General features: G+C 36.6%; 48 protein-coding genes, 1 pseudogene and 1 riboswitch (2 of these 50 cut by a window edge). Of the genes and pseudogenes, 15 read left to right on the top strand and 34 right to left on the bottom strand.

Annotated features, from left to right (window positions below):
- From AC3IS5_RS18640 to AC3IS5_RS18650, 3 genes are all read left to right on the top strand, one after another.
- A protein-coding gene (locus tag AC3IS5_RS18640; RefSeq protein ID WP_489425731.1) for a YitT family protein crosses the window boundary here: on the top strand, positions 1-832 show its 3' portion. 56 nt of this gene lie to the left of the window's left edge; the window shows 832 of its 888 coding nt (coding positions 57-888); the start codon falls outside the window, past its left edge; the stop codon is at positions 830-832.
- A gap of 201 nt (positions 833-1033) precedes the next feature.
- Positions 1034-1438: a transcriptional regulator Spx gene (spx, locus tag AC3IS5_RS18645; RefSeq protein WP_053417987.1), complete on the top strand. Its 405-nt coding sequence runs from the start codon at positions 1034-1036 to the stop codon at positions 1436-1438.
- A 16-nt stretch (positions 1439-1454) separates the two neighbouring features.
- A complete protein-coding gene (locus tag AC3IS5_RS18650) occupies positions 1455-1892 on the top strand; it encodes a MarR family winged helix-turn-helix transcriptional regulator (RefSeq protein ID WP_489427937.1) in 438 nt (145 codons plus the stop codon).
- Between the two features lie 204 nt (positions 1893-2096).
- Here AC3IS5_RS18650 and AC3IS5_RS18655 read toward each other — a convergent pair whose 3' ends face one another.
- On the bottom strand, positions 2097-2663 hold the full coding sequence (locus tag AC3IS5_RS18655; RefSeq protein ID WP_489425732.1) for an RNA polymerase sigma factor: 567 nt from the start codon (positions 2661-2663) through the stop codon (positions 2097-2099).
- Positions 2664-2892: 229 nt separating this feature from the next.
- Complete coding sequence (locus tag AC3IS5_RS18660) at positions 2893-4146, bottom strand: hemolysin family protein (protein ID WP_489425733.1); 1254 nt, start codon at positions 4144-4146, stop codon at positions 2893-2895.
- 160 nt (positions 4147-4306) lie between these two features.
- Here AC3IS5_RS18660 and AC3IS5_RS18665 point away from each other — a divergent pair, with 160 nt between their 5' ends.
- On the top strand, positions 4307-5689 hold the full coding sequence (locus tag AC3IS5_RS18665) for a dipeptidase (RefSeq protein WP_489425734.1): 1383 nt from the start codon (positions 4307-4309) through the stop codon (positions 5687-5689).
- 313 nt (positions 5690-6002) lie between these two features.
- On the opposite strand, the gene AC3IS5_RS18670 is transcribed toward AC3IS5_RS18665, so the two are convergent.
- Both AC3IS5_RS18670 and AC3IS5_RS18675 read right to left on the bottom strand, forming a co-directional pair.
- Positions 6003-6575, bottom strand: a complete 573-nt coding sequence (locus AC3IS5_RS18670; RefSeq protein WP_489425735.1) for a nitroreductase family protein — start codon at positions 6573-6575, stop codon at positions 6003-6005.
- 137 nt (positions 6576-6712) lie between these two features.
- Positions 6713-8533: a sensor domain-containing diguanylate cyclase gene (locus tag AC3IS5_RS18675; protein ID WP_489425736.1), complete on the bottom strand. Its 1821-nt coding sequence runs from the start codon at positions 8531-8533 to the stop codon at positions 6713-6715.
- A gap of 96 nt (positions 8534-8629) precedes the next feature.
- Here AC3IS5_RS18675 and AC3IS5_RS18680 point away from each other — a divergent pair, with 96 nt between their 5' ends.
- Positions 8630-9214 (top strand): glycerol-3-phosphate acyltransferase, encoded by a 585-nt coding sequence (locus AC3IS5_RS18680; protein ID WP_489425737.1) that lies wholly within the window; start codon positions 8630-8632, stop codon positions 9212-9214.
- Positions 9215-9299: 85 nt separating this feature from the next.
- Here AC3IS5_RS18680 and AC3IS5_RS18685 read toward each other — a convergent pair.
- Positions 9300-9791, bottom strand: a pseudogene (locus AC3IS5_RS18685) (amidase domain-containing protein); the annotation flags it as partial.
- Positions 9792-10085: 294 nt separating this feature from the next.
- On the opposite strand from AC3IS5_RS18685, the gene AC3IS5_RS18690 reads away from it, so the two are divergent.
- Entirely contained in the window at positions 10086-11108 is a 1023-nt protein-coding gene (locus AC3IS5_RS18690; RefSeq protein ID WP_489425738.1) for a DUF2804 domain-containing protein, read from the top strand.
- A 219-nt stretch (positions 11109-11327) separates the two neighbouring features.
- Here AC3IS5_RS18690 and AC3IS5_RS18695 read toward each other — a convergent pair whose 3' ends face one another.
- Positions 11328-12047 carry a glycerophosphodiester phosphodiesterase gene (locus AC3IS5_RS18695; protein WP_489425739.1) on the bottom strand — a complete coding sequence of 240 codons (720 nt, stop codon included), beginning with the start codon at positions 12045-12047 and terminating at the stop codon, positions 11328-11330.
- Between the two features lie 174 nt (positions 12048-12221).
- Here AC3IS5_RS18695 and helD point away from each other — a divergent pair, with 174 nt between their 5' ends.
- Positions 12222-14453 carry an RNA polymerase recycling motor HelD gene (gene helD / locus AC3IS5_RS18700; protein WP_489425740.1) on the top strand — a complete coding sequence of 744 codons (2232 nt, stop codon included), beginning with the start codon at positions 12222-12224 and terminating at the stop codon, positions 14451-14453.
- Positions 14454-14507: 54 nt separating this feature from the next.
- Here the strand turns inward: helD and AC3IS5_RS18705 are convergent, their stop codons facing one another.
- From AC3IS5_RS18705 to AC3IS5_RS18715, 3 genes are all read right to left on the bottom strand, one after another.
- Complete coding sequence (locus AC3IS5_RS18705) at positions 14508-14645, bottom strand: hypothetical protein (protein ID WP_157059267.1); 138 nt, start codon at positions 14643-14645, stop codon at positions 14508-14510.
- 271 nt (positions 14646-14916) lie between these two features.
- Positions 14917-15525: a GDSL-type esterase/lipase family protein gene (locus AC3IS5_RS18710; RefSeq protein WP_489425741.1), complete on the bottom strand. Its 609-nt coding sequence runs from the start codon at positions 15523-15525 to the stop codon at positions 14917-14919.
- 37 nt (positions 15526-15562) lie between these two features.
- The gene (locus AC3IS5_RS18715) at positions 15563-16426 is read right to left on the bottom strand and encodes a GNAT family N-acetyltransferase (RefSeq protein WP_489425742.1); all 864 of its coding nucleotides are present in this window, start codon (positions 16424-16426) and stop codon (positions 15563-15565) included.
- Positions 16427-16540: 114 nt separating this feature from the next.
- On the opposite strand from AC3IS5_RS18715, the gene AC3IS5_RS18720 reads away from it, so the two are divergent.
- Positions 16541-17608 carry an acyltransferase family protein gene (locus AC3IS5_RS18720; RefSeq protein ID WP_489425743.1) on the top strand — a complete coding sequence of 356 codons (1068 nt, stop codon included), beginning with the start codon at positions 16541-16543 and terminating at the stop codon, positions 17606-17608.
- Positions 17609-17886: 278 nt separating this feature from the next.
- Here AC3IS5_RS18720 and AC3IS5_RS18725 read toward each other — a convergent pair whose 3' ends face one another.
- The 3 genes from AC3IS5_RS18725 to AC3IS5_RS18735 all read right to left on the bottom strand — a co-directional run bounded on the left by AC3IS5_RS18725 (position 17887) and on the right by AC3IS5_RS18735 (position 22640).
- A complete protein-coding gene (locus AC3IS5_RS18725; RefSeq protein ID WP_489425744.1) occupies positions 17887-19710 on the bottom strand; it encodes an ABC transporter ATP-binding protein in 1824 nt (607 codons plus the stop codon).
- Positions 19703-21436, bottom strand: a complete 1734-nt coding sequence (locus AC3IS5_RS18730) for an ABC transporter ATP-binding protein (protein ID WP_489425745.1) — start codon at positions 21434-21436, stop codon at positions 19703-19705. Before AC3IS5_RS18730 ends, AC3IS5_RS18725 begins: the two co-directional genes overlap by 8 nt.
- A 283-nt stretch (positions 21437-21719) precedes the next feature.
- Entirely contained in the window at positions 21720-22640 is a 921-nt protein-coding gene (locus tag AC3IS5_RS18735; RefSeq protein ID WP_489425746.1) for a DMT family transporter, read from the bottom strand.
- A gap of 202 nt (positions 22641-22842) precedes the next feature.
- On the opposite strand from AC3IS5_RS18735, the gene AC3IS5_RS18740 reads away from it, so the two are divergent.
- Positions 22843-24858 carry a sensor domain-containing protein gene (locus AC3IS5_RS18740; RefSeq protein ID WP_489425747.1) on the top strand — a complete coding sequence of 672 codons (2016 nt, stop codon included), beginning with the start codon at positions 22843-22845 and terminating at the stop codon, positions 24856-24858.
- 84 nt (positions 24859-24942) lie between these two features.
- On the opposite strand, the gene AC3IS5_RS18745 is transcribed toward AC3IS5_RS18740, so the two are convergent.
- Positions 24943-25401, bottom strand: a complete 459-nt coding sequence (locus tag AC3IS5_RS18745; RefSeq protein WP_489425748.1) for a threonine/serine exporter family protein — start codon at positions 25399-25401, stop codon at positions 24943-24945.
- Between the two features lie 10 nt (positions 25402-25411).
- Complete coding sequence (locus AC3IS5_RS18750) at positions 25412-26152, bottom strand: threonine/serine exporter family protein (RefSeq protein ID WP_489427938.1); 741 nt, start codon at positions 26150-26152, stop codon at positions 25412-25414.
- 240 nt (positions 26153-26392) lie between these two features.
- Between AC3IS5_RS18750 and AC3IS5_RS18755 the strand changes: the two genes are divergently transcribed.
- Positions 26393-27766 (top strand): polysaccharide deacetylase family protein, encoded by a 1374-nt coding sequence (locus tag AC3IS5_RS18755; protein WP_489425749.1) that lies wholly within the window; start codon positions 26393-26395, stop codon positions 27764-27766.
- Between the two features lie 67 nt (positions 27767-27833).
- Here AC3IS5_RS18755 and abc-f read toward each other — a convergent pair whose 3' ends face one another.
- The 10 genes from abc-f to AC3IS5_RS18805 all read right to left on the bottom strand — a co-directional run bounded on the left by abc-f (position 27834) and on the right by AC3IS5_RS18805 (position 40664).
- Entirely contained in the window at positions 27834-29699 is a 1866-nt protein-coding gene (gene abc-f / locus AC3IS5_RS18760; protein ID WP_489425750.1) for a ribosomal protection-like ABC-F family protein, read from the bottom strand.
- A gap of 122 nt (positions 29700-29821) precedes the next feature.
- Positions 29822-29953 carry an RAxF-45 family protein gene (locus AC3IS5_RS18765; protein WP_489425751.1) on the bottom strand — a complete coding sequence of 44 codons (132 nt, stop codon included), beginning with the start codon at positions 29951-29953 and terminating at the stop codon, positions 29822-29824.
- Positions 29954-29990: 37 nt separating this feature from the next.
- Entirely contained in the window at positions 29991-31202 is a 1212-nt protein-coding gene (locus AC3IS5_RS18770; RefSeq protein WP_489425752.1) for an acyl-CoA dehydrogenase family protein, read from the bottom strand.
- Position 31203: 1 nt separating this feature from the next.
- Positions 31204-32373, bottom strand: coding sequence for a CaiB/BaiF CoA transferase family protein (locus AC3IS5_RS18775; protein WP_489425753.1), 1170 nt, complete (start codon positions 32371-32373; stop codon positions 31204-31206).
- 264 nt (positions 32374-32637) lie between these two features.
- Positions 32638-32952: a DUF3870 domain-containing protein gene (locus tag AC3IS5_RS18780; RefSeq protein ID WP_489425754.1), complete on the bottom strand. Its 315-nt coding sequence runs from the start codon at positions 32950-32952 to the stop codon at positions 32638-32640.
- A 193-nt stretch (positions 32953-33145) separates the two neighbouring features.
- Positions 33146-34594, bottom strand: a complete 1449-nt coding sequence (locus tag AC3IS5_RS18785; protein WP_489425755.1) for an NAD-dependent succinate-semialdehyde dehydrogenase — start codon at positions 34592-34594, stop codon at positions 33146-33148.
- A 59-nt stretch (positions 34595-34653) separates the two neighbouring features.
- Positions 34654-36123, bottom strand: a complete 1470-nt coding sequence (locus AC3IS5_RS18790; protein WP_489425756.1) for an APC family permease — start codon at positions 36121-36123, stop codon at positions 34654-34656.
- Between the two features lie 96 nt (positions 36124-36219).
- Positions 36220-37572, bottom strand: coding sequence for an aminotransferase family protein (locus AC3IS5_RS18795; protein WP_489425757.1), 1353 nt, complete (start codon positions 37570-37572; stop codon positions 36220-36222).
- 417 nt (positions 37573-37989) lie between these two features.
- On the bottom strand, positions 37990-39162 hold the full coding sequence (locus AC3IS5_RS18800) for a saccharopine dehydrogenase family protein (RefSeq protein ID WP_489425758.1): 1173 nt from the start codon (positions 39160-39162) through the stop codon (positions 37990-37992).
- Positions 39163-39185: 23 nt separating this feature from the next.
- Positions 39186-40664: an aldehyde dehydrogenase family protein gene (locus AC3IS5_RS18805; protein ID WP_489425759.1), complete on the bottom strand. Its 1479-nt coding sequence runs from the start codon at positions 40662-40664 to the stop codon at positions 39186-39188.
- Positions 40665-40850: 186 nt separating this feature from the next.
- On the opposite strand from AC3IS5_RS18805, the gene AC3IS5_RS18810 reads away from it, so the two are divergent.
- Positions 40851-41636, top strand: coding sequence for a TIGR00266 family protein (locus tag AC3IS5_RS18810; RefSeq protein WP_390392200.1), 786 nt, complete (start codon positions 40851-40853; stop codon positions 41634-41636).
- Between the two features lie 443 nt (positions 41637-42079).
- On the top strand, positions 42080-43279 hold the full coding sequence (locus AC3IS5_RS18815) for an MFS transporter (protein ID WP_489425760.1): 1200 nt from the start codon (positions 42080-42082) through the stop codon (positions 43277-43279).
- Between the two features lie 57 nt (positions 43280-43336).
- On the opposite strand, the gene AC3IS5_RS18820 is transcribed toward AC3IS5_RS18815, so the two are convergent.
- The 10 genes from AC3IS5_RS18820 to AC3IS5_RS18865 all read right to left on the bottom strand — a co-directional run bounded on the left by AC3IS5_RS18820 (position 43337) and on the right by AC3IS5_RS18865 (position 55963).
- Complete coding sequence (locus AC3IS5_RS18820) at positions 43337-44299, bottom strand: 2-hydroxyacid dehydrogenase (protein WP_489425761.1); 963 nt, start codon at positions 44297-44299, stop codon at positions 43337-43339.
- Positions 44300-44422: 123 nt separating this feature from the next.
- On the bottom strand, positions 44423-45718 hold the full coding sequence (locus AC3IS5_RS18825) for a protoglobin domain-containing protein (RefSeq protein ID WP_489425762.1): 1296 nt from the start codon (positions 45716-45718) through the stop codon (positions 44423-44425).
- Between the two features lie 190 nt (positions 45719-45908).
- Positions 45909-46949 carry a ribonucleotide-diphosphate reductase subunit beta gene (locus tag AC3IS5_RS18830; protein WP_038180371.1) on the bottom strand — a complete coding sequence of 347 codons (1041 nt, stop codon included), beginning with the start codon at positions 46947-46949 and terminating at the stop codon, positions 45909-45911.
- Positions 46950-46961: 12 nt separating this feature from the next.
- Positions 46962-49187, bottom strand: coding sequence for a ribonucleoside-diphosphate reductase subunit alpha (locus AC3IS5_RS18835; protein ID WP_489425763.1), 2226 nt, complete (start codon positions 49185-49187; stop codon positions 46962-46964).
- Between the two features lie 180 nt (positions 49188-49367).
- A riboswitch (cobalamin riboswitch) is annotated at positions 49368-49546 on the bottom strand.
- A 235-nt stretch (positions 49547-49781) separates the two neighbouring features.
- A complete protein-coding gene (locus AC3IS5_RS18840; RefSeq protein ID WP_427771435.1) occupies positions 49782-50963 on the bottom strand; it encodes a PepSY domain-containing protein in 1182 nt (393 codons plus the stop codon).
- A 91-nt stretch (positions 50964-51054) separates the two neighbouring features.
- Entirely contained in the window at positions 51055-51744 is a 690-nt protein-coding gene (locus AC3IS5_RS18845; protein ID WP_489425764.1) for a PepSY domain-containing protein, read from the bottom strand.
- 1 nt (position 51745) lies between these two features.
- Complete coding sequence (locus AC3IS5_RS18850) at positions 51746-53104, bottom strand: ATP-binding protein (RefSeq protein ID WP_489425765.1); 1359 nt, start codon at positions 53102-53104, stop codon at positions 51746-51748.
- On the bottom strand, positions 53094-53804 hold the full coding sequence (locus AC3IS5_RS18855; protein ID WP_489425766.1) for a response regulator transcription factor: 711 nt from the start codon (positions 53802-53804) through the stop codon (positions 53094-53096). The genes AC3IS5_RS18850 and AC3IS5_RS18855 overlap by 11 nt, the downstream gene beginning before the upstream one ends.
- A gap of 133 nt (positions 53805-53937) precedes the next feature.
- Positions 53938-54762: an undecaprenyl-diphosphate phosphatase gene (locus tag AC3IS5_RS18860; protein ID WP_489425767.1), complete on the bottom strand. Its 825-nt coding sequence runs from the start codon at positions 54760-54762 to the stop codon at positions 53938-53940.
- 109 nt (positions 54763-54871) lie between these two features.
- Entirely contained in the window at positions 54872-55963 is a 1092-nt protein-coding gene (locus AC3IS5_RS18865) for a metallophosphoesterase (protein ID WP_489425768.1), read from the bottom strand.
- A 179-nt stretch (positions 55964-56142) separates the two neighbouring features.
- Between AC3IS5_RS18865 and AC3IS5_RS18870 the strand changes: the two genes are divergently transcribed.
- From AC3IS5_RS18870 to liaF, 3 genes are all read left to right on the top strand, one after another.
- Positions 56143-56493: a lmo0954 family membrane protein gene (locus AC3IS5_RS18870; protein WP_489425769.1), complete on the top strand. Its 351-nt coding sequence runs from the start codon at positions 56143-56145 to the stop codon at positions 56491-56493.
- 14 nt (positions 56494-56507) lie between these two features.
- Positions 56508-57170 carry a PspA/IM30 family protein gene (locus AC3IS5_RS18875; protein WP_489425770.1) on the top strand — a complete coding sequence of 221 codons (663 nt, stop codon included), beginning with the start codon at positions 56508-56510 and terminating at the stop codon, positions 57168-57170.
- Positions 57171-57281: 111 nt separating this feature from the next.
- Positions 57282-57671, top strand: partial view of a cell wall-active antibiotics response protein LiaF gene (gene liaF / locus AC3IS5_RS18880; protein WP_489425771.1) — the 5' portion only. The gene runs 312 nt beyond the window's last position; only the first 390 of its 702 coding nucleotides appear in the window; it begins with the start codon at positions 57282-57284; the stop codon falls past the right edge of the window.

The raw sequence follows: 57671 nt of genomic DNA on the forward strand, positions 1-57671 counted from the left end.
ATATGCAGTCAAACTTTTCTTTTTAACACTAGGAGCACTTATCATGGCTGTTGGGCTGGAAATGGTACTCATTCCAAACAACTTGATTGATGGTGGCGTCACTGGTATTGCCATTATGGCCTCTCACCTTACAAATCTTTCACTAGGATTATTCCTATTCCTCTTTAACTTACCATTTCTATATTTAGGCTATAAACAAATTGGCCGTACATTTGCCTTTTCAGTCGCTTATGGTATCGTCGTTTTATCAATAGCGACTTCATTTATGCATAATTCATCAGCATTCACAAATGATACTCTATTAGCTACGGTTCTAGGCGGTATATTACTAGGTATCGGTGTTGGTATTGCAATTAGAGCTGGCGGTTGCTTGGATGGTAGTGAAACATTAGCCATTCTGTTCAATAAAAAATTGCCCTTCTCTGTAGGACAAATTATTTTATTCATGAACTTATTTATTTTAGGTAGTGCAGGCTTCGTATTCGGTTTTGATCGTGCTATGTATTCGCTTATTTCATATTTCATCGCATTCAAAACAATTGACCTTGTTTCCGAAGGCTTGAATCAAACGAAATCTATCTGGATTATTAGTGATGAAGCGGATGAAATTGGAGATCAAATTATGTCTCGCTTAGGTCGCGGTATTACGTACCTAAATGGACAAGGCGGATATTCAAAAGATGATAAACAAGTGATTTTCTGTGTTATCAGCCGTTTAGAAGAAGCTAAGTTAAAAAATATTGTAGAAGACGTTGATCCATCTGCATTCCTTGCTTTCAGTAATATGACTGAAATTCAAGGCGGAAACTTTAAGAAAAAAGATGTTCACTAAATAACTCATACTTTCAAAATCCACTGGGCATAATTAGTACAGTGGATTTTTTTATTTTACAGCTACTATTTTTGTCGAAAATTCAAATTTTCTGCTTTAGACGTTAATTTAACTTGTTTTTCATATAAAAACCATTGACTTATATATATCTTACTCGTAAGATATAAGTATAATAATCAGTAGAGAAAGCGGGATAAATAGATGGCTGTTACAATTTTTACTCAAACGAGCTGTACATCATCAAAAAAGGCTTTACAGTGGCTAAAGGAAAACAACATTTCTTTCACTGAAAAAAGAATTACCTCTGATCAGTTAACATTGCCAGAATTCAAATTGATTTTAAGCATGACTGAAGATGGTACAGACGAAATTATTTCTACAAACTCTAAAGACTTCAAAAACTTAAATTGCGATATTAATCAACTTTCTATTCAAGAACTATATGATATTGTAAAAGATCATCCAAAAATGCTACGTAGCCCAATTTTGGTCGATGAAAAACGCCTACAAGTTGGCTATAATGATATGGATATTCGTCGTTTCATCCCACGCAAAGTGCGTGCTTATGAGCTTTATGAAATGCAACGCCTTTCACTAGAAGGCTGAATGAAACATTTTGGAGATGAGTAATATGAATGATGCTAGAAGAGAAAGCATTTCTTCATTATTTGAAGTAGTTGCTTCTTTAGAGCGCAAATGGGCAAATGAATGGAATAGCCAGAACAGTCTGGGCTTTTCTAAAACGCATATTTTAATACTAGATCTTCTAAATAACGAAGGTCCAAAACGTCCTTCGGCTATCGCTGAAAAACTTCAAGTGACAACAGGTGGAGTAACTGTTCTAACTAGCAAGCTAATAAAAGCCGACCTTGTTAAAAAGACCCAAAATGAAACAGATCGTCGTGCATCTCAACTTGAGATTACAGATACTGGTAGAGAACTCTTGTTAACGGCACATCACCATGTAAATGAAATTATCGAAAAAATGTTTGGCATGCTCAGCGAAGAAGAAATTCATACGCTCCGTAAGATTTTCTCTAAATGCTTATTTGGTTCATAACAACCGCTAACATGAAATTATTGTGTTAGCGGTTTTATTTTGGGCAAAATCATGGTCAAAACTTATAGTTGGAATATAATACTTCCTACCATCCAAAAATAGCTACCCACATATGGGTAGCTATCTTCTTATATATTTTCCGTTTTTCAAGGCGGCGATCTCTGTATAGATTGCCCGACTTTTGATTAACGGACAAACTATAGATTAAGCAGGCATGATTGCCTCAACTGAAGATTGATCGGCCATCATCATTTCTTTTAGACGTTGTTTCGCACGGAATAAACGAGATTTAACAGTACCGATTGAAACATTCATTAATTCTGCAATCTCAACAAGTGAGTATTGATTTACATAGAAATATACTAATGTCGTACGATATATAGTATCTAGTTTACCAATTTTATCTTGGACAATTTGAGCGATTGCATCTTGCTCAATAACTTCCTCAGTAGATAATTCATTATTGGGAACTAAATCTAGTACAGGAACGTCTAAAGTATCAGGTTGGTTCATCATGTATTTACTACGACGAACATTTTTGCGATAACGGTCGCGGAAAGTGTTCATACAAATTGTAGTTAACCAAGCTTTGACATGATCTACGTCAGCTACATAAGATTCATAACGTACAACTTTTACCCAAACTTCTTGCATTAAGTCCTCTGCCTCTGCTTTATTGCGAGTCAGTTTTAGACATAAATGATATATATAACGATTATATTCCTCATAAACTGTTTCAAGTGTTGTATTTGTTTTTGTTTTTGTATTCATTTTCATTACCTCCGATTCGCGTCTTGCTTTGTTAAACCTATTGTCGCAAAAACAAACCTTTCACTCTATCGGATTCTCTTTCAATTTTATTACATTCATGTAAGGTTAGCAGATAAGTCATGTAATCTAGTTTTTAAAACGTTGATTTATCAACACTCTAAAATGGCAGTTTACATTACAAAAGAAAAATCCTACCCAATTTACTGGATAGGATTTTATTCATTTTCAATTATTCGTCCTCTTTATCAAGTTCGACTGGCTTCTTTGTAATCGTTAATTTTACGATTCGATTATCATCCATTTCATTTACAACGACATGCAAATTTTCATAATTGAATGATTCATTTTCTTCTGGAACATGAACGCATTGTTCCAAAACAAACCCACCTAATGTATCGTGTAGTTGTGGAATATCTACTTCAAAAACTCGATTTGCCTCGACAATTTCAAGACGACCATGACAAACAAGTTTAGTTTCAGTCAATTCATAAATGAGTGACTCCTCTTCCTCATCTGATTCATCCTCGATTTCTTGTCCAATCATTTCTTCTATTATATCTTCATGTGAAATAATCCCAAGTGTCCCGCCATATTCATCAAGAACTATAGCTAAATGCTTTTTCTTAGCCAGCATTAATTTAAATACTTTCTCTACATTGATATTCGAAACTACAAATAATGGTTCACGATCTATAAAATCATCAAGCGTTTTAGATGGGTCTAATGTCCATTCAATAAATTTCTTCGAATAGAACATGCCGACAACATCATCCATGCTTTCATCATAAACCGGATAACGAGTAAACGAATATTCCAAAATTGTATCGCGCACCTCTTCAAATGTTGAATGGATTGAAAGCCCAATAACCTCTGTTCTGTGTGTACCGAGAACATCAGATACATCTTTATCTGGAAAATCCATAACACCTTTAAGTCGCTCTGATTCTTCAAAAGCAAATGTGCCTTCTGTAGAAGCAATGTCTACCATCGATCGAAGCTCTTCTTTTGTTAGTATGGCTTCTTTCACTGCCCCATTTGAAATGATTTGGATAAAGATATTGGTAAACCTTTGGATAATCCATGTAATTGGGCGCAAAATTTGTACTAGCAATGCAATTATTGGAGCGACCATGTAAGCAATTTTATCCGCAAATGTTACAGCAATTGTTTTTGGAAGAACTTCTCCAAATATAATGATAATAACTGTCAAAATTGTAGTAGCTACCGAAAGCTGCCAACCATGTCGAAGTGCGATGATAGTTAAGAATGTTGGCAGTAGTATATTCGCTATATTATTCCCGATTAAAATTGTTGTAATCATGCGGTCCGGATGCGAAATGAGCAAAAACAGTTTTTCAGACATGCGATCTCCTTGTTCAGCACGCAACTGGACCTTCATCCTATTAATAGCTGTTAACGCTGTTTCACTGCCTGAAAAGAAAAATGACGCCACCAAACATATGATTAAACCTATAAACTCCAACTAAACTTCCTCCTGTTAATAAACGAATTCAGTACATTTTCATATAGATAATATACCATATTATTGATAATCCACCGCTTTTCATGTGTACCTTTCTAATTAATTTAAGGGATATGCTATAATTATTATATTATCGAATATTTTGAAATGGGGGATAATTATGAATATTATAGACCAATATTTCACTACCAAACGTGAGGAACATTTGGAAGAACTAAAGCAGTTTTTATCTATTCCAAGTATCAGTTCTTTATCTGAACATAAAGAAGATATGAAAACTGCTGCTGCTTTTTTAGGCGATGCTATGAAAAAAGTCGGATTAGAAAACATCACAATCAATGAAACTGGTGGCCACCCCGCTGTTACTGCAGATTGGTTACACGCTGAAGGCAAACCAACTATTTTAGTATATGGTCACTATGATGTACAACCTGTTGATCCTTTAAACTTATGGGATAGTGAGCCGTTTAAGCCTGAGATTCGCGACAATATTTTATATGCACGTGGTTCAAGTGACGATAAAGGTCAAGTATTCATGCATATTAAAGTCATTGAAGCTTTAATGCAAATAAAAGGTGAGCTACCTGTTAACGTGAAATTTTTAATCGAAGGTGAAGAAGAAATTGGTAGTAAAAACTTACCTGCATTCGTCGAGGAACATAAAGACTATCTAGCTGCAGATTTAGTTTTAATTTCAGATACAGGTCTTTACGCACCTGGGAAACCTGCTGTTTGCTATGCTTTACGTGGTTTAACAGGCGTACAAATAGATATTCGCGGAGCTAAAGGTGACCTTCATTCAGGACTTTATGGAGGCGGTGTACAAAATCCAATACATTCCTTAGCTGATATTTTGGCATCCTTCCATGACGAACATGGCACTATTACAGTAGATGGTTTTTATGACAATGTTCTTCCTCTTACGGACGAAGAACGTGCAGCATTTCGCGCTTTAAATTTTGACGAAGAAGGTATTAAAGAGGAAATTGGTGTGAAAGAATTATTCGGTGAAAAGGGCTACACTTATCTTGAACATACATGGGCGCGCCCAACACTAGAAGTAAACGGAGTTTTCGGTGGTTTCTCTGGCGAAGGTATTAAAACAGTTTTACCTGCAGAAGCTGGTGCAAAAATAACATGTCGCCTTGTTCCTAATCAAGATCCAGAAGAAATTGTAGAAAAGCTACGAGCACATATCGCAGCACACAAGCCAACTGGTGTTGAAATTACAGTTACTGATTTCGATAAAGGTAAACCATTCATTACACCAATGAATCATCCACTAATCCAAGCTGCTGGACGTTCTTATGAAAAAATATATAACACACCAACAGCATATATTCGTGGTGGCGGTTCAATTCCCATCGTCGCAGCATTTGATGAAATTCTAGGAACTCCAGTAATCTTAATGGGCTTCGGACTTTCAAGCGAAAACTTCCATGCACCAAACGAACACTTCCATTTAGAAAACTATGACAAAGGACTCCGTGTTATCAGTGACTACTACTACGAAGTAGCAGCAGTTGATAAGGATGCCCTATAAATAAAAAATTATATTAATCCGCTCCTTTTAAAATAGGAGCGTTTTTTATGTGCCAAACTGATTTAATCGAAGATTTAGTGCTTAATTGGTACTACTCGAACTTCTATTTTGCATTGCTTGAGCTCACATTTAACCTACTCATCTCTTCTTTTGCACTACACAGGCCCTCATTTAACCTACTCACCTACTCTTTTGATTCACTCATGCTCTCTTTTAACCTATACACTACGACTATCAAAGAAATCCCGCATACGTTTAGTTAACGCATGCGGGATTTCTAATACCCTAGAAGGAATATGGTTAGTATATAATTCTATTCGCCAAAAATCGTTACAATTTCACTTGCTGATTTACGTGGCTTTTCTTTTGGTACAAGGTCGTAGTAGCCGAATTGTAACATACTGATAATGCGTTCACCTGGTTTTACACCCATTGGTTCACGGAATTTTGGATTATCTAGCCATGCAGGAGTTTTCCAGCATGCACCGATTCCTTTATCCCATGCAAGTAGTTGCATATTTTGTATGAAGTTACTTGCCGCAGCGTAGTCTTCTAAGCGTTCTTTTTGTCGTGCATCTTCAGGAACGACTACAAATGCATAAGCACCCGGTAATGAGAATTTACTCATCTTACTTTGAAGCTCATCTTCAGAAAGCTCTTTCCAATTTGGTACGGCAAAATCACGAATAAGGTCTTTTAATGGTTCTAACTCAGGACCACATGCCACTACTAATCGCCAAGGTTGACGGTTGCCGTGATTAGGTGCCCATACTGCATCGTCAATTATCGACATTAAATCTTCGCGATCAATTGGCTGACCATTGAACATTTTAATGGAACGGCGTTGTGTAATTGCCTCTATTACTGTTAATGATTGTTCCTTCATTTCTATCACTCCTACTCTGCAAATCTTTACAATTTGGCAGTAAGTTTCATCATACGAGTTATGTATGCATCACTATCCACCATACCATATTCCTAAAAAAAAACAAAAAATGATGAAAGAAATCCCTATCATTTTTATTATAAAAAATTTGTTTGATTGCGACCGTTATTTTTCGACTGATAAAGTGCTTGGTCTGCTGCTTCGATAAAATCACCTACTGATTCAAATGAATGCATAAATGTCGTAGTGCCTCCGATGCTAATGGTCGCAAATTGTAAATCACTTCTACCTTTATGTTCGAATTTAGCATTTTCAACTGAACTGCGTATTTTCTCAGCAAGTACCCTTGCCTCCACCTCACCCATTTCTCGAATAACAATTGCGAATTCTTCTCCACCATAACGAGAAATTACGCCTTGGTTACCCATAACATCCTTCATTATATTCACCGTCTGGCAAATAAGATCGTCACCTTTTAGATGTCCATATGTATCGTTATATTTTTTGAATTCATCAATATCAATCATTAGTAAAGTTAGCGGCCACTTATCTTTGTAACTTTCTCGGAAACATATTGGTAGTCGGTCTTCAAAATAGCGCCGATTATTAATGCCTGTTAAACCATCTAATTCAGTCAGTTGCTTCAATCGCTCATTTTTCACCTGTAGTTCATATGTTCTTTCATGAATCTTTTTATCAAGTGATGTATTTAACTTCATTAATTCCTTGCCAAGTAATTCAGATTCATAGAAATTCCTTGCGTAATTGCGACTTAAATTAAATGCCTGCAAAATGACGTAGAAGAAAAATCCGTAAATTGACAGCATGAGTGTATCTATTAACCCCTTTGCAAATAAATAATCGTTCACCACCGTTATAAAAAACAATAAATTTGCTATTAAGTTCATTAGAGCAGTAGGTCTTTTGTTAACAAAAGCCTTCACTAATATAATTGTTATGAAAATCATAAGTATAAAAGCAAGGGAAAAAACATCAAAGAATAGAGGTTTAAAAAAGCTCGGTGGTGTCACCCAAGTTAGCATTAATAGCGGCAAGATTATTGCCATAACTATATAAACTGTCTTCTTCCCCGCTTCTCTTGGAAATAGCTGCGAAATAAAGGCTATATATGTAAGGACTGAACCGTAGATTAATGTGTGTTCAATTCGCTTTAGTAAAAACCAAGACAAATGTGAGAACTGCATTTGTAAAAGCATTGGCCCTACGAAAAGTGAACGCACCGCTATGAATAGACTCAATAAGCCAAAGTAAAGGAAAGATCGTTCGGCTTTCCTATATAAAAATACAATTATATGGTATACCCCTATAATTATTATACTACCATTTATAAATAACAGAGCTGCTTGTCTATCTGAATGATAATTGACTATAGCATCTGCTTGCCCAAATAAAATCTCTTCACTTGGTCCACCAACAATGTCTTCAAAATTAGATACCTGCAAAACGACTAAAATCTTATCAGAGTTAGGAACAAAATAGCCAATTCTAGGTGTCATTGCAGGAGCTGATGTATCTTTTGAAGTACCAACTGAACCGCTCGATGAGATGGGTATACCATCGACAAACAGAGTATAGGCGCTTGATTGGAAACGAGTAGAAAGCGCAAATGTATGACCAATCTGCTCTTTAGGAATCTTCAAATAGAGAGCAAATGTTGCATAGTCTTTTATATTCCTTAAAGGGACATTCCAAGTGCTTGGTAAATATTCTTTATCAACATTTGATTTTTTCATCCTCTTCTCAATTTCTCTATTAGATAGTAGTTCATGAGTAAAAAATAACCATTCACCTCGTAATGGAATGACAGAACTCTCTGCAATATCTGTATGATTGAGTACTAATAAGCCGTATTTGAGTTGGGAATTAGTTTCATAATTGACTAATGTACAGCCACTGAGGATGAATACAAAAAGTAGTAATGCACTTATCTTTCTCAATTGTACTCCTCCAAATATTTGATAATCGGTTAAAAAAGGGTTGTTTTCATAGTTATTTTTCCTACATACTATAAAAAAGAGTCTGGAGGATTTTGTATGTCTTATTTGACGATTTGTTATTGGCTAGTGAGTTACTTCGTCGGTACATTCATGACTGCATGGTGGGTTGGTAAATGGCGAAATATCGATTTACGTGAGCATCGTAGTGGGAATTTAGGTGCTAGAAATGCCGGTGCAGTTATTGGTAAATCTGCATTTTTCCTAACTTCAATTGGTGATGGGAGCAAAGGGTTACTCATTGTTCTACTTGGCTACTTGCTGAACGAAACAGAATTTTCAATTGCAGTTGCTGGTGCCCTTGTCATTATCGGGCATTTATTTCCTTTTTGGTTAAAAGGCAAAGGTGGTAAAGGTATTGCAACGTTTGTCGGAGTTACACTTGCTTTTAATCCTCTATTATTTTTAGCTTTTGTCGTTGGATTTTTAATTCCAATTCCTTTCCTGAAAAGCGCAACACTAAGTATGCTTATTGGTTATGTATGTTATATAGGATCGATTATTTACAGCGGATGTTTACCAATTGCGTGGCCAATCGTCCTTATTATTCTAATCATTGTTTACAAACATCGCTTTGACATTATCGAGTCCTATCAAGAAAAAGCATGGAAATCAAAAAGATAATAATAAAATCAATATTATATCATTCTACTTTTTTGAAAACACAGCAAACCCGACCTATTATCCATTGAATAGGTCGGGTAATTTATTATATTGGTAATATAACATCTTCTATGTGAAAAAAGTAGTATTTCATATTCGGTGTATAAGCAGTTGAGTCTAAATATTCCCATGGTCGATGAAAGCTATTGGATGTGTGGGCATTTACTAGAGGTTCACCATCTTGAATACTTGTAACAATGACAGAATGATCTATTCGTCCATCATCTTGGAAATCGTAAAAAATAATATCTCCAAGTTCTAAGTCATAGGCAGATGAAACTCGCTTTCCCATCAGTCCCTTCTTTGAAGTTTCTAAATACCACCGCAATGCATGCGGTGTACTCCAACTAAAGCTCCAATTACCTCCTCTTAGCCACCATCCCTTCGATCGGTTTGGCGATCCCCACATCGGTCCACCGCCTGCAAGAAGACATTGCGATATATAATTAGTACAATCCACATCAAATCGCGGAAATGCTGGATTGTAGCTGTCCCACCATTTATCGGCGTAAGCGACAGCTGCTTGTCGATTGTAAACTGCTCCATCACACCTCCTTACTCATGTATATGCGCTGCCCTGATTGAATATTTCTATTATCTTACAATATTTTTATAAAGTAGTTATTTTGTCGTTAAAAGTCGTCTTACCCAAATTTATCTATTTATAAAGAACCTCAAATTATTACATTTCTATGATATTTGTCAGTGCCTTTACATTTATACAACAATTTCAATATTCCTTATTTGAATCGCCCAATATAAGTCAAAAATTTGGTACAATAAAAACAACTAATTTGTTTCTCCTATTTTACGTTTGAAAGGGTGTTCGAAATTGACACAGCACGCAGAAAAAGAAATTGTTGAGTCGACATTATTATGTGACAATAAGGGTAATCTAAATCCCGCTGCCATAGGATTCGCTCGAAAACCGATTATCAATAGTAATTTGAAAGGTCATTTCATGCGTAAAAAGAAATGGAATTATTGGTGTGTTTTCGGAGATGAAATTATGTTCTCTGCAACGATTAGCCATTTAGATTATGCTGCTGTTTGTTTCGTCTACTTCTTAGATTACGAAACTCAACGTTACTTTGAAAAGACAATCACCATCCCCTTGGGCAATAAAGTAAAAATGCCCACAAACGTATTAGAAACTATAAACTTCAATCACGATGATATGAAGATCCAACTGCTATACGCGCAAAATGAAACGCAAATGACTGTCACTATCCCTGATTTTGATGGTGATTTACTTCATGCTGACTTAACAATCAAACACCCTGTAAACGACGACTCTCTCAATGTGGTCATCCCTTGGAATCGCCAAACATTCCAATTTACCGGGAAACATCATTCATTACCAACTAACGGTTACGTTAAAATAGGAGAAAAACGTTATAATTTTCAAGAAGAAGAGTGCTACGCAGTACTTGATTACGGTCGTGGCATTTGGCCACGTGAAGCAACTTGGAACTGGGCTATGGCTTCCCAAAAATGTAGAGGTCACCGAATCGGCCTAAACTTAGGTGGCAAATGGACAGATGGCACCGGCATGACGGAAAATGCAATATTCCTAGATGGCAAAATGACTAAAATCCATGAAGATGTCATTTTCGAATACAATGTAAAAGATTTTATGCAGCCTTGGCATATTAAATCTAAATTCACGGATGATGTTCAACTTACATTCACACCTTTCTTTGAACGTATCGCTACAACAAACGCCAAAGTGATCAAATCCGAAGTGCATCAAATGGTTGGCTATTTCAACGGTCGCGTTCGATTAGAGAGTGGTTGTTACTTACCTATCCAACAATTACTCGGCACCGCCGAAGAACATTTAGCTAAATGGTAAAAAGGACAGCCTCAAATTTGATTAAGAGGCTGTCCTTTTATCTTAGAGCGTGTTAAAAATGTGGTCGTTGGGGAGATTAGATTTTTTTGAGTAGCGCCGGTCCCTTCGAGTAGTGATAGTTCCTTCTCGAAGAGCGCTAATTCTCTTCCGAGTAGCGTCAATCACATCCCCAGTAGCGCTAATCTCTAATCCCGCTACGAATACCCCTTAACCAATCCATCATCTATTCCCATGCAAATAGAGTTTCTCAGGAAAATCTGTAAAAACAGCTTCGACTCCAAGCTTTTTCATCAAATCATAATCTTCTTTTGAATTTACTGTATAGACACGTACTATATTACCTCTTTCAATCGCTGTTTTAACAGCTTCTCGTTTAGCTGCTACTAGTGAAACATGTAATGCATCCGTACCTATCATTACACCGTACTCATGTAGATTTACTAATATCTTCATGAATAATGCCCCTACTTCATTCTGAGGTACCTTTTTCAATACTCGCTCCACCATTTCATGATCGAATGATGAAAAGATAACTCTATCCAACATGTCATTTTCTTCGAGCATAGTTATTACTTCATCTTCTATCCCCTGATACACAAAGACATCCGTTTTCAATTCAATATTAATCATATGATGAGTCGTTTTGAAAATATCCAATACTTCTTGCAGCGTTGGAATCTTCTCTCCTGCAAATTGCTCACCTTTCCATGACCCAAAATCATATGAACGTAGTTCTTCAAAGGTCATATCACGGATATAGCCTTCTCCGTTTGAAGTACGATTGATACGTTCATCATGATTGATTACGAGAACACCATCTTTTGTGCGTTGGACATCTAATTCAACACCATAAATGGGTAATCTTGCGGCTTCACGGAAAGAGCATAATGTGTTTTCAGGGAAATCACCTGAAGCTCCACGATGTGCAAATATTTTCATAAATCATTTCCTCCAAAGATATAATCATTAATTTTATGCTACACTTTCTAAAATTTCCAGACAATTGAAAACTTTTACTTGTACTCTCTGAATTCATGTAGTAATATTTATCATTGCTATCAAAACCCCAACATCTTCAACAGGACGCAAAATTGCCAAATTGGAGGACTGTAAATGACACAGAAGCATCCCGATTTTGAACAAGAAGCTCAGCGCCTGGCTTACACAAAACATTATATGCGAAAACTCTTAGAAGAATCCAAACGTGACGTTCAATCAGCACAGGACAGTATTCGAAAATCGATGGCTGATTTAGAATACCTAGATTCAAGTTTAAGCTACCTCAATATTTTAACGAATGCTCGATTTTTTGAAATGGCACGTGATCAAAAAGAAGGTCTTGAAGCAGTTCAGCAAAAACCTTATTTTGCCCGTATACATTTTCAAAAAGAAGGCGAACCAGCAGAAAAATTATATATTGGTAAGACCTCTCTCTTTGACCGTGAAACACAAGAACCCATCATTGTCGACTGGCGCTCTCCCGTGGCAAACGTATACTACGACGGGCGACTTGGTGATCTTACTTATAAAGTACATGACGAAGAATACAATGGGCACCTCTTTTCAAAACGGCAATATAAAATTGAAGAAGGCAAACTATTAGACGTCCAAGATATTGACCTGACAACAAATGATGAACTATTACAAGATGCACTGGCAGGTAAAGCTGATGTACGCCTTACTGAAATCGTCTCAACGATTCAAGCTGAACAAAACGATGTTATTCGTGCTCATTTAAAGCAACCTATACTCGTTCAAGGTGCGGCTGGATCAGGAAAGACAACTATTGCACTCCATAGGATATCTTATTTCCTATATACGATGGGTGAGCATTTCAACGCAAAAGAATTGATGATTTTAGCACCAAACCAGCTATTCATAGACTATATTGGCGACGTTTTACCTGAACTTGGTGTCGATCAAATTTGCCAAACAACCTACTCAGATTATGTACAACAAACAACTGATATTAAGCTGAAAATCCAAAATCCAAATGAACAGCTTGAAAAACTCGTGAGCGAAGACGTTATCGATGAAACAGTGCTTTGGCTGACCAAAATGAAAGGTTCATTAGAATATCGTGATGTTATGGATCGTTATTTAAAAAGAATTGAATCCCAAATAGCTGATCAATTCGAAGACGTTTATATCGAAAAATATCGCATTTTAACAGGTTCTCATTTAAGAAAGCTCTTCTTAAAAGATTTTGCCTATATGCCTATTGAAAAGCGAATTGAACGAATTAAAGCTGTGCTACAAAATTATGTACGACAAAAGAAAAAGCAAATACTACTTTCTTTAAATAAAAGATATGATGAAATTTTGGATAAGGCATTGTTTGGTATTCAAGATGCTACTAAACGTAAACAGACAGTGACAAAATGGATTGATGAACGTGATGTTCGTATTCCAGCTGTTGAAAAGATGGCTAAATCTACCTGTTCAAGTTATATGAAGCGATTTAAAAAACATAAAATCAAAGCCTTGTATCGTGAGTTTCTGACGAATTATGATTTACAAAGAGAGTTATCTCCCGATTGGTCTGAAGGAAAACATGAGCAATTTTTCAACGCTCATATAAAAGAAACTTGGGCCTTAGAAGATTTAGCTGCAATCTTCTATTTACATGCCAAAATCAAAGGGGTTAACGAAGAATGGAAAATGCGCGTTGTTTTCATCGATGAGGTGCAAGATTATAGCTTATTCCAGTTAGCTGCTTTAAAAGAAGGTCTAGAAACTGATATGTTCACTATGGTAGGTGACTTGGCCCAAGGAATACATAGTTACCGCTCCTTAACGGACTGGACGCCCGTACGCGAGTTATTCCCCCGGGCTACTTATAAAACTTTGCAAAAAAGCTATCGTACTACAATAGAAATTATGGCTGTTGCAAATGAAATCCTATCGAAAATGGGCGAAGATTTACCACTTGTTGAGCCAGTTGTCCGTCATGGAGATAAACCAACCTTCCATGAGATGAAAATAATTGACCCCGTAGCGATTGAAGATATTCATCAACAAATTAGAGCAAAAGGGCACCGTTCCATTGCACTCATTTGTAAAACTTCTGATGAAGCAATGGACTATACGAAGATATTACAAAATGCTGGTGTAATGGCTCAGACTTTATCTGAGTCCTCCGAGATTGACCAGGGTGCGCTTCTCGTCATACCAAGTCATTTAGCGAAGGGGCTTGAATTCGATGCAGTTATTGTAACAGCCATCGAAAGGCCTTTCCGTGATACAGCACTTGACCGTAAGCTTCTATACGTAGCTGTCACCCGTGCCATGCATGAGCTGCATCTTGTAGGCTCTTCACGCAGTGCGTTTTTATTAGCAGAATAAAAATAAAGAGGCCTTCCAAAAGTCGTTTGCAAGCCGACAATTGGAAGCCTCTTTTTATTTTCTCGCAGAGAGAGGATAATAATTTTGTTTTTTAGAAAAGATATTCATTATCTTTCTACGGATACCCTTTTTCTCTTTTACTAATTGCTTTTCATTTTTTACATCGACTTTTCCTAGTGCAGGTAATCTCATTGTAGATCTCCCCTTTGCGATGGTTTTTGTACTCTCTTAACATTACCATTAGTTTATGAATATTATCGACAGAATATGTATATTTTTAGTAAAAATTTTTATTAATTTCAAATTTTCAGTTAGAATTTCAAAAAATAAATGATTGCGTTAAATATAGATCGTTATTACACTACTACTGTCCTTAAATGATTTATGATTTTAAACACCTCTTTTAATGACTTAATAAATTAAAAATACCAAGCAAACTGCGATTTGCTTGGTATTCTTCGGATTATTTAAATATACTCCATATTCTTTTGAAAAAACCCTTTTTACTTACATGATCCATTTTATTTATTTCTACTACTATCACATCTGATAACAGATCGTAACCCGCTTCTCCGAAGTGTAATCCATCGTTTTTTATGCCCACCAAAAGCTCTTTGTAATTTGGCGTACTATAGAGAATTTCAAAAAAATCAATGACATAACATCCTGTTTCTTCGGCGACTTCTTTGACTGCTTGGCCGTATTCTTTCAGCCTCTGATTTTTACGATTTGGTTGTAATGCTTCATCGACCGGAGGAGATGTAATTAGAATTGTTCGATCAGCACCAATTTGCTGAACAAAGTAGCGAATATTAGATTTAAAGATGCCTATCGGTATTAATTTGTGCTTTGCAGAATCGTTTCCTCCAAATAATACTGTTACAACATCAGGATTTTTTGAAAGTACATCCTTCTTAAAACGAACCCTAGCTTGCTCCGTTGTATTACCAGATACTCCTGCATTAATAAATTGATGCTGTTTCATTTTCAACTTTAGCATGGATGTTAAAACCGGTTTTGGATAGTTCTCTTTTCGTGCTGTAATACTATCTCCAAAACATATGATTTTCATCTAATAATCCCCTTCTGCTATTTTTCTAATCTAGTTATTATTTTTTCGCGAAATAATCTACTTGCTGTATTTTCGAAAATCCAGCTCTTTCGTAGACAGATAGCGCTTGTTCATTTTCAATCTCAACATCAAGCAATACTGTCGATTGTTCTTTTTGGGCAGCAATATTTTTAACCCACGCTAAAAGTGCTGCCCCTATACCTTGACGTTGGAAATCGGGATGTACTGCTAATGCAGTTACCCACTGGACGTCATTCTCTTCAACTGAAGTCACAGTGCCTACAACTACACCATCTTTTTCAGCAACCCATAATACACGTCCCTCTGTTGACGTATTCGTAGAGATTAGATGATCTGTATCTTCTTGAGTATCTTCAAATGCAAACTCAAAAATAGTAACAAGTGCATCGCGTTCACCATTATATAAGCGAATTGTTAAGTCACTAATAACATCCGTATATTCAGCATCTGCCCGTAGTGTCGCTTCTGAAAAACTATATTCATAACCTTGTGCTTCGATGAATTCGCGCCCTTTGTCACCGTTTAATGTAAGAGCTAATTCTCCAACAGCATTGCGTTCATTAAATCCAGTTGCAATGCTCTCAACTAGTAGTTTTCCAATCCCCATACCACGATACATAGGAGCTACAACTGCTGACCATTCAAAAGTATTGAAACCCATCGTATCAACGGCACTAGCTACACCAACTAGTTCATCCTTATCATCATCATAAGCCAGCACTAGAAAGCCATATGCCTCCGGGTTGCACCAGCTACTTTCGTTCATCACCACTTTGTAATCTAGTTTATCTTCGAGTTCAGATTCATCTAATAATTGTAAAACTTCCTGATAAGTTTCACCATCAATAGGATATGTTGCTTTCATTATAAAATTATTCAAATTGAAACCACCTTGTTGTAATTGTTTTGTCATCTAAATGATAACAAATTATCAAATAATGCGACTATCATTTGGCTTTTTAGGGGTATAGAATATCGAGATGGAGGTTTTACTATGACAAAACAGCGATTAACTTGGGTTGATGTGACTAAGGGATTTTTAATGATATTAGTAGTAGTAGGTCATTTTCCTGGAGACTTGGATTACCCTCTTTTACAATATATCTATTGGTTCCATATGCCCGCATTCTTCATACTAAGTGGATTATTCTTCAAACCACTATCAAAGGACGAGCCTATACGTAAAGTTGTAAAAAAACGATTTATGCAATTGATGATTCCCTATTTCTTCTTCCTATTGGTTATTACATGCATTCGTTATATATTGGCATTCGCTTATGGAAATACCGATATTTCATGGTATATGGAGGATTTAAGTACACTCATTATTGGTGGACGTTATGCACGTGGATCTTACGGTGTATTCTGGTTTACAACGGTCTTATTCTTTACTTATTTATTATTCTTATTACTAACAAAATATTTAAACCGCTTCTATCAATTTTTTGTTCTTGCAATCTGCTACATTATCGCGCATATCCAAAGCTTTTATGTAATAGATGTTATTGGCGGCCCGTCTGCTGAAGCTTCACAAACTATACCTATACTATGGAATTTAGATGTTACGCTCATAACTTTGGTCTACTTCGCCATTGGCTATTATGCAAAAGATTTATTTTTACACATACGTTTACCCTTATGGACAATTTGTACAGTTAGTTCGCTCTTAGCAATGTATCTGGCATGGATAGATCAATTTGATTATCACTTAAGCTTGAAGTTCATTCGGTACAATGATGCCTTAATGGATCTTATCATCCCTTTTATTTTTATCATTACCATTTTCGGTATATTCCAATTTATTACGCGCTTCACACCATTTAAAGCGTTGAAGTTTATCGAAATGCAGTCAATCACTATTATGTATATGCATATTTCGGTAGATAAACAGATGAATAATTTCTTTGACTACGGACTCATTGGATATACCGTTCTATGTCTGGGTATATCTATCATAGGCTCTTTAGTTATTAAAAAATTCATCCCCTATGGATTATTCTTCATCGGAGATATTCGTGCAAAACGCCCGATTCTCTTTAAGAGCAAACTATTTACCACATAAAAAAAAATATGTATGAATAAGGCCGTTGATTTCCGCTGCGTACGGACGCTTTCCGCGGGCGGGGCCGAGCCGCTTCCTTCGCTACGCTCAGTCCAGGGTCTCGACTATCCCGCTTTTCCCGCTGGAGTCGCCGCTCTCCGCTCCAATCAACTGAAAACCTAAAAAAAATGTAAAAATGACCAAAGGCATCGAGATTTGACTTCTCGATGCCTTTGGTCGACACTCTAAAGCACTCATCCATATGAAATGGGTGAATGCCTCTTCTATTTACCAAAAATTTATGCATTTGATTCTTCTAGCATTTTATAATAAATCCCCTGTTTCTCAATTAACTCCTGCTGGCTGCCTGCTTCAACTAGTTCACCCTGTTGCATGACAAAGACAATATCGGCTTGTCGTACCGTATTCAATCGATGAGCGATTACAAAGCTTGTACGTCCTTTCATTAAACGTTCTAGAGCTTCTTGTATTTTTAACTCTGTTACAGTATCAATGCTACTCGTTGCTTCGTCTAACAACAGAATTACAGGGTCTGCAACAAGTGCTCTTGCTATAGATAATAGCTGCTTTTGACCTTGGCTAATTTCAGCACCATCAGCAGACAGAAATGTATCATAACCATTCTGCAATTTCATAATGAAATCATGTGCATTAGCTTTACGTGCAGCTTCTTCTACTTCCTCATCTGTTGCATTTAACTGACCATACCGAATGTTTTCCCTAACCGTTTCTTCAAATAAAAACGGATCTTGTAAAACAAATGCCATTTGACTGCGCAAATTTTGACGTGACATTTCTTGAATGGGTGTACCATCAATAGTAATTTCACCTTTATTTACTTCATAGAAACGTGCGAGTAACTGTAAAATAGTTGTTTTACCAGCCCCCGTAGCTCCTACTAAAGCAGCTGTTTGCCCTGCCTCTACATGAAAACTAACATTTTTTATCGTATGTGCTTCATCTGTCTGTTCATATTTGAACGAGACATCATTGAACTTTACGTCTCCTTGTAGTTGTTGGATTTCTTTTTCTGCAGCTAAATCCTTCTCTTCCTCTTCGTTCATAATTCCAAAAACACGTTCTGCTCCTGCAATCGCTGACAAAACATTATTAAACTGATTCGCTAAATCGTTTAGTGGACGTGTAAACTGACGCGCATATTCTGAAAATATCACAATCGTCCCAATTGTCACTTGGCCCTTCAAGGCTAATAAACCACCAACGCCCGCAACAATGGCAAAGCTTGCATTATTTAAAAGGTTCATGACCTTTGGAATACCACCTGAGTAAACATTAGACCAAAAGCCAACGTTTCTTAACTTACTACTTTTCTCTGCAAACTCTTCAATAATACGCTGCTCCTGAGAAAAAGCTTTAACAATTCGTTGTCCTGAAATCGACTCCTCAATCATCCCATTTAATGCGCCCAATGCTTGCTGCTGTTCTTTAAATAACTTACCTGTACGGCGTGTAATCCATCTTGTAGCAACGAACATTACTGGGATGATGATCATCGTCAAAAGTGTTAGTAGAGGACTCATTGACAACATAACAACCAACGTCCCAACTAACGTTAAAACACTTGAGAATACTTGAATAAATGTACTATTCAAGGTTGAACTAACATTTTCGATATCATTTGTCATACGACTCATTAACTCGCCATGTTGTCGCTTATCAAAAAATGAAATTGGTAACTTCTGCAGCTTTGTGAATAGACCTGTACGCATACGATAAATCGTTTGTTGTGCAATACCGATCATCCAATAGTTTTGGAGAAACAATGATAATGACAAACCTATATAAATGGCGATTAAACCAAATATCAGCTTAGATAAGCCTGCAAACTGTGTTTTCATAATGTGGTTATCAATAATTTTCCCAATTAAATAAGGACCTAGTAATGAAAATACCGAGCTCGCTACTACCATGAGTAGCACTACAATTAATAGCGCGCGTTGTTCATCTACAATACGCCAAATATGCCCTAGCGTTGAACTCCAATTTGTTGCGCGATCCACCTTCTTATTACGCTTCTTTTGTATATCTTCTTTCGTCAAAATATTTTTATAACCAAAAGGTTCTCTAATTGCTTTAAGCATCGTAATCCACCCCCTGCTCTTGTTGTGAGGTCGCAATTTTTTGATACAATACGGAACTTTCCATTAATTCTTCATGAGTACCGAATGCTGACACGAATCCGTCTTCTAGTAGCAAAATGCGGTCTGCTCCCTTTGCTGTACGAATTTTCTGAGTTACAACAAGCATTGTTGCCTCTTCACCCTCTAGCGCACTCCATAATGCAGATTCCGTTTTAACATCTAATGCACTTGTACTATCATCTAAGATCAAAATTTCCGGCTTTCGTATTAATGCCCTCGCAATCGATAATCGTTGTTTTTGACCACCTGATAAGTTTACTCCCTTTTGGCCAACTCTCGTTTCGTAGTCATTTGGAAAATGCTGAATTGAATCATGGATTTGTGCCTGCATTGTTGCCTCTTGCACTTGTTCAATTGAAGCAGCTGTTTTGCCCCATGTTACGTTATCGTGGATAGAACCTGTGAATAACAATGCCCGCTGTGGTACATAACCAATCGCCTCACGCAACTTTTCCAAAGGCCAGTTTTTCACATTCACTCCATCCAAATAGATATCCCCAGACGTCGTATCATAAAAACGGGGTAATAGCTGTAACAAAGTTGATTTACCAGAGCCCGTCGCACCCATAATAGCTAATTTTTCACCTTGATTACATTCAAAAGAGATATTACGTAAGACGAATTCATCTGTCTGTGGATATTTAAAAGAAACGTTGTCAAAACGTAGAGTGCCACGTTGCCCAACTTCCAGTGAACCTTTATCCTTCTCATCATCTTCTAAACCTTCTTCAATTAACAATACTTCCTCCATACGATCCGCTGACGCTTTCGCTCGTGAAATAAATACGATAATAAATGAAAACATTGAAAATGCTCCTGTCATACGTAGTGCATAGTTGACTATCGCTACAAGTTCACCGATTTGTGTTTCTCCTTGCTCAATTTTTCCCGCTCCAAACCAAAGGACCACAAGCAGGCTAACATTCATTACAAACAGTAATATGGGCTGAATATACTCCATCGTTCGTAACGCTTTAGAGGTATCTATCTTCAAAGAATTTGCCACTTTTTCAAACCTACTTGCTTCGTACAAACCACGCAAATAGGCTTTTACTAAACGCATCGCCTGTAAATTCTCTTGAATAACACGATTGACTCGGTCAACACGCTTTTGAACGGCTGAAAAATATTTAATACCTTTGCGAACCATTAAAAATAAAAAAATAGCTAAAAACGGAGCACCTATTACAAGATATACGGCTAATGATGGCTTCACATAAAACGCCATTATTAAACTACCAATCACAACAAGAGGCGTACGTAACATGACTCGAAGACTCATGAATAAGACCTGTTGTACTTGAGATACATCGCTTGTTAGGCGCGTAATGAGTCCTGCCGTCGGAAATCTCAAAAACGTCGTCATTGTAAATGATTGTACTTTTTTAAACAATGCATTCCGCAAATCAAAGGCAAAGCTTTGTGAAGCATGTGCTGAAAAAAATGAATTCGTAACACCTGCGATAAAACCTAGGATTGCTATTAGCATCATTATTCCGCCCCATAACCAAACCGTTGCAGAATCTTGTAAAACGATTCCATCGTCAATAATTTTCTTGATAATTAGTGGCTGGATTAACTCAACAGCAAGCTCTACAAGCATGAGCGAAATAGCAATAACAGCGAACCATTTGTATGGTTTTATGTATGAAAACATTGTCTTCATGGTATAACCCCCTATATTCATTTCGTCTCTCGAAATTTATTTATTTGTTCCTTATTATGCCATAAAATAACCATAACTTGTGCTATAAAAACTCAAAATATTTAGAAGGGTAATTTAATTAATATTTTTTCTCATATATGTATTTAAAAAAAGCCCCCTTCACTCAAAATGTGAAAGAGACCATTTATTTTTAAATAATGGATTTTGAAATAGAGCATCCAATTCTTTACGCTAATTTAGTTTCTAAAAAAATAACCACGTGATATTTATTTTTTTACCAAATTTATATGTCTGCTTGTTGTTGCTTATCTCCTTCAATGGAAAGCCACGTCACACAAACAAGCATGATTACGATACCTACAATTTGCCATATAGCTAGTGTTCTTCCCAGCCAAATAACAGAAATGATCATAGCCGTTAATGGCTCCATACTCGACAACACACTTGTTTCTACAGCTGATATATATTTCATGCTACTTAAAAACAATACAAAGGCAGCTGTTCCAAAAAATATAATAGCAGTTAACATTAATGCGATTTTCGGGTCTAATAATAGGCTCCATTCATCTGAACTCCAGACTTGCGAAATTACACCAAGTACAATACCTCCGATTAGCATTCCCCATCCTACTACAATAAGGACACCCCATTCATTCATAATAGCTACAGGATATAAAGTATAAAAAGCAAATGCTAAACCAACCACGACTCCCCATAAAAGAGCTTCAGAACTTACGAGCAATGTCTCAAAGGAAGCATTAGTTAGTAATAAAAACAAACCAATAAGCGTCCCTAGAATACCTAATACTTGATATCTTGGTGGCCATTTGCGATATGAAATTGAAACAAAAATGATAATAAAAATGGGTGCCAAAAATTGTAGTAATGTTGCCACAACCGCATTACTAGCATCAATAGCTGCTACAAATGAATATTGCACTCCAAGCATTCCTAAAACACCAAATATGACTAATTTCCTCCACCAAATAGGATATTTCCAAATACTTGTTACATCTTTTTTAGTTAAAAATAAAAAGGATAATAGTATTATACCAGCCAAAATGAGTCGGACTGTTAGCATAAACGGTACTGTTAACTCACTATTAGATAATACCCACTCCATAATTGGCCCCGTAGCACCCCAAAGCATTGCCCCAGAAATAATCAGTATTATCCCTCTTAACCTATGCGACTGATGATTCATCCCTAAACCCCTCTTTTATGATTATATTTTACTGAGTTATCGATATGTTTTTGTATATTTCTACCTATTTTAACCTTTATATATCGTGGCTATTAATATATAATTCTGAATTTCTTTTATATACATTACCTATTACTAATGACGGATGGCATTCTTTTCACTATAATAATAGATATAGTAACTTCAAGGAGTCGTCGCATGTATGAATGAAACTCAAATAATTTTTAGTACAGCCAATTCAGTTTTGAACCAAATGCCATTCCCAATGATGATTGTTGATCATGAAGGAATCGTAGCAGCATGGAATCGCCAAGCCGAAAAAACTTTCGGGTATTCTGCTGATGAAGTTCTTGGTAAATTTACCCCCTTCATAGAAGCAGAGAAATCAGGCCTACATAAAGACGGATGGACAAAGCTATTACGTTCTCCTGAACCTTTCCATTTCGACAAAATGGCATTCATAGCAAAAAATAAAGAAGCTATTTTTTCTTCTGCTTTAGCAAAAGCATTTACTATCGAGAACGAGCGTTATGTATTTTTCCATTTTGAAATGACAGATGAGATTCAAAAAGATCCATCACCTTATCAAGAATTAATTAGCTTGAAATCAGGATTAGAGTCCTCCTTCATGATGTTAACGATGGATCAAGAAGGTTTAATCAGTTTTGCAAACAACAATTTCTTAAAACGGAGCAAATGGACTCCGAAACGAATTATAGGCAAAACATTTTGGCAAATGTTCCCTCAATCAGATAACGGAACTGCTGATGCAAATAACATCTGGACATCCCTAAAAAACGGCAAGACTTGGAAGGGCGAAGTCGAGAAAATGACGAAAGACGGCTTATCCTATTGGGTCGATTTAACGGCTATCCCGATTTTCGTGACATGTAAAAACCCTGCCTACTTTATACTGCTCGAAAATGATATTACAGAAAAAAAATTGCTACAAAACCGTTTAGAAAAAATTGCTTATATCGATCAAGAAACAGGTTTAATGAATCGCTATCGTTTAGAACAAATCGTCACTGATATGATTCAAGAAAAGAATCACTTTACATTTGTTTACTTAAGCATTGATAAATTTTACTCTTTGAAGGAAATTTATGATGAACAAACAGAAATCGTCCTTTTACAGGAATTTACAAACCGTATGAAGATATATTTCCAAGATAGCACAATGGCTCGAGTCGGTATAGATGAATTTGTCGTATTAACTCCACTTGGTGAATGGTTTATCCAAGGTTTCCTTGCCTATCTAAAACAACACCCTATTTATGTAAACAATCGTGCCATACCACTTTCAATTAGCGGCGGTATTACAAAATATCCTGAGGATCAGTCATCATTCTCACATTTAGTGAAAGCCTCACATGCGGCAATTTCTAAAGTGCGTTCTGATGGTGGTGGTAATATTATTAGTTTAACAAAAGCTGATCATAAAGCACTTAGTACAAAGGCCATTATTGAAAAGCGCCTACTAATTGCGCTGGATAAAAAGAACTTAAAAGTGCTATATCAACCGCAATTAAATTTAGAAACAGGTAAAATTACTGGTGTAGAAGCCCTCGTACGTTGGGAAGACGAGGAAATCGGTATCGTTACACCAGATGTCTTAATCCCAATCGCTGAAGAAACTGGTTTGATTAATGATATCGGCGCCTTTATGCTTGAACAAGCTTGCTTACAAGCAGTAGCTTGGCATAAAAAAGGCTTAGATTTAAAAGTAAGTATCAATTCATCTGTACGGGAATTCCGTGATAAAAACATGGTACAACATATTAGAAAAGTATTAGAGAAAACAAATTGTCCTGCAAAACTATTGCAAATTGAAATTACAGAAAAATTTGCTTTAGAAGCTGAAGCCGAAACCTCTATAATTCAACAGATGAAGCAATTAGAAACTGACGGTATTGTCTTTGTCCTTGATGACTTTGGTACAGGATATGCATCTTTCCGTTACATGCAACTCTTACCATTAGCTGAAATTAAAATTGACCAAACATTTATTTCAACACTTCAATATCAGAAGAAAGCGCAAAAATTAATACAAGGTATGATCCAATTTGGAAAATCGATCAATATGCGTGTTTTAGCTGAGGGTGTTGAAACAGCAGAGCAATTAGAATTACTTACATCATTCGGCTGTGATGCAGCACAAGGTTATCATATTAGTCATCCTATCACACCTAAAGAGGTTGAAAAACTCTTAAAATAATTCCTTGTATATTTCCCAATAAATACATGTTATAAATAAAAAAGGCCTTCGCTCAAATTAGCGATGGCCTTTTTTTATTTAAATTTAATTTTGTAACGCTCTTGCCTTTCGTTTGCGTATTATATTGAAAATGAGTTGCATAAACACCTCTGCGAAGACAAGTCCCATAACAATGGCACCCGTAATAATGAATGCCTTCGCTGCATATTGAATGCTTTCAAGATATTCATTTTCAACGACATGTCTCATTGCATTATAAGCCATTCCCCCAGGTACGAGTGGAATAATCCCAGCAACACTGAAGATAATCATTGGCATTTTAAAGTATCTTGCCAACATATGTGCCACAATCGAAATAACAAACGAACCTGCAAATGAAGCTAATACAGCATCCATACCATGCTTCAATAGAGAATAGTATATTAGCCATCCGATGGCTCCAACTAGCCCACAATGGAATAGCGTTTTTTTCGGTGCATTAAAAATAATTCCAAAGCCAGCTGTTGCTAAAAAACTAAGAACCGCTTGGGTGACCCAAAACATAGTATTCCTCCTAAAATGACAATACTAGTGCAACACCCGCACCGATCGCAAATGCTGTTAAAAAAGCTTCTGTTCCTTTAGATACTCCGGATACAAAATGTCCTGCCATCAAGTCCCGCACTGCATTTGCAATTAGTAACCCTGGTACTAACGGCATCACAGAAGCAATAATAATTTTATCTATTTGGATACCTATACCCAATTTTACTGTTAAAAACGCTGTAATACCTACAAACAATGCAGCTGTAAATTCAGCAAAAAACTTTATCTTGGTTAACTCATGCATTAAAACAAAAAGCAAAAAACCAATTCCACCAGCTAAAATTGCTGCAGGAACATCACTCCAAACACCTTCAAATAAAATTAAAAAACATCCACTTGCAATCGCCGAAGCGACTATTTGAAGCCAAGTTGGGAAATATAAATTTGAACGGTCAATGCGTTGTAATTCCTCAAACGCTTCTGACAAAGTAATTTGCTCTGCGGTTAATCGACGTGATACACCATTTACAAGCGCAATTTTCTCTAAATCTGTCGAGCGTCTGGGTATTTGAACAATTCTTGTTGGTCTTTTATGACCAGCTGAAAATATTATGCCTGTAGGCGTCACAAAACTCTGTGCAGATGTTAATCCTTGTGAATTTGCCATACGTAACATCGTATCTTCAGCACGATACGTTTCCGCTCCACTTTGCATAAGTAATCTTCCAGCTAGAAGAAAACAATCTATTGCGAGTTCCTCTTCTTCCATTTCAATCACTGTTTTTCCCTGCCCTTCATAAACAAAATTTAGTAAAAAAAACGTTATGTACGACTACTTATTAGTAAAAAATGTAAAATCATGCATGGCAAAATGCCTCTTTCACGTCATTTTTACTTATTTTTCAACAAAAGACGATTTTTTAACATAAATTCAAAACTTTTCGCGCCACTTTGCCGTCTAATCGTATAGAATAGAACACATAATACTTTTAAAGGAGGTCTTGGGGAAATGACCACAACACGCCCTAAAAAAAGAGGGCTTTGGATTGACACAATATTAATTTGCAGTGTTTTTGTACTATCTGCTGTTTTGCTTTTCTTTTTTTTAGCACCAAAAAACGACAAAGAATCTTCAGTAACAAATGGGGTCGCATTAGCAGCACCGCCTGAGCATCAGACAAAGGATTCGAAATATACCGGTATTAAAATTGCCTCTATTATTTCAGACGATCAACGTATGCCCTATTCAATTGAATATCCCCAAACTGAGGATAAAGAATTCAACAAAGCTATAAAGGATGCCGTTTATAAGACGCGCGATACCTACTTAGCTAGCATGGAGAAAATCCTTCAAAATGATGCAGATAAAGTTGGTAAGTTAACAATAACATTTAAAACCTTGCATCATAAAAAGAATTACTATTCGTTTGTTTTAACTCAAAATACATATAAAGGCACAGGAAGTAAAGAAAAAACTATCCAAACCTTTATGTATGATAAAAAAAATAATAAACAGTTGTTTTTAAACAATGTTATTAAAAACGAAAATAATCTGTCAAAACTTATACCTTTTGTCAAAAAACAAATAAAAAGCGATGACCAGTTTAAATCATATATCAATACAACAAAATTAAAAAATGCTACAACACCTACGTATTCAAATTATAAAAATTTTTCTTTAACTGATAGCTCTTTATACATTTATTTTGACGGTGCTAAATTGTCCGATAATAGTAATGCTATCTCAAAGATTAAAATACCACTTTCTTCTGTAAATAGTATACTGGCTAAACCATTCCAAATAGCAGGAATAAATCCAGATGGTACAAAAAAGAAACAAATTGCATTAACATTTGATGATGGTCCTAATGCAAAGGTAACACCGAAAGTCTTAAAAACACTTAAGAAATACGATGCGAAGGCAACATTCTTCATGCTTGGAAGCCAAGCAATGTACAATCAAAAGCTTGCTAAAAAAGTTGCAGATGCTGGACATGAAATTGGCAATCACTCATTTTCACATACAAATTTAATTACTCTTTCAAATAAGAAGATTAAAGCTGAAATCAACCGAACCAATGAAGAAATTAAAAAAGCTACGGGCGAAAAACCAACGTTATTCCGTCCACCTTATGGTTCAATCAACGAGAGAGTACGTTCACAAAATAAACTACCAGTTATCTTATGGGATGTTGATACACTTGACTGGAAACATCGTAATCCTAAAACACTTTTAAATATGGTTAAACAGTATAGTCATGATGGCGCTATTATTTTAATGCATGATATTCAACCTACAACAGCTCAAGGTTTAGATTCTGTATTAGCTTACTTACAAAAGCAGGGTTATGAGTTTGTAACCATATCTGAGTTAAGAAGATAATTGAATAGCCTAAGACCAATGATGTTAGCCCTCGATTACATTATGTAATCAAGGGCTATTTTTATGCTCATTCGAATTCTTCCATCCATTGTTCTAATAATACTTCAAGTTTCTGCTCTGCTCTTTCTTTCTCAGCTATTAGTTGTTCATATAAGTTCCAATCCTGCTCTTGATGAATTTTCTGATTCAGTTGCTTTATAGTAGATTCAATCTGTGCAATCTCTTGTTCTTTATTTGTATCATTTTTTATTACTTTTACTTTTGAAGATATTTTCTTCTCTTGTTTTATAGACTGTGGTAAGTTAAGAGCTTGTTTCTCATTAAATTTTTGTCGTGCCCAGTCGTACGGCCCCTCATATGTTATTAATTGCTGATTCTCAAGCCACACTGTTCTTGTAAATAATTTATTTAAAAAGAAGCGATCATGAGAAATAGCTAAAATAGTACCTCTAAAGTCTTCTAACGCGTCTTCTAGTACTTCCCTTGATTCTATATCTAAATGATTTGTCGGTTCATCTAAGATTAGTAAATTGACGTCTTGATGCATGAGCTGTGCTAATCTAAGTCGCATACGTTCACCACCACTTAAATTTGCAATCTTCTTAAAAACATCTGCTCCGTAAAACATGAATTTAGCTAAAATATGACGAGCATCACCTTCAGTGACAGACACTTCATCACGAAAAACATCAATGAGTCGTGCTTTAGGCTTATCAATTTGAAAATGCTGTGATAGGTAGCCAATTTTCACTTGGCTACCTAACTTACATGTTCCCTTATCTATCATTGTCTTATTTAGTAACATATTCAAGATAGTAGATTTTCCAGTACCATTGCGCCCTACAATTGCCATATGTTCTTGCCATAGAAGTTGTAAATTTACATTTCTGAGTAATACCTTATCTCCAAAAGCTTTTGTGACATTTTCTAGTATGGCAACTTCCTTCCCACTGCGAGGAGCGGCTTCAAAAGATAAATCCATTTTTTTAGGATCAATAATTGGCTTGCGAAGCTTTTCAATACGTTCTAGAGCTCGCTCCATATTACGAGCACGTCGGTGCATTGCCTCATTTGGTGGATTGGCTTCATTCGCCCATTGTCGCATGCGTTTGATTGCTTCACGCATCTTCTTCATCTTCTTTTGTTGTTCTTCGTATTGTTGAAACTCCCGCATAAGACGGGCTTCCTTTTCAACACAAAAGTCTGAATAACTACAATGATAAACTTGTAACTCACCTTGCTCTAAATCTACAATTTTCGTAACAACCTTATCTAAAAAATAGCGATCATGCGATATGATCACAACTGTTCCTGTATAGTCGACTAAATATTGCTCTAACCATTCTACAGCAAACAAATCCAAATGATTCGTCGGTTCATCTAAAAGTAGTAAATCCGGCTTAGTCAAAAGCAATTGACCGAGCATAATTTTCGTCTTTTCTCCACCACTAAGACTGTTAAAGGGCTGTTCTACAAAATCATTTAATTGTAGTCCATTAATGACCATCTCAATTTGAGCTTGCATACTATAACCGTCTGCTAATGTGAAGCGTTCTTGCACATCACCATACTGAACTAAATATCTCTCTAGTTGCTCAGAAGTTGCAGTGGCCATACTTTTTTCAAGCTCATGCATTTGGCTTTGTAAACTAAGCAAATGCTTAAATGCCTGCGCTAATATATCCTGACCTGTAATCTCTTTTGAAAATATTGGAATTTGCGCTAAATAGCCAATTTTAGTCCCTTTTTTAAAATGAATTTTCCCTTGGTCTGGTGATTCTACTCCTGCAATAAGCTTGAATAAAGTCGTCTTCCCAGAACCATTACGTCCAACTATTCCTAAACGATCTCCTGTTTTAATATCTAATACTAAATCTTCAAAAATACTATTCCCACCGAGCATTTTACTTATATGTTGAACTGTACAAATCATGATTGATTACTTCCTTCCGTATAACACAGCTGAAAGCACTCGATTTTTGCCAAAACAAAAAGACTGCCTGATTAACAGACAGTCTTTTGCGCCTTAAAATTCGGCTTGGAAAGAATGGCTAATCAGCTGTGTATTTTTTGATTTTGTTGAAAAATGGGCGCACTTATCCCGTTGACCGCAAAATCGAAAGAAATCGCACATGTAATTGGCAAAAACTCCAAAGTATAAACACATGCATCCACAACGTTTTTCATTCTTTCCTCACCTCCGTTTCAAATAATTATGAATAGTCTAACACAATTGGTGGTCAATTTCAAATGGCCATTTAGGTAGCATATGATTCAATGGTTTATCTTCACGTTCTCCTAATACATAATCTGCTTGCATTAACGTATGGATTTCACGTGTTCCTTCATAAATTACAGGTGCTTTTGAGTTACGAAGGAAACGAGCTACTGGATATTCATCTGAATATCCGTATGCGCCGTGAATTTGCACCGCATCATCTGCTGCTTTGTTGGCAAAATCACATGCCTGCCACTTTGCTAAAGATGTTTCGCGTGTATTACGAATACCTTGATTTTTTAATTCTCCCACACGATAAACTAACAAACGGCTCATCTGATAGCCTGCTTCCATTTTTGCAATCATTTGTTGTACAAGCTGATGCTGTCCGATTGGTTTGCCGAATGTGTGGCGTTGGTGGCAGTATTTAACACTTTCTTCAATACATGCCATCGATAAACCAACTGCTCCAGCTGCTACAGTAAAACGACCATTATCTAAAGCTGCCATCGCAATTTTAAAGCCTTCGCCTTCTTCACCTAATAAGTTTTCTTTTGGGACTTTGACATCTTCGAAGAAAAGCTCACCCGTATTACCAGCACGGATGCCATACTTCCCTTTTATCGCTTTCGAAGAGAACCCTTCCCAAGTACGATCTACGATAAAGGCTGAAATTCCTTTGTGTTTTAATGTACGATCTCCTGTGTAAGCAAATACGATGAAATAATCTGCAACATCACATAAAGAAATCCACGTTTTTTGACCATTTAAAATATAGTGGTCACCATCAAGTACTGCATGTGTAGACATAGCGGCCACATCAGATCCCGCTCCAGGTTCAGTTAAGCCGAAAGCGCCTATCTTTGCCCCTTTAGCTTGAGGGATGAGGTACTTTTGCTTTTGTTCTTCAGTACCCCATTGCAATAGAGTCATACTATTTAGTCCCGTATGAACAGACACAGCTGTACGAAACGCTGTATCACCACGCTCTAATTCCTCACAAACAATGGCTAAAGAGTTATAATCCATTCCACTACCACCATAAGCTTCAGGAATACACACACCCATTAAACCTAAAGTCGATAACTTAGAAAAAATTTCTGGATCGAACTTACCTTGACTATCCCATTCAGTAATATGAGGCATAATTTCCTTATCAACAAAAGCACGCACTGTATTTCTCAACATTTTTTGTTCTTCAGTAAATTCAAAATTCATATTAATTCTCTCCCTTATGCGTCATTTTTTCATACAAAGGCTGTAAAATTTCATCGTTGTGCTCTCCAGGATTTGGAGGATGATGCCTAACAGTCACAGGTGTTCTTGATAATTTCAACGGACTCCCGATCATTTTGATTGGACCAATTGTAGGGTGATCATAAGAGATGAACATATTCCGTGCCTGTAACTGCTTATCTTGTTCAACCTCTTGAATGTTTTGAATCGGCCCAGCTGGTATGTTCTTTTTTCTACATGCTTCATACCAATAAGCTGTAGACTCTCGCAAAAAAGCTGTTTGCAATAAAGGTATCAGCACATCACGTTGCTTTACGCGATCTGGATTAGTACGAAAACGTGTATCCTGTGCATATTGAGGTACATTCAGTACTTCGCAAAGTGTTGCAAACTGATGATCATTTCCTACTGCTATGACCATTTCACTATCGGCCGTTTTAAATGTCTGGTACGGTACGATATTGGCATGTGCATTTCCAAGTCCAGTTGGAATATTGCCTGACATTAAATAACTACTTCCCACATTGACTAACGCGCTCACAGCGGCATCATATAATGCGATATCGACTTTTTGACCGATTCCTGAGCGACTACGTTCAAGTAATGCAGATTGAATACCAATACATGCGTACATTCCTGTAAGTACATCAGTGATTGCTACGCCCGTTTTTTGTGGGCCAGATTCTGCTGTCCCTGTTATACTCATGAGGCCACTCATACCTTGGATAATAAAGTCATATCCCGGTACATAGCGGTCTGGCCCCGTCTCACCAAAGCCTGTAATTGAGCAATAGACAATACCTGGATTTATCTCAGCCAACGTTTCATACCCTAAACCAAAGCGCTCCATTGTACCGGTCTTAAAGTTATTAATGATGACATCGCTATCTTGTACTAACCTTTTGATAATTTCGCGCCCTTCTTCTTCCTTCAAATTGAGTGTAATAGCCTTTTTATTACGATTTGCAGTTAAATAATAAGCACTTACATCACCTTGGAATGGGGGGCCCCATTTTCTTGTCTCATCACCACTATCAGGGGCTTCTACTTTAATGACATCAGCCCCTAGATCACCTAAAATCATTGTGCAGTATGGTCCTGCAAGTACTCGGGATAAATCGATTATACGGATATTTTCTAAAGCACCAGACAACCTGTCACCTCTCTTCATAGGTCAATAAAAAAGCCAATTCAAAAAGACTCCAGTGAACATACTGAGTGTCAAATTGAACTGGCTCTTATCTGTGTCATAAAACCCGGCTAGGCTTCAAACAGATTAGACAGTATTGGCTTACTATTATCCTTGTTTCATCATCACACGTAATGAACGTTTTGTACGTTTTTGCATGATTTATTATCTTTAACTTTACTACACTATTCTTTTTTTGTAAATTTATAACTACCTGAAAATTCCGAATTATACTGTCGATTTGTAAGACTCATATTGTTTATATAAATCTTTCAATGCCGACATTAATGCGTTTCCTGCTTTACCTAAGTAATGTATTTTCACGGCTTCGACCGGTTTTATAATACCATCTTGCAAACTATGCCCTCTTAGTAATTGCTCAACAAATGTTTTCCCATGCTGTGTTGCTAACGTACAACTTGCTGCAACGATTACCCCATATTTCTTATCAATTTCTGCAGTGATTGTTAGAGTTTCATAAATGTTTTGTGCGGCCATACCAGATGGCAGCCTCGCATGCCCTGCTATAAAAATTGTGTTCATAATGGTTCAACTCCTTCAGCACATTTTTCTATCTAAAATTTCCAAATTATATAAAAATCATACAATACTTATCATTAATTTGAAAGTATTTTCAATAAACGAAAATGCCCTGTTACCAACGAGAATAGTAATTAATTGAGAGTAAAAAAAGAAGCACTACCCTATTTAGGACAGTGCTGAATCTGTTTATAGATTAATCAATGCCAATTGATACGTATTGTGATTCTAAAAATGCTTCAATTCCCTCTCGACCACCTTCACGACCTATACCACTTTCTTTCATACCGCCAAATGGTGCTTGAGTTGCTGATGGTACACCATCATTCCACCCCACAATACCATAATCTAATTTTTCGATGAGGCTCGTTCCTTTAGTAACACTATCTGTGAACACATATGCAGCTAACCCATAAGGTGTATCATTCGCTAACTTTATTGCTTCTTCAATAGTATTGATTTTTTGAATTGGAGCTAGAGGACCAAATGTTTCTTCATTCATCACGAGCATTGATGAATCTGCATTACAAATAACGGTTGGTGCATAGAAATTCTCTCCTAAATCACCTAGTTGATGACCACCAGTTACAATTTCGGCTCCTTTTGCAATAGCGTCTTCAACTTGATGAGCTACTTTATCCAAACTGTTGCGATTAATAAGTGGTCCAATCACAGTTGCCTCATTTTCTCCTTTACCAACCTGCATCTTTTCTACTGCTGCTACAAATTTTTTGACGAAAGTATCATGTACTCCTGCTTGTACGTATATTCGGTTAGCACATACACAAGTTTGACCAGTATTTCGGAATGCCGAGGCAATTGATCCCTCAACAGCCTTATCTATGTTTGCATCATCTAAAATAATAATAGGGGCATGACCACCAAGTTCTAAAGACAAACGCTTTACCTGTTTGGCGCTTTGTTCAATTAATAGTTTGCCAACTTCTGTTGATCCAGTAAATGTCACTTTTCGGACTTTATCATTTTCCATGATAGCTTTCCCAATTTGCGAAGATGAGCCTGTTACTAAATTGACAACCCCTTTTGGCATGCCTGCCTGTTCGCAAAGCTCTATCATTTTAATGGCAGTTAGCGGACTTTCACCTGATGGCTTGATCACGATTGTACAGCCTGCTGCTAATGCTGGGCCCATTTTACGTGTCAGCATGGCCGCTGGGAAATTCCAAGGTGTTATAGCTGCTACAACTCCAACAGGTTTTTTCCACACTTGTAAGCGCTTATTCGTTACATGTGTTGGAATAGTTTCGCCATACACACGCTTTCCTTCTTCAGCATACCATTCTAAAAAAGATGCGGCCGATGCTACTTCACCACGAGATTCTTTAATTGGCTTACCCATTTCACTTGTCATCGTTTGTGCGAGTTCTTCTAGATTTTCGAGCATCAAAACGTGTAGCTTTTTCAAATATGTTGCACGCTCATACGCAGTCGTTTGAGACCACGTTTGAAAAGCTACATGAGCTGCTTCAATTGCTTCATGCGTTTCTGTTTCACCGCCATTTGGTACATGACCTATGATTTGACCAGTCGCCGGATTCACTACATCTAATGTTTCTAATTCTTCAGCTCTCCATTTACCATTAATATAAATCCCATATTCTTTCGCTTTCAGTTCTTGTTTCATCAAACCACACTCCTATTTCTTATTGGTTATCGTAAAAATTACGAATATTCATTTGAATATTAAACTCTCTCCAAAACTCCATTTACATCTTTTTGTGATGAAGTTTCTTCAATATCTTCTTCAGATAACACACGTTCTATTTCCCGGTCCATTAGTTTGTTGGCATTTTTAGCGCCATATTTAACCATAGAGATTTTGTATAATACTGCCCCAAAAACAGCCCATGCTAATATGATTACCCACTCATACGGCCAAACTAATGCGGAAGGCATACCTGGTAGATATAAAATACATACACCAATTGACATTAAGACAGCTAACCAACCAATTAATGTACCTCCTGGTAATATAAACGGTCGTTTTAAATCCGGCTCTCTTTTGCGTAAAATAATAAAGGCAATTGCTACTAAAACCCATGCAATAACAAGAGCAAATCCACCTGCATCTACTAACCAGACAAGTGCTGGGCGACCAAATAAAGGAGCTAAAGTAGTTAAAACTGCAATGAGTAAAATCGCTTTATGTGGCGTTCTATATTTAGGATGTAGCTCACCTAATGCCTTTGGCAACATTCCTGCTCTCGCCAATGCGAAAATGGCACGACTACCTCCAACATAGAAGCCAATCCAGCTTGTTAATATTCCACCGATTCCACCAAGTACTAAAACATTCCCCATCATCTTACTACCACCAAATGCCTTTGCCATCGCATCTGCTGTGACAAGCGATGAACTAGCAATTTCTGATGGTGTCAGCACGTATGAAACGCCGAAGATAATTGCTACATACCAAGTAATAGCTAAAAACACTGCAATGATTAGAAGTTGTCCAATTCGTTTACGTGGCAGATTAATCTCTTCTGCTGCTTGAGGTATCACATCGAATCCTACAAACATGAATGGCGTCATAATCAATACAGCCATAATGCCGCCCCAACCTTTTTCAAATAAGGGTTGCATATGCTCTGGGCTTCCTGCAATAGAGCTTCCCGTAATAAGCAATACTCCTGAGATTAAAATGAGTAATGTCAGAATTGACATTACAACACTTGTAACTTTCATACCCCTATAGTTAATCCATGCAATGATAATCGACCCAAGGATTCCTACGGCTACCCATGTGAAATTTACATCCCAGCCTGCAATTGTATACATGTAACCGACGCTATAGCCAGGAACGACATATTCAAAAACAGTTGGTAAGGCTACTGCTTCAAAGGCTACAACTGAGACATATCCAAGAATCATTGCCCATGTTGCTATAAACGAGGTGAGCCGTCCAGTCGCCTTATATGTGAAGAATAGTTCTCCACCAGATAACGGCATAGCTGAGGACAATTCTGCGTACGTTAACCCTATAAAAATAACAAGTAATCCACCTATTAAAAATGCTATGATTGCGCCTAGTGAACCTGCTTCTGTAATCCATAAACCAGCTGTTACTACCCAACCCCAACCAATCATTGCTCCAAAGGCAAGTGCCATAACGTCTCTATTCCCTAATATTTTCAATAGCTTTTGATCTTCCATCTTACACCCCCGGATAAGAGTCTATTGAAATACAATAGACTCTATTAATGGAATTACTCTCGAACTATCTAGCTTTGAATAATTTTTCATTAGTTTTTACAGTGCCGCTAGCTGCTCTTCAACCTCTTGTTGAACACTTAGTACAGCTTCACGTAATATAGTAATTAGGTCATCTATTTGCGCTTTTGTAATAATCAATGGTGGTGAGAAACATACGATATCCGTATTGTCATAAGTAACTGCACGACATATAACGCCACGTTCATGCAATGCCGCAATAATTCTTGGCGCCACTTTCAATTCGGCAGGAAAGTGTTTATTCGTTAAAGGATCTTGTACAAATTCCATCGCTCCAAGTAAACCTAACGTACGAATATCACCTACTATCATTGCTTCCTCTTTAATGGATTTAAATCCTTTTTGTAATTCTTCACCCATTTTAGCGGAGTTATCCACTAGATTTTCACGTTCTAAAATTTCAAGGTTTTTTAGAGCTACAGCCGCACCTGTCGGATGACCACTATAGGTAAAACCATGGAATAATACTCCTTCTGATTTTTCCTTCAGCACATTATGCACGTGGTCAGAAACAATGACTCCACCTAGTGGAAAATAGCCACTTGTTACTCCTTTTGCAAATGATAATACATCCGGCTCTACTCCATAATTTTCAACACCGAACATTTTCCCTGTACGTCCAAAGCCTGTAATAACCTCATCTGCTATATATAAAATGCCATATTCATTGCATATCTTTCGTACTTCCTTGTAATAATCCTTCGGTGGGATTAATACTCCACCTGCTCCTTGGACAGGTTCTGCCATGAATGCAGCAATCTTTTCTGGTCCTTCAGCTTCAATTACTTCGCGAATGGATTGAATCGATGCCTCAGTACCAATTTCATATGGAGATTTTGCATGCACAAATCCTTGCATTAAATTCCCTGCCATGTCCCAAAACTCAGGTATACCAGTTGCACTTGTAGCACCTGCTGAGACGCCATGATATCCTCGTCGTAATGCAACGATTTTATTTCGCTCAGGTTGACCTTGAATACGCCAATAATGACGCACAATTTTTATTGCTGAGTCATTTGACTCTGAACCACCTGATGTAAAGAACACCGCATTTAAACTAGGTGGAGCTAAATCAGCAATTTTCTTTGCTAGACGAATAGCCGGTTCATTACTAAAATTCGAAAAACATGAGCTGTATGCTAATTGTTCCATTTGTTCTTTTGCCGTTTCTGCTATTTCATTGCGACCGTGCCCAATGTTAACATTCCAAAGTGACGACATAGCATCTATATACTTCTTACCATCTTTACTTGTTAGATATATCCCTTCACCTTTATCAAAAATCACTTTTGGTCCATTCGCTTGTTGCTCTTGAATTGATGAAGTTGGATGAATAAAATGTTTTTTGTCCCATTCATTTAAAGTTGTCATCTGTATTCCTCCTGTTTTTTATAATCTTTTATTGAAGTGGTGGTATAACCGTAAACTACACATGATGTGCTGAATGATGTCTTGTTCTTGTTAAAAGAATGTTAACCTCCCCTCTAACTACATAAAAAAGCCAATTCAAAAAGACTACAGATAGATATCTGTGAGTCAAATTGAACTGGCTTATATCTGCGACGAAAAACCGGGTTTTGGCTTTTAACAGATTAGGCAGTCATATTTGTAAACTCAAGCACTTTATTATTTATATTTTAGGGCTACCGTCAAAACTTACCCTTAATACATATTATTTACTATAAATTACAAATTTTCAAACTATTAATCATCGGTTTTATAAAATATTTTACAAGACTACTCGTTAGACTTTGTTTATGATATAAAAACCGTCTCCATAGTTCTCTTCTATCCTTTTACAATATTGGTTGAACGATGCATAGTTTCTTTAATTGATACTCCTCGTTTTTTCATTTCTTCCATGTATTTTTCACCTGGAACTACTTTCTCAGGTGGATATACTCCACGTTTTGAAATCGTATCATCGCCTACTAACTGGGCAACTACTGAAATTGTATTTGCAGTTGCTAATGCCATTGCTGTTTCATTGGTTTCTTTGTCTTTCTTAATAATCAATTCGTATTCGTACGAAACAAGCTCCTCACCTTTTTCGCCTGATACAATCACTCGTAATAATACCGCATCCGATTTATTACCAAGAGACATTTTACTTTGTAACACTTCACGTAAAACATCACGTACTTTGATGACTTGACCCTCTAGATTAACCGTTGTCTCTTTATTTGTTAAACCTAAATCTACAAGTAACTTGAACTTTTCTGCATGGCCTTGATAGCGAACTGTTTTATATTCCAACGTATTCACATTTGGGAAGGTCTGTGCCAAAGTAGATAAACCGCCTGAAGTATGGAAAGCCTCCAGCCCGTTAAAGCCATCAAAATAAACCTTTTCAATCTCTGACAATGAAGCAATTTCCTGCAGTTTCCCACCACGAATAACTTGCGAAGGGTCAGTATAGTGATCGAATACCCCTTCTAGTGAAAACACAATGTTATAATCCAGCGGTGGTTCTTTTTCAACTGGAATTCCTCCAACAAAGATTTTTATCGATTTGACATTATCTAATTTTGAAGCACCATAACCCGTTAAAATATTGATCATTCCTGGTGCAACACCTAAGTCAGGAATCAATGTAATACCTTTTTCTTTAGCATCGTCAGATAACTTTAAAACAGCATTTGTTGCACCGCCAATGTGACCACCAAGATCGACTGAATGCACCCCTGCTTCAATTGCCATACGTGCGACTTTTTCGTTAAATGTATAAAATAGAGCGTTAATCACAACATCTGCTTTTGCCATAACCCATTTTAACTCTGCATCATCATTGGCATCTAGATGTAGCACTTCTAATTTATCTGACTTCAATAACTCAGCGAATAATGTTGTTTGACCGACATCTAAGTCTGCTAAGTACACTTTTTCAACTTTGTCACTTTTAACTAAATCACGCGCAACCTCTTTCCCCATTAAACCTGCACCTAATACTGCTACTTTCATCTGATTGTCCCCTTTCTTTGTTATTATTCCGTATCAATTTGTGCTCGTTGCAACTTACCACTGTAATCGATGTAGATACTCTTCCATTCCGTATAGACATCCAATGCTGCAATACCAGAATCACGATGACCATTTCCTGTTCCTTTTGTGCCACCAAACGGTAGATGAATTTCTGCCCCAGTTGTACCAGCATTGACGTATACAATACCCGTATCTAAATCACGCTGCGCTTGGAATGCTCGATTAATATCTTGTGTAAAGATGGAACTTGAAAGTCCAAATTGCACACTGTTATTGACTTCAATAGCTTCTTCTAAACTTTCTACTACTATCAATGAGACAACTGGTCCGAAAATCTCTTCTTGTGCAATACGAGCATCCCATTTCACATCGGTAAATAATGTTGGTGCGTAATAAAAACCTTGATCAAAAGGCGCTCCTGTTAATATATTGCCCCCAGCAAGTAACTTCGCACCTTCCTGACGGCCTATTTCTACATAGCTATTAATCTTGTGTAATGCAGTTTTATTAATAACCGGACCAATTTTTACCGACTCATCTAAACCGTCACCAATTGTTAATAGTTGCATAGCTGTTAGGAGGCGTTCTTCCAGCTCTGCTTTTACATCTTTATGCACAATCACTCGACTACATGCCGTACAACGTTGACCCGCTGTACCAAATGCACTCCACAAAATCCCTTCAACAGCTAGTTCTAAATCAGCATCATCCATGACTATCACTGCATTTTTGCCACCCATTTCTAAAGAAACCTTCTTTAAATGACGGCCGCCCAACTCTGCTACCTTGCTACCTGTAGCAGTTGAACCTGTGAACGAAATGACTTTGACATCTGGATGCTCGATTAATGCTGTTCCTACTTCTGAACCTGAACCAAAAACAACATTAGCAACGCCATCTGGTAAACCTACTTCTTCAAAAATTTTCGCCATTTCATACGCCATCATTGGCGTTTCTGTAGCAGGTTTCCAAATGAATGTGTTCCCAGCAACAATTGCAGGGAACGATTTCCAAGTCGCGATTGCTACAGGGAAATTCCATGGTGTAATTAGACCGACGACGCCAATTGGAGCACGGACACTCATAGCAAATTTATTGGCTAACTCTGACGGAGTTGTTTCTCCAAACAAACGTCGCCCTTCTCCAGCCATATAAAATGCCATATCAATGCCCTCTTGTACTTCGCCTCGACCTTCTTCAATAACTTTTCCCATCTCTTTCGTAAGTACTTGAGCTAAATGTTCTTTCTTTTCTTTCATTCTTAAACCAATTGCATACAAATAATCTGCGCGTTTTGGTGCTGGTACAAGTGCCCAACTTTTTTGCGCCTTTTTTGCAACAGCTACTGCTTGCTCCACAGCTCCTGTTGAAGACATAGGTACTTGAGCTAATTCCTCACCATTTGCAGGATTAATAACGGGTACGAATTTCAAATCTTCAGAGGTTCCCCATTGCCCTCCGATAAAATTTTGCAACTTCACTGCTATTCCCCCTTTTAAATGAAAACGCTTTCTCTGTATATATTTTCTATAAAACACCTAAATATCCTTCATTTCCATTAAAATTGCAGTCAATTTATTTTTTCTTGAAAATTGACGAAACCTTTTAAAATCTCGAATCGTATTAATATTAAATACTAGACTTTAACAATTGGGAGGAAGAAAAAGATGAATAATCATGAAATTGATTACAAATTATACGGCGATGATATGCAGTTTGTAGAGGTAGAATTAGATCCACAAGAAACAGTCATTGCTGAAGCTGGTGCATTAATGATGATGGAAGACGGTATTCGAATGGAAACTGTTTTTGGTGATGCTTCAAGCGGCGGCGGTTTCATGGGTAAATTAATGGGCGCTGGTAAACGACTTGTAACAGGTGAAAGTTTATTCATCACAACATTCACAAATGAAGGTTATGGAAAAAAACATGTTTCTTTTGCTTCTCCCTACCCTGGGAAAATCATTCCTATGGATCTAAGTCAATATAACGGAAAAATTATTTGCCAAAAAGACGCTTTCTTAGCAGCTGCTAAGGGAGTTTCAATAGGTATTGAATTCCAACGTAAATTAGGAACAGGATTTTTCGGCGGTGAAGGTTTCATCATGCAAAAACTAGAAGGTGATGGCATGGCGTTCGTTCACGCAGGTGGTACAATCATTCAAAAAAACCTACAAGTCGGTGAGACGTTACGTGTAGATACAGGTTGTCTTGTCGCAATGACAGCAGACGTTGATTATGATATTGAAATGGTCAAAGGTGTAAAAACTGCTCTATTTGGAGGAGAAGGTCTATTCTTCGCAACACTTAGTGGACCGGGAACTGTCTGGATCCAATCACTTCCATTCAGTCGACTAGCAAGCCGAGTATTCGCAGCAACTCCACAACTACCAGGTAACAAATCCGTAGGCGAAGGCGGTATTGGCGGCCTATTTGATATTTTCAACAAATAAGAAAGACAAGCTAATTACGCAACATGCTATCGCAGCGGTTGCAAGACCAACAGCCTCTTGGACCGAGGTACCTACTCAGCTGCAAAATACGTTGGAAGATAGAAGTTAGAGTCGAACTTTGACTTTAAGTACTCGTCCATCCTTTATAACTCACCCTACTCTTTAATAAGAGTAGGGTTTTTTCTTTAACATAGCGTTTTATCTTATTACAGCACTTTATAAATACTGTACCTAACATTCTATTAGTCACCCTTCACTATTATTAATCTATTTGAAAATTCTTTCTTCCCTTCTATCTCTTGTGATAAAATTACAATAATTTCAAAAAAGGAGTGGACGAATATGAAAAGCACTTTAATGACTTTCAAAGACAACTCGGAGGGCATGCTGTCTTAATAATGAGGGTTTGACCTCCGATATTTTACTAATACGGAGGGAAAAAATTGAAAACACAAAATATTTATTATGCAGTCACTAGTTCACGCTCATTGCTTATACAAATGGTATTCACACTGAACGCCATTTATTACGTTATAAATGCAGGATTAAATCCATTACAGCTAGTACTTATTGGAACGATTATGGAGGTAGCTGTATTTCTTTGTGAAATGCCTACTGGCCTAGTTGCCGATCATTTTGGACGAAAACGTTCTCTATTCATCGGGACTTTTATAATTGGCATAGCACACTTACTGGAAGGGATATTCCCAGCATTTTGGTCAATTGCCATCGCTTCAGGTTTGTGGGGATTAGGCTGGACATTTATTAGCGGTGCTGAAGAGGCTTGGATTGCTGATGAATTAGAAGGTAGAAATTTAGATTCAGTATTTATTAAGGGTGCTCAATTTAGATCTTTAGGTCGATTTTTCGGTATTTTACTTAGTGTTTGTATTGCTACTTTATTTTCAGTGCAAGTAACAATAATTATTGCTGGAATTTTATTAGTACTGCTAGCTTTTGGTGCATTATCCACAATGCCAGAGACAAAGTTCGTCAAAATTTCACGAAAAAAAGATATTTCAGCCATACATCATCTAATAACAACAATTCGACATGGTGCGCGTCAAATTAAAGGTAATACAATGCTCGTGAGTATCGCGATTATAACTATACTTTTGGGATTGGCGAGTGAAGGATTCGATCGACTATGGGGTGCTCATTTTATTGAAGACTTCCATTTACCTGAGGATGAATCTATCTACTGGTTTGGTGCTTTCTATGCAGTAGCATTTTTATTAAACATTGTTGTCTTAAGATTTGTAGAGGGTCGTTTTAATAAGAATTATCCTCTAATTCTTTTGACTGCAAATAGTTTATTAATTATTGCAATGCTTGCATTTGCCTTTAGTTCAAACTTTTTGCTGGCTCTTTTAACTTTCTGGATAGCAGGTACGCTACGTGATGTTAACTATCCGTTAATGAGTGTAATGACGAATGAAAGATTAGAAGCGAAGGGTCGTGCAACTGCTTTATCTATGTTCGGACAACTTGATGCTATTGGGCAGATTGCTGGGGGACCTATTATTGGACTATTAGCACTTTATACAACAATCGCTAGTGGTATCGCATATACTGTGGTATTTATTTTACCGATTTTATTCTTCTTAGTATTGATGCAAAGAAAGCTTGCCAAATTTAGTTAGATATTTTATTAAAAAAATGTGCCGTGGATTCCAAGATCCTTCCGGCACATTTTTGTTTTATTTCACTTGATTCTTTACTTCATTTCCCTGTAAACAGGCTACAATTGACTCTGCATTTTTTGCCATCATATTATTTCTAGTACGAATTGAGGCACTACCTATATGAGGAAGCGCTACAACATTTGGTAATGTCAATAAAGGATGATCAGTTGGAACTGGCTCCATTTCAAAAACGTCAAGTCCTGCTGCCCAAATTTCTTTATTTAATAACGCCTCATATAACGCTTGCTCATCTACAACTCCACCGCGTGCAACATTTATAAGAATTGCGCTGTTTTTCATCAATGCAATTTCACGTTTACCTATTAAGCCTCTTGTTTCAGATGTTAACGGAGTTAATAGCACAACAAAATCCGATTCTTTCAGTAACATATCTAGCTCTGCATACTCGAAACCATACTTCTCTTCAGCTTCAGGCTTTCTTGTACGATTATGATATAAAACTCTCATATCAAAACCCATTCCGCGTCTTGCTACCGCTTCTCCGATACGTCCCATTCCTATGACACCTAAAGTCGCACCATGAATGTCCATCCCTGTTAATTGGTTAACAGACCAGCCTGTCCATTTACCATCCCGTACTTCACGCTCCGCTTCTGGGATTCTACGAGCTGTTGCTAGCATTAGAGCAAATGCTAAATCCGCTGTAGTTCCTGTTAAGACATCTGGTGTATTCGTTACAATTACACCTTTTTCCTTTGCAGCTTTAATATCAATATTATTATAGCCAACTGCTAGGTTAGCGATTATTTTTAACTTTGGCGCCTCTTCAATAACTTCACGAGTTATTTGATCAGAAATCATGACCCACATTGCATCCGCTTCACCAGCTGCTTGTTTCAATTCTTCAGCGGACATCGGTTGATCCGCTGATGACCACATCTTCACTTCAGCTATTTCACGGAGTGGTGCAATGCCCTCCTCCGGTAAATGTCTAGTAATCCAAACTATGGGTTTCATCTAAACTGCCTCCTTTAAAGAACTTACTAAAAGCTTATCATATTCTCGAAATATTCCGATGAATTAGCAAAAAAAATGTCATCCTAGACAAATTCATTTTAACTAGGATGACAATACTATTCATTAAAACTTTCTCACCGTTGTTTCTAATTCAGTAGCTGCTTGTTTTAATTGTTCTGAAGTTTCACCAATAGTCGTTACGACATTCGATAGAGTATCCATTTGTTGTTCTACTTCTTGAAAATCTTGGATGGTTACATTTACAGCCTTACCGATGTTCTCAAATTCCTGCATTGATCTTTCATTTTCTTCAATTCCATTAGTTACAAGGTTTTGAATATCTTGAATAGCTGTTACTACTTGACCGGTTACACCACTGGACATACCAATTAAACTTGCAATTTGTTCGACAGATTTCTTCGTTTGATCTGCAAGCTTACGTACTTCATCAGCCACTACAGCAAATCCTTTACCATGCTCCCCAGCTCTAGCAGCTTCAATCGCTGAGTTTAATGCAAGTAGGTTAGTTTGGCCTGCAATATTTTTTACAATCTCGATTACTGCATGAATTTCAGATGAAGATGAATCTAACGCTTGAATCATTTTTGACATTTCATTTGTTTTTTCATTAATTTCATTTGTATGTTTTTTTAGTAGAAGCATTTGCTTATATCCTTTTTCCGATGCTTCTCGAGTACCTATTGCATCTTGAATACTGCTCTTCAAATGTTTATTCACTTCACTAGTACTTGCAATTAATGTATCAACAGACTCTGAAGTATGGAAAGAATGTGATTCTAAGTTACTAGAAATACTACCAATAACATTTTTTACATGCATACGCGTTTTTTCTTGTTGTTGTTCCAACAATTGATCTGAAAATTGATCGTATTCTTCAAGAACGATTTGTTGTTCAAAGCTAATTAATTTTTTTACAGAATCAATCACAGTACGTTCTAATGTAGTCTCTAACTCTAAGTCATATATTTTCTCGATTAACTTGTGTTCTAATTTTTGGAATGCGGCTAAATACCATTTAGGATATAATCCAATTCGAACATGCACTTTCGCTACACGAGCGCGTTTTCCGATAAATGTATCATCAATAACCCCATCGAACATTTCAATTACATGATGTCGTAATGTTTGACGTAACCTTTCACCAGAGCTATGTTGCTGAATAAGTTCCTTTAAAGAAGCAACGGTTTCAATTGATGCATAGAATTGCTCTACAATCTCGACTATATGTTTCTCTACTGTAGGTTTCAATTGACGTGCGATATGTAAATCTTCATTTCTTAAGTTTAATAAATCTATTTGGTGTAGACGTTCCTGATCGCTTATAAAAATCCCAGTTTTCGTTATGTCTACTTCCGGGAGAATCATCTTATTTATCTTATTACGTTTGAATGGCAACACAAACTCACCCCCTATAGTATCTATATATTTTACTAAACTATACCAAAAACATACACATTTATATCTATTATTTCGATATTCATTAAATTTTTTTTCTGGCACTATTAAAAATAGGTCCAAAGGCTAGTTGTACCACAAAAAAAATGAGCGCTCCCTATAGCGCCCATCTTCATATTATTTATTTCATTTTTTATAGTTCATCAAAACCATTATCTTGAACATTTACCTTCACATATTGACGAGAACGTTGTTCGAAGAAGTCAGTTTTCCCTAAATCAACATCTTCATAGGCTTTGATCCATTTCATCGGATTTTTGCGGTAGCCTTCGAAAGGTCTTTCATAGCCTAATTGTGAACAGCGTACATTCGTATAGAAGTAAATATAATCTTCTACATCATCTACATCTAAGCCATCAATTTTGTCTCCAATGACTTCATGGGCCCATTCAATTTCAAGTGCAGCTGCTTCACGAAAAATATCTTCAACTTGCTTAGCTCGCTCTGGCGTATCGTATTCAGGATACTCTTCTAACAATTCTTTATAGATTTTAACGAATAGGTCAACATGAAGCTGTTCGTCACGGTTTATATAGTTAATCATTGTACTCGTTGCTACCATTTTTTGATTGCGTGCTAAATGGTAGAAGAATGCGAAGCCAGAATAGAAAAATAAACCTTCTAAAATGACGTCATAGACGATGGAATTTAACATATGGTCGATATTAGGTTCTTCAGAAAATGTTTTATATCCTTTAATAACAAAGTCATTTCGTTTTTCAAGGACTGGCTCTGTACGCCAGAAATCAAATACTTTATCTTGCTCATCTTTTGATACTAAACTTGAAAGAATATATGAGTAAGAATGGTTATGAATTACTTCCTGCTGTGCAAGGATAATCATTAAAGCATTTAAGCTAGAATCTGTTAAATAATCTGCCACTTTTCCTGCATAGTCTGTTTGAACACTGTCTAACATTGCAAGTAATCCGATTGTTTTCATAAATGCTTCTTTTTCATTCGCTGTTAATGTTGGGAACTCTTTAATATCGTTCCCCATATTAATTTCGAAAGGAGTCCAAAAGTTACCTAGCATCTTTTTATATTTTGGATACGCCCAGCTAAAACGAACATCATCCCAGTTTAATATATTTGAAGAGCTCCCGTTTACAATACCTGTTGAACGGTTTGGAGCTGTTTTATCCATTAATTTTCGTTTTTCTAGTTTCGTCATCGTTAGTTCCTCCTAGCTTGCACATGATTCACATTCTAATAATTCAACCGATGTTGAGCGAACGTAGTATGTCGTTTTAATGCCTAGTTTCCAAGCGTTTAAGTGCAATTCTAATAGTTCTTTAGCTTTTACAGTGTTTTGTACATATATATTTAACGAAATACCTTGGTCGATATGACGGGCACGTGCTGCGTTTTGTTTTAAAGTCCAATTTTGATCAATAAAGTAAGCAGATTTGTAATACCAAGTTGTTTCTTGGTTCAAATCAGGAACAGTTACCGGGATCTTATAATCCTTTTTCTCTTCTGAATAAGATTTTTGGAAGATTGGATCGATACTCGCCGTACTTCCTGCAATAATCGATGTTGATGAGTTCGGCGCAATAGCTATTACATAACCGTTACGCATACCATTTTCAGCAACTGCTTGTTGTAATGCAGCCCACTTTTCACCTTTATATTGGCGTTTTGTGAAGTATTCTCCTGTTTGCCAGTCCGAACCTTCAAATAATGGATATTGACCCTTTTCTTTTGCTAATTCCATTGATGCTTGAATTGTTAAATAAGCAATTTGCTCATAAAGCTTGTCCGCAAATTCAACAGACTCCTCTGATTCCCATGCAATGCTCTTCAGTGCCAATAAATGATGCCAACCGAATGTACCAAGACCAATTCCACGATATCGTGCATTGGTGCGTTCTGCTTGTGGAACAGGAATACGATTTAAGTCGATAACATTATCTAACATGCGCACTTGAATTGGGATTAATCTTTCTAAAGCCTCAGCAGGGACAGCTCGTCCAAGGTTTATAGATGATAAGTTACATACAACGAAATCTCCAGGTTTGCGGCGCGTTACAATAACATCATCTTCTAATGTAATTGATTCGAACTTAGTAGCGCTCATGTTTTGGAAGATTTCTGTACATAAATTACTTGAGTAAATCATACCTTCATGTTTATTAGGGTTTTTACGGTTTACTTCATCACGATAGAACATGAATGGTACGCCAGTTTCTAATTGGCTACGCATAATACGTTTCATGATATCAATTGCTGGTACAGCTTCACGTGTTAATATCGGGTTCGCTAAGCAAGCTGCGTATTTTTCACGGAATGATCCTTGTCCACGCTTTTCGTCATAGTAATCTTCTAGATTAAAGCCCATTACTTCGCGAACTTCATGCGGGTCAAATAAGTGCCAATCTTCACGTGCTTCAACAGCCTCCATGAAAATATCTGGTAAGCTTACGCCTGTGAAAATATCATGTGCGCGCATACGTTCATCACCGTTATTTAATTTTAAATCTAAGAATGGGAATATATCTTTATGCCAAATATCAAGATAAATAGCAATCGCGCCTTGGCGTTGACCTAATTGATCTACTGATACTGCTGTATTATTTAGTTGTTTAATCCAAGGAACAACACCGCTTGATGCCCCTTTGAAACCACGAATGGATGAGCCACGGCTACGTACTTTCCCCATATAGACGCCGATACCACCGCCAAATTTCGAAAGTGTCGCAACATCAGTATTTGAATCATAAATACTTTGTAAGCTGTCATCCACTGTATCAATAAAGCAACTTGATAATTGACCATGTGTTTTACCTGCATTTGATAATGTAGGAGTAGCAGTCGTCATATATAAATTACTCATTGCCCAGTAGGATTCTTTAATTTTCGCAAGGCGATCTGTTTTTTCATTTTGCATTAGTGTCATCGCTATAATCATCCAACGCTCTTGAGGCAATTCGATTGGTGTTTTGTCAAAATCTCGAGTTACATAACGATCCAACAGTGTTTTCAATCCGATATATGTAAAGATTTCATCACGTTTGGGTTCAATCATTAAGCCAATCTCTTCAAGTTCCTGTTTTGTATATTCTTTTGTTAAAGCTGGATCATATAAACCTTTTTCGACAAGCTTCTCAACTTGTTTAGCAAATGCTGTGTATACCTGTCCTACTTCTAATTGGCGTACTGTAGATGCTTCTTTATAAACACCCGCCAATAATAAGCGAGCTGCAACGAATGTCCAATATGTGTCTTCTTCATCTAAAAAGCTTAACGCTTCTAGGCTCATCGCCTTCGTCCATTCAGCATCAGTGCCTTCTGGATTCTTATTTTCCCAGCGTTCTGACTTTCTAATAAGCTGACTAATTTCCTCTCTACCAAACTCTTCCTCTAATTGAGATAATAATATTGCTCTTTCATATGTCATTAATTGGACCATATCGTCGTCTCCTTTTTTACAAATATAAAAAGCGATGAATCTGCCTTCTTCGGCAGAGCCATCGCTCTAGGTTTTAAAATTGGAAACAGGCGAAATCACAACAAAAAAATACTTTTAAAATCAAAAGTAAATTGTTTAATGTAAAGTCTCTCGCTTCCACTTCTCAACCCCCGAAGAAAGTGTCGTCATGCGAAAAAGGCAGGTCTACTGGCTCATGCATCATCCAACTGTCACCCTTCCCAAGCATTGCTCAGTGGTTCATTGACAGTTGTCCGCATTCACAGTTGCGGGGACAGCTTCGGTTTCTCTACCGAATTCCCTTTTAAACCGTATATGGTACCTTTTTTCGCTCACATACTATATATTGTGTTTTACTGATTAATCTAATCTAACATATTGTGTTCCTGTCAGACAAGTGGAAATGCTAAATTAAAGTAAATGAAAGCAAAAGACCTACGAAAAATGTTTTATTATTTCCTATAATGTCTATTTTTATTTTTAAAAACAGGATGTTAGGATTGTTTTTAAAAATAAAATAATAAAGAACTACCCAAAAATCTATTTTGGGTAGCATAAAATCTATTTTAGTAAAAATTAGTCGTCTTCATACTCTTTTTCGAAGTCTAGAATAGCACCAGTTTTAGCATCAATTTCTAATTCGTATTCGTACATACCATCTTTAACTTCAATTTCATAAACGCCGTCTTCTTCATCTAATTCAATTTTAGTAATTGTCCCTTTTGCTTTTGTTAAAGCAATTTGAGAAGCTTTTTGCTCACCAATGAAAGGTGTTGCTGGATTATTTGGTGTTTTTGTAATTCTTTCTTTATCAGTAATCATAACTTTCCCAGTTATTGCATCGACATCGATATCATATTCATAATCGGTAGTTAAAATCTCAAATTCATATACTCCATCTTCACGGTCATACTCTGCTTTTTTCACTGTACCATTAACACTTTTTAATGCAATTGCTTTTGCTTCTTCAATACCTATTACTTTATTAGGTGTTGAAGGATTTGCTGTATTTCCAGTGTTAGGAGTACTTGGTTTAGTAGTTGTGATTACATCGTCAGCTACTTCTGATTCTTTTTTAAGTATTTTCCCTGTTTTTGCATGAATTTCAAATTCATATTCTGTTGTGCCATTAATAATTTCGATTTCGTATACGCCATCACTTTTATCTAATTTGGCTTTTTGTACAGTACCGCCGACATTATTTAAAGCTATTTGTTTCGCTTTTTCTAAACCAATTACTTTGCCAGTTACTACTTTTTTCGAAATCTTCTCTTTTTCTTTTTTCACAATTTTCCCTGTGTACGCATTGATATCAAAATCGTATTCATACCCAGCTCTAATGATTTCAATTTCGTAAATACCATCTTCTCGATCTAATTTGGCTTTTTTGACTGAACCTTTAACCGATTTTAATGCTATTTCTTTCGCTTTTGCTAAACCAATTACATTTTTATTATTTACTGTATTAGAAACTTTTGTTGTTTCTGTTTTCTTTTCTAGTAACTTTCCCGTTTTAGCATCTAATGTTAATTCGTATTCTTTACTTTTGCCTCGTACATCAATTTCATATACTTGAACACCTTTTTCTTTGTCCAACTCTACTTTATATACTGTACCTTTTACGTAGCTAAGTGCTTTTTTCGAAATTTCTTCTGAAGATAAAATTTTACCTGAGTTAGTTTGAATACCCGCTGCCGCAACTACTCCAGAGACTGCAAGTGATCCTGTAATTGCTAATGCCGTAATCATTTTTTTCATAATTAATTTCCTCCTCTTTGTTGATACTTATACTTTACACATTGAAAATGAAAGAATAAGGAGAATAACATTAGAATTTGATGAGAAATTATTAATCCCACGTAGTCGAAAGAACTTTGCCGGAAATAGCGTGAATCTGAAAGACTGCATCTTTGTCGTTATCTTCAATCTCCACTAAATAATAACCCCCATCACTCGTATCGTAAAAGGAAACTTCATCGACAGTTCCATTTAGTTGTTTCTTAGCAATAGTAATCACTTCTTCTTTAGATAAGAGTGGGGAATTTTGCTCTGCATCTGCTTGAATTTCTGATAAAACTTCACCGTTAATTGCATCTATTAATAAGTTAATACGCTCTCTCCCATTTACTAATTCTATTTGGTATACGGGTTCTTCCTTATTTGTATTGAGTGAGATTTTTTTTATATTCCCAACATATTGTTCTTTTATAATTTTTCGTATTTCAGTTTCTGGTAGATAGTTTGAATCTTCTTTAACATAAGATTTAACAGGCGCCATCTGCAGAATTTTACCCGATTCTGCATCAACATTGAGTTGATAAAGCTTGTTATTTCTTTGAAGCTGCACACGATATTGATCGTTTATAGTAAGGAAGGAGATAATTTCCCCTCCATACATCGATTCAATATTATTATAAATTTCTTCTGTTGTAAGAGGTGTTTCTTTCGTCAGTTTATTCCAAATCATGATACTAAGAATAGTCGCAATAATAATGAGTGTCACAATGAATAGTATTGATAGTTTTTCGCGGATACGCATATCATTGTTCCCCCTCATTACTATTTTCAAATCGCAAGACGATTGTAGTTCCTTCACCTAGTGTACTTAATACAGTGATGTTGATAGCTAAACGCTCAGCAATTTCATGTGCAATTGCTAGTCCTAAACCCGTACCACCTGTTTTGCGATTGCGGTCCTCACTAACACGATAAAAACGATCAAATAAATGAGGAATATTCTCTTTAGCAATGCCTTGGCCGAAATCTTGAATACGGACGACGAATTGCGCTCCTTCTTTTGCTACACTTACATTGATTTCACGTTCACTATAATGGCGTGCATTTTCTAAGAATATAAAAAATAACTGTTTTAGCTTTTGCTCATCAGTTTTTGTTATTGCGGGCCCTTTTCCTAGTAAGTTAAATTCTCTCCCGTATGCTTGATACATTTGATGTAGTGTATCCTCTAATACTTTATGAATATCAACTGCTGTTATTGTTAGTGGAATATGCTCCTTATTTTTAGCTAATTCTAGCATTTGTTTTATCATTTCATTCATACGAATAGACTCACTTAAAATTGCTTGTACGGCTTCATTTGCCACTTCTTTATTATCAAAACCACGACGTTTTAATAGACGCGCATAGCTTTCAACTACAGTTAAAGGTGTTTTTAATTCATGAGAAGCATTCGATACGAAATGCTCTTGTTTACGATAGTTTTGCTCCAACTGGCACATCATCTCATTAAATGTACGACTCATTTCAGCCATTTCATCTCGGCCATCATTTTCTACATTTATTTTTTCAAAAGTTCCTGACTTTTGGCTTTCCTGCATCGTAGCAATTAGCCGATGAATTGGTTTAGTAACAATGCTCCCTAGCGTCATACTTGATAGTACAATAGGAATTGTCGCAAGAATTGTTACACCAAGTAAGACAAGTCGTAACAAATCTAAATTTCGTGCTACATCCTTCATGGACTGTAGCATTTGAATATGCACCACCGAACCATCAACCCAAATTGCGGGCATACTCATTGATAATACTGGGATACCTTCGTATTTTTTCACTGAGTATCTTTTATGCTCATCAATATCGGGATGATACTCCTCAATACCTTCAGTAGATTGTACAGTAATGAGTGTTTTTCCATTTAAATCAACGGCTCTTATAGCCCCCCTAGGAGGAATATAGGCACGTAATATCGTAGATGGGTCATTTACGTTACTTGTCTGGCTAATAGACGTTACAAGCTCTTTTGACTCGGATAACAGTTGATTATACTCTGTGTCATAGGCCATTTTTTCATATAAGAAATAAATTCCGATCATCGTAAGCACCAGAATAATCAACATTACAAGCGACGAGAAAACATGAATTTTCGTCTTAAGCTTCATTCACCTGCTCCTTTAATACATAACCGACACCACGGACTGTTTGAATAAGTGTTTTTTTACTTCCTTTATCAACCTTTTGCCTAACATAACGGATATAAACATCCACGACATTGGTATCCCCATAATAATCATAACCCCAAACAGCATCTAAGATTTGCTCACGTGAAAGGACTTGCTTTGGATGCTTGATTAAATAAAGCAACAATTCATATTCTCTCGGAGTTAAATCAATAGAATGACCATTTCTTTTAACTTCACGTGTCTTTTCATGTATAGACAAGTCTTTATATTCGTGAAAAAATTCATCCTGCTCTTCAGTGAATTCCTGTTGTTGTGGTTTAAAACGAAGTGTAGCGCGAATTCTCGCTAGTAATTCATCTATTTCAAAAGGTTTTGTCATGTAATCGTTCGCGCCAAGATCCAGTCCCGTCACTTTATCTTCAACATCGCCTTTTGCAGTGAGCATAATAACAGGTGTATTAAATTCTGTGGCGCGAATTCGCTTCAATACATCCAGCCCATTCAAACCTGGAAGCATTATATCAAGTAGGAGGAGATCCCACTGCTGTTCACGGTATAATATAAGCCCATCTGTGCCTGTATGAGCAATTCCCGTTTCATAACCTTCAAATTCTAATTCTAGTTGTAATACACGTGCAATTTTTTCCTCATCTTCTATAATTAAAATGCGCTCAGCCATTATTCTCACCAACCGTTTTTTATTTCCATATTATCATGTCATTATGAAAATTCCATGAGAAGGACTATACGATATACAATTTTTTTATATAAAAAGAGCCTACCCTTTTTTAAAAAGGTAGACTCAATTTTTATTAAAATACGATAATTGCTAATACAATCGCTAAAATAATTCGATAGATGGCAAATGGTGTTAATTTTATTTTATCGATAAGTATTAAGAAGAATTTAATCGATAATAGCGCAAAAACAAAGGCACTGACGAATCCTACTGCGTAAAATCCAATATAGTCCATCGACATGTGCTGCCAGTTTTTCAAAACAGATACTAAACTAGCACCAGCCATGATTGGCACTGCCATGATAAATGTAAAGTCCGCTGCCGTTTTATGATCTAAACCTAATAATACCCCACCTGAAATGGTCGCACCTGAGCGTGAAAACCCTGGCCATAATGATAAACATTGTACTAAACCAATCTTTAACGCTTGACCGTATGAAATTTTATCTAAAGTAGTAACTGACGGTCTTTTCGGCCCAAATTTATCTGCAACAATCATTAAAATCGCTCCAGCTACTAAGCTGAAAATAACCGGTTTTACTCCAAACAAATAGTCATCAATATAATCTTTAAACGCAAATCCTAAAATAACTGCAGGTAACATTCCTACAATAACATGTATTAAGTTAAATTTACGATTTGCTGGTTGACCTTTAATTTTATACAGACCCACTAAACTTAATAATCGCTTCCACATGACTACGACAACCGCTAAAATAGAGCCTAACTGTACGACAATTTTAAATGTATTAGCAGAATACATTCCTAAAAATTCTTCGGTTTTCAACCACATATCATCTACAATGATCATATGTCCTGTTGATGACACGGGTGCAAACTCCGTCATACCTTCTACTAAGCCCAGTATAAGAGCCTTTAATAATTCAATAAAGTCCATAATATCTCCTTATTCTTTTAATAATTGAAATGCCGAATCCTCACGCCATTTCTAGCTAAACTATCATACCACAATATACCTCATTTAACTTTTACCATTATGTTAAAAATCACTTACAAAACTCTACATCTACAACCCACATTTCTGAACGGCTATTCGTCCGAATTGGTGGTCCCCAAAATCCGAACCCTGATGACACGATTGTATGCGTTGTTGCCTTTAATTTATACCCATAATCGTGTTCGAACGTTTTTCGTGTAATGTATTGATTGGGCCACATTTGTCCTAAATGTGTATGTCCTGATAAATGTACATCTACACCAAGCTTGCTTGGTGTTTCAATATCCGTAGGCGTATGGTCCATAACAATCCAAGGTAGCTTGTGATCAACGGTTGTTGCTAACGTTTCTAGCGAAGCTCGATCTCCATTAGTTTTGTCTTCTCTTCCTGTAACATAAAACGAATCTGCCACTAGAATTGTTTCATCTTGTAAAATGTTTACGCCAGATTCAGCCATTTCATGAACAAATAATGGAATTTTACGTCCATAGTATTCATGATTACCTAAAACGCCATATACACCGTATGTACTCTTCAATTGCTTCATCACTTCACTCATCCCATATTCCACATACCAAATGGGATCATCATCAACTAAATCTCCAACTAGAAAGACAACATCTGGTTTTGCTTCATTAGACAATTTCACAAAACGTTCTAAATGGGCTTTATTCGATAAAATACCTAAATGAAAGTCTGATCCTATAACCATTCTTAATGGTTTTTGTACAGGATTAGCTTTTTGAATTTCAATAGTAAGATTTCTTACAACTGGTGAGTACGCCATATAGCTACCGAAAGCTACAATGATGAGTAATAATACGGCAACAACATAACCAACCCATTTTATTTGTGAATCTGGTAAGAGCCATACAAGTAAATTCGCTAGTGGGAATAACAACAGGCCATACTGAATAATAATCATCCAATAGCTTCCAATAATTTTAAATAAACGTAACTTATGATGAATGCGTTCAATCAGAATGCTATAAGCCACGATAGTCCAAATCACTCCAAAAATGACTGATCCCTCAAAAGAAAAAGCTACATGGAGCCACGTATAGACATTCCATCCTAAATAGAAAACTAGTGCATTATATAGTAGAAACGCGATTAATCCAAACCCAATTCTTTTCCCCATAAAATTCCTCCTTATTCCTTTTCCTGCTAGTATAGCATTTCATCTTAATGACGACTTGTTAGAAGCATACCTAGTAATTTCTACGTCTCTGGTCTTAGTTAAAAATGCATTTCAGGGCCGTTTGTCCAAGAACAATCCTAGCGTAATATAAAGGTACAAACGAAGGGAGGCACTAACTTATGAAAAAAGTCGGATTATTTATCATCGGCGTCATCGCCGCTATCACAATTTTATGTTCACTTGGAGCTATGGCAGGATTGGCCATTTCAGGAGCCATCCTATATGCAGGTATTCACTTCTACTTAAAGAGTGAATCAACATTTACAAAAATCATCTGGGCTCTTGTTGCAATCGCAGGTTTACTAACAGCTATAGCGAATATCCCTAGCTTTATCGGCTTAATCGCAATCGTTGTACTTTGGTATATCATTCGTAAATGGGACGGTAAAGAAAAAACGAAAATCATCACTGCAAAAACAGATGATCCATTCACAAATTTCGAAAACCAATGGGATGAATTAACAAAATAAGGGGGAATTTAAAAATGGCAAACTTACTACAACGTTTAAAATATACACTTGAGGCCGACTTACATTCAGTATTTGATAAAAAGGAAGCTAAAAACCCAATTGCTATGCTAAATCAGTATATCCGTGAAGCTGAAAAGCAAACAGAGCAGACAGGTAAATGGTTAGAACGTCAAGCATCTCTAAAAAAACAACTCGAAAACGAGCTAGCAGTAGCAATGGAAATGTTCAATAAGCGCCAAAAGCAAGCCGAACTTGCTAAACTAAGTGGCGAAGAAGATTTAATCAGCTTTGCAGAACAAGAAATGACTGCTTATGCAAACCGACAAATCATATTAAAAGACAGCATAAATAAAGCAACTGAAGAATTATTTGGTTTGGAACGCAAATACGAAGAAATGAAACATAAAATTAAAGATATGAAAGTTCGTCAGCTCCAATTAATGGGGAAAGAAAATGTCACACGTGCTCATAATCAGATGGATCGTGTTTTAAACCCAGAAACAAACGGGCAAGTCGGTAAACGTTTGGAAACTTTCGAATCTATGGAGGCTTATATTGAGCGTCTAGGGCAAAAAATTGATCAAGAGCATGAGATTTCATCTATGGAGCAACGTCTAGCAATGTTAGAAAAAAATGAGCCTCAACCGAATACAATTATCGAAGAAAAATTAAGCTAATACTAGACTTCTTTGGAAGGCCAGTTATACTAAAAAGGAGAAAGGCAGATGCCCTTCTCCTTTGAGTTTTTCTATTAAATAAACATCATGATGCGAAGAAGGAGGAACAATATGAATCAAATTACAACAAATAAACTGACGATGTTACTTATCATCTCGTTATTGCTAGTCTTTATCGAAGTGACGTTTTTCGGTAATGGTAGCATTATTTTCGCCCTTCTTGGCATCGTAATGATTTATATGAGCATTAGTAAACGCCGAAAATGGTTATTTTGGTTGGGTACTGTTATCAGTATCATTTCATTATTTTCAATGTGGAGTTTACGCATACTTGTCGTAGCAACACTTTTATATATTTTATGGCAACTAAAAAAAGGGTCTCCAATCTCAATATCACTACCAGAGCAATTTGATCCCAATCAAATCGGTGCCCAATCGATTATTCAAAATAAAGCATTCTCTTTTCAAAGGACCCCTACAAACGCTTATGAATGGCAAGAT

The sequence above is a fragment of the Viridibacillus sp. KH_047 genome (assembly GCF_057838945.1).

Coding starts and splice junctions, on each gene's coding strand:
- spx (WP_053417987.1), top strand. CDS start 1,034: ATGGCTGTTACAATTTTTACTCAAACGAGCTGTACATCATCAAAAAAG.
- AC3IS5_RS18650 (WP_489427937.1), top strand. CDS start 1,455: ATGAGTAATATGAATGATGCTAGAAGAGAAAGCATTTCTTCATTATTT.
- AC3IS5_RS18655 (WP_489425732.1), bottom strand. CDS start 2,663: ATGAATACAAAAACAAAAACAAATACAACACTTGAAACAGTTTATGAG.
- AC3IS5_RS18665 (WP_489425734.1), top strand. CDS start 4,307: ATGAATATTATAGACCAATATTTCACTACCAAACGTGAGGAACATTTG.
- AC3IS5_RS18670 (WP_489425735.1), bottom strand. CDS start 6,575: ATGAAGGAACAATCATTAACAGTAATAGAGGCAATTACACAACGCCGT.
- AC3IS5_RS18680 (WP_489425737.1), top strand. CDS start 8,630: ATGTCTTATTTGACGATTTGTTATTGGCTAGTGAGTTACTTCGTCGGT.
- AC3IS5_RS18695 (WP_489425739.1), bottom strand. CDS start 12,047: ATGAAAATATTTGCACATCGTGGAGCTTCAGGTGATTTCCCTGAAAAC.
- helD (WP_489425740.1), top strand. CDS start 12,222: ATGACACAGAAGCATCCCGATTTTGAACAAGAAGCTCAGCGCCTGGCT.
- AC3IS5_RS18705 (WP_157059267.1), bottom strand. CDS start 14,645: ATGAGATTACCTGCACTAGGAAAAGTCGATGTAAAAAATGAAAAGCAA.
- AC3IS5_RS18710 (WP_489425741.1), bottom strand. CDS start 15,525: ATGAAAATCATATGTTTTGGAGATAGTATTACAGCACGAAAAGAGAAC.
- AC3IS5_RS18720 (WP_489425743.1), top strand. CDS start 16,541: ATGACAAAACAGCGATTAACTTGGGTTGATGTGACTAAGGGATTTTTA.
- AC3IS5_RS18725 (WP_489425744.1), bottom strand. CDS start 19,710: ATGCTTAAAGCAATTAGAGAACCTTTTGGTTATAAAAATATTTTGACG.
- AC3IS5_RS18730 (WP_489425745.1), bottom strand. CDS start 21,436: ATGAAGACAATGTTTTCATACATAAAACCATACAAATGGTTCGCTGTT.
- AC3IS5_RS18735 (WP_489425746.1), bottom strand. CDS start 22,640: ATGAATCATCAGTCGCATAGGTTAAGAGGGATAATACTGATTATTTCT.
- AC3IS5_RS18740 (WP_489425747.1), top strand. CDS start 22,843: ATGAATGAAACTCAAATAATTTTTAGTACAGCCAATTCAGTTTTGAAC.
- AC3IS5_RS18745 (WP_489425748.1), bottom strand. CDS start 25,401: ATGTTTTGGGTCACCCAAGCGGTTCTTAGTTTTTTAGCAACAGCTGGC.
- AC3IS5_RS18750 (WP_489427938.1), bottom strand. CDS start 26,152: ATGGAAGAAGAGGAACTCGCAATAGATTGTTTTCTTCTAGCTGGAAGA.
- AC3IS5_RS18755 (WP_489425749.1), top strand. CDS start 26,393: ATGACCACAACACGCCCTAAAAAAAGAGGGCTTTGGATTGACACAATA.
- abc-f (WP_489425750.1), bottom strand. CDS start 29,699: ATGATTTGTACAGTTCAACATATAAGTAAAATGCTCGGTGGGAATAGT.
- AC3IS5_RS18765 (WP_489425751.1), bottom strand. CDS start 29,953: ATGAAAAACGTTGTGGATGCATGTGTTTATACTTTGGAGTTTTTGCCA.
- AC3IS5_RS18770 (WP_489425752.1), bottom strand. CDS start 31,202: ATGAATTTTGAATTTACTGAAGAACAAAAAATGTTGAGAAATACAGTG.
- AC3IS5_RS18780 (WP_489425754.1), bottom strand. CDS start 32,952: ATGAACACAATTTTTATAGCAGGGCATGCGAGGCTGCCATCTGGTATG.
- AC3IS5_RS18785 (WP_489425755.1), bottom strand. CDS start 34,594: ATGAAACAAGAACTGAAAGCGAAAGAATATGGGATTTATATTAATGGT.
- AC3IS5_RS18790 (WP_489425756.1), bottom strand. CDS start 36,123: ATGGAAGATCAAAAGCTATTGAAAATATTAGGGAATAGAGACGTTATG.
- AC3IS5_RS18795 (WP_489425757.1), bottom strand. CDS start 37,572: ATGACAACTTTAAATGAATGGGACAAAAAACATTTTATTCATCCAACT.
- AC3IS5_RS18800 (WP_489425758.1), bottom strand. CDS start 39,162: ATGAAAGTAGCAGTATTAGGTGCAGGTTTAATGGGGAAAGAGGTTGCG.
- AC3IS5_RS18810 (WP_390392200.1), top strand. CDS start 40,851: ATGAATAATCATGAAATTGATTACAAATTATACGGCGATGATATGCAG.
- AC3IS5_RS18820 (WP_489425761.1), bottom strand. CDS start 44,299: ATGAAACCCATAGTTTGGATTACTAGACATTTACCGGAGGAGGGCATT.
- AC3IS5_RS18830 (WP_038180371.1), bottom strand. CDS start 46,949: ATGACGAAACTAGAAAAACGAAAATTAATGGATAAAACAGCTCCAAAC.
- AC3IS5_RS18835 (WP_489425763.1), bottom strand. CDS start 49,187: ATGGTCCAATTAATGACATATGAAAGAGCAATATTATTATCTCAATTA.
- AC3IS5_RS18840 (WP_427771435.1), bottom strand. CDS start 50,963: ATGAAAAAAATGATTACGGCATTAGCAATTACAGGATCACTTGCAGTC.
- AC3IS5_RS18845 (WP_489425764.1), bottom strand. CDS start 51,744: ATGCGTATCCGCGAAAAACTATCAATACTATTCATTGTGACACTCATT.
- AC3IS5_RS18850 (WP_489425765.1), bottom strand. CDS start 53,104: ATGAAGCTTAAGACGAAAATTCATGTTTTCTCGTCGCTTGTAATGTTG.
- AC3IS5_RS18855 (WP_489425766.1), bottom strand. CDS start 53,804: ATGGCTGAGCGCATTTTAATTATAGAAGATGAGGAAAAAATTGCACGT.
- AC3IS5_RS18860 (WP_489425767.1), bottom strand. CDS start 54,762: ATGGACTTTATTGAATTATTAAAGGCTCTTATACTGGGCTTAGTAGAA.
- AC3IS5_RS18865 (WP_489425768.1), bottom strand. CDS start 55,963: ATGGGGAAAAGAATTGGGTTTGGATTAATCGCGTTTCTACTATATAAT.
- AC3IS5_RS18870 (WP_489425769.1), top strand. CDS start 56,143: ATGAAAAAAGTCGGATTATTTATCATCGGCGTCATCGCCGCTATCACA.
- AC3IS5_RS18875 (WP_489425770.1), top strand. CDS start 56,508: ATGGCAAACTTACTACAACGTTTAAAATATACACTTGAGGCCGACTTA.